Genomic DNA, 57,671 nt, shown 5'->3' with positions numbered 1-57,671 from the left:
CAGGATGGTTGCGGCTTATCAGCACAGGCCGGGATGATGCGAAAGTACGAATTCGTGTCCGCATACCCGTCGGCGTAATCTGTTCGACATATTCACGGAATAACCGATCAATTTCCTGCGGATCCTGGTCTGGTACCAGGCGGAAGTTCAATTTGACCAGACCATGTGTCGGAATAGCCGCCTTAACACCGCCACCCTGATAACCGCCATGCATGGTGGTTACCGTGATAGCTGGGCGGATCGTGGTACGTTCATATAATGAATAATCCCGTTCCCCCCAACCCATTGCCGCTCCGGCATCTTGTAATACTTTTTCATCAGACGGTCCAACCCTTCTCATGTAGGCACGCTCCTTCGCATCCCATCGGCGCACGCGGTCATAAAAACCAGGAATGGCTATATGCCCAGTCTGATCATGCATTTGCGCAATCATTTCACACAGTGCTTGCAACGGATTATGGATAGCGCCGCCCAACACGCCCGAGTGTAATTCCCGCTTTTGCCCGCTAATCTCCAACTCTAGACTGATTGAACCTCGCAAAGCATAAGTGATGGCAGGTTGACTGACGGAAGGAATCTGCGTATCGGAAATCACAACACAATCAGCGGCAAGAATCTGCCGATTGGCGATCATGAAAGCAGGCAAATTGGGGCTGCCAATTTCTTCCTCGCCTTCAAACAGGCACTTGATGTTAACAGGTAATTCCCGACCACTCCGAAGCAACGCTTCAAATGCCTTGACATGTGTAAAAAGCTGCCCCTTATCATCCGAAGCGCCTCTACCATAAAGATCATCCCCCAGAATAATTGGATCGAATGGTGGCGAACGCCATTCGATCCGCGGCTCAGCCGGCTGTACATCGTAATGACCATAAATCAGTACGGTGGGTTTTCCCGGCGCATGGCATTTCTCCGCGTAAACGACGGGATGGCCGCTGGTAGGAATCACAGCCACTCGTTCCATACCGATTTTTTTCAAGTGATCAGCCAGCCACGCCGCGCAACGCTGGATATCACCCTTATACTGCGGTTGCGCGCTGACGCTCGGAAAGCGCACAAACTCTTTCAACTCAAAGATAAAGCGTGCGCGCCTGTTCTGCGTATAAACAAGTGCATCAGTTGAGATATTTAGCACGATAATTCATATCCGCGTATCTCTCAGGATATCGACTAATCGCGAATTCTAATGAAAACAAGGCCGACTTGACCGCTTTGCTTCTGAGCGCCCCACCAGCCTCGAATGGTAATATCCTGAAGTTTAATATACTTATCATGATGCCCGCCTTTTATCATAAGATTGACACAGATAACGAGATTCTGACTTTAAGCAAAGATTTCTTCACCAAGTTCAGGTTGTTGTCTTGTTTTTCCCCACGTCCGCCAAATATCAGATAGGGGATTGCCGCTACCGATTTTAAAATTTGGCCCGCCATCCCGTAAACCCAGATTATTAACAGCCCATTGACCTACGTGATACCAAATATCCGGACCCGGATCGTTTGCACGACTTGCACTGGATTGTCGATGCGCCAAAATATGGGTAAGGCCCATATTTTTAACAAGGTAACGCACTAAGCAACGCCCAGCCTTGATCTGTTCGGCAGTCAGAATCCCTTGAGGTGATGCGCCGTTCGGATAAACATACCGCTTGCCCCTTATATCAGGAAAATTACCTGAAAATTCAACAGCTACACTGCCAGCATTAAACCCATTTGAGGCATTAAGGTAGGCTGCCAATGGATGCAATTGCAGTATCTGCCCGTTCGGCTTGATTACAAAATGTGCAGTCACGCTATCATACCGGTTTGGTGGCGTATTTCTTTGATTGCCTGCAGTCTGATGCAACACCAGTGCGTATACTTTACTCATATCGCGCGGCTTTCCTTTGCGCTTATCTTTAGGCGTAAAACTTGTGCGATCTTCGATGGGTGTACAATCAGTCAGCATATCGGCAACCCCACTGGAGAGCTTACGAGCTCCCGTGCTAATGGAGTTCCATACATCACCAAGAAACGCTTCCTGACCGGATTGCCCTGGTTGAATACTGTTGGTGTACCATTCATTATTAATCGTACCGTTTACTTCTGAATTTCCTCTCCGAACAGTTGCAGAGAGATTTGGCACATGCATCCGTGTTGCGGCCATTAAGGCGGCATTTGCAATAGCTTCGGGATTGGCATGCGGATTGGCCAAAGCTGCTTGTCTGGCTGCTGTCGCTGCAATGCGCACAAAACGCCGCGCCATTTCCAGTTCTGCTTCTTCTGCAGGAAAACCGCTGAATTCAAGCTCCAGCGCTTTACTGACGGCCGTTCCGATGGCACCACCGATAGCCGTACCAACGCCCGGTATTGGAATAAACGATCCTAGCGCTTTGCCAACAATCGGCAATGCAACCTTGCCAATCGCTTTCAAACCTTTACCCAATGCGGGTAACACTTTCTTACCGACGAAACGGCCAAATTTCTTCAATCCTCTCCCGATTCCCTTGAACATCTTACCGAGAAATAGATCCAGTTCTTCTTCATTGGAAATGGCCAATAATTCGGCGGCGAGTTCAAGCTCTTCCGCTTCGCTGAAAGGATACTCCAGTTCCCATACTGCATTCTTCGGTAGGATCAAACTACCGGAGCCGCTGGCTGGAGCTGCCACTGGCCCTATTCTTTGTTTCCGGACATCCATGGGGCCGGCTGCAGCATAGGCTTTTCCAAGATTTTTAGCTAAAGGCTTCGGCAGGATGTTGGCAACCTGAATCTGGTCGAGTGCCTTGATTGGAACAATCGGTTCCTTATGGTGCGGCAGCATCATTTTTCCAGATCGAATCAAAGTACGTGCAACCAAATGCTCTATTACAGAGCCGCAACCACGAACAGGGCATGCACCGCTTGCTTGTATTTTGGCCAGGTAATATCCAACTTTCCCCGGATACATCGCTCGTATATCCTGGTGAGTTTTATGCCCAAGTCTTTCCCGAAAGGATTGATCAATCGATTTTCCAACTTTCAGGATTTGGGTGATTATTTTTTTGGTTTTCCCGCCAACAGTTCTTCGTTCAAATAGAACAACAATATACACACCCACATCACCATGAATCCGATCACGCGGGCGCTTCTGGATTTCCTCCCAGGTATACAACTTCGTCTTTTCATTGCTGGGTTGCCAAGTTAACCAGGCGACAAACCCGGGTTCTTTGCTATACGATTCAAGCTCAGAATTCTCCCCGGCATTTTGTCCGGCACAAGCCGCCTTTAATGCATCTTCGGTATCCGGCCCGACGATGCCGCTTGCCCTTAATCCTTGCTGACGCTGAAAATTCCGTACAGCCTTGCGTGTTTCCGGTCCCATAATTCCGTTCACCGGAAGTTGTGTTCCCGCCGCTTGATTCAGGCAATCCTGCACCCAGCGGGTGCGTTCTGAGCCGGATGGCTCCGGTTCACTGGAATAGGGCTCGCTCGCAATCGGATAAGGTTCATAGACAGCGCTTCCAAACGGTCGCCGCAATCCCTTCAAGGTAGGTTTCGGCCTCGAAAGTGGTGGACGTTTGACACCCTTTGGTCTCAAACCGGAGCGAATGCCAGGTCGCAAACTACGACTTCTAGGTCCTGCAAATGAGCGGCGGATTCCTCGTTCGCTTTCCACTGCAAACATTTCTCCTGCAATTTCGGGAGCAAGTTTTAATGGTATGGTTTCAAAGCTCAATTCTTGATTCATGATTCACCTCTCGCATGTAGTTGTCATTTTATGAAGCCAGAATACGCTGGCTTACTGCTGCGATTTGCAGCCCTACTGATAATGCGTGTCAATGTATTTAGTATATCGATGCAATGATCAATTTCTCCGATGGTATGTCGCGCTGTAATTAAAAAACTCAGCCGTGCTTCGCCGTTATTGCGAGGCCGTGACAATACCGTTTGAACACCTTCCCGGGACAAGTATTGGTGCATTCGTACCGCGGCGTCTCCAACGATTCCACGCAAGATTTGAACAGGAAACCAGCCGCCGCTGGAATCCCAGCCGATAGCCTTCAGTCCTTTGCGGAATTGGGCAACCCGTTGAGCCAACCTGTGCCGCAATACATTACCGTAGAATTCGTTCACCTTCAGCGCATGAGCGGCAGCGTGAATAACCGCAATCGACGGCGGACTGCCATGTACCCGGGTATCGCTGGTCGTTTTAAAGCGTTTGACCAGTTTATTGCTGCTCGCCAGAACCGCTACCGGCACACCGAAACCTTTTGCCAGTGATGAACCCACCACGATGTCCGGTCCAAAGTTTCCGCCCCGGCGCAACATACCGCCACCGCCTTTTCCATAAGGACTGTGCCATGCCGGAGACTCCCCCAGAATTCCCAAAGCTTGGGTATCATCCAGCACCAGTAAGCCACCAAAACGCCTCACAATCTCCAGATAGTCACCAACCGGCGCGGCATGACCGCACACCGGACAAAAACCATCGGCAATCACCACCGGATATTTCTTCCTTTGCGCATGCAACTTGATTTGCGCCAACAACGCTTCAGGATCGTGATGCCGGAAAATGTAAATATCACCACCTTTGGCACGAAACTGCTCCGCTCCCCAGCGAGCAATCGCATAAGCGCCCTCATCCAGAAACAATACCGCCGGCTGGCGGTGCAGCATGCCAAATAAATCCCAGAACAGATGCAATGTGGAAGGCAACAAAACACCTTGCTCGCATCCTTGTAACTGCGCCAGTTTTCCCGCCACTTCCTCGGCACCGGGGGGTTCGGCAAGCACTGCCGGAACCCCCAGTGTCAGTTGTTGCCAGGGTTGCAAAAACTGGCTCGGATGATGCAATCCGAGATAGAGCGCCGAGGTGAAGTTGATCATGGCCATGCATCTCACATCGCTCGTTGCTGACTTGCCAAACGTTTTTGCAACAATACTGATGGCAATGTCGAATCCACGGGCACATTGGCAGTCAAATCGACCGATAGATCAACACCGGTTGCCGCACGGTAAGCATGGATGTAACCCTGTGTCTGCGGACGGAAAAACCGTGCCCAATTGAGCGCTTTGACAGGCTCGAATTCATCGCTCCAATGGCCCCAGCGGATGGAAAGCAAAAGCTGCTCGCCGAACATGCCCAGGTTACGGAAATGCAGCACGCTGGTATCGGTCCAGCCTTGCAATTTCTTCATGGCGTCAACGCGATCCATCCAGGGCTCAGGATAAGCCACCATAATGCGCGTCGGCAACAACTCCCGGAACTCCGGTCGAGCCAGCAACCATTGCTGCATCAGCATTTCGATGCGCGCAGTCGACGGTAAATCGCCAAACTGATTGTGCGCCCCTTGCGAAAGAATCAAATGTATTTCCTTGAGGGCATTGAGCACCGGGAAGGCATCGGCCTTGATCGTAGTATCGTCATCCTGTTTATAGAATACGCTACACAAGCGCAACAAATGATGAAAAGCCTCCAGGAATTTCGAACGCGTGTCGGCAGGTCGGAAATTCTGCACCGCTTTGCCTTCCAGGTGCAATCCGTAATGGTGATCATATTCGTAATTGCGCCGATTGACCGTCAAGCGGTGTTGTTCATCCTGGATGTAACCCCAAAGCACATTATTGAGCGGGCGTAATGGATCCATTTCCAGATTGACTAGCGGATCACGTGCGGATGAACGCACATTCTGGAATCGCCGTGTAATGGTGTTCGTTGTTTGTACCAGCATGCCTTCTTCGTGCCAGTAAGACCAGATCAGTTCCAGCAGACAAGGATTAGCGAGTTTCTCTTGCAGCAACCCAAAACATTCGTCTGCGTCGCCGATTGGACTGATATCTTCGAATGGCTTAATCTTGATCGGAATGTCGGGCAACTTACGACGAATAACGGCTAGATATGGCAGTACATCACCATTACCATCGATACCTACTAGATAATCATTGTTGAAAGCCTGACTCAAGCCATTCGGGGGTACTGGTAGATCGCGACGATTCAAATAAGCCTCATCTCGAGCAGGATCAAATGGTTGTAAATCATTGCGATGAACACCGCAATTCACCATTACGAAAGCTTCCGTAGCCGCCTTGATGACACGATAAGCATCAGAATCTGTAAAAGGCAAAAAACGATTCTTCAACAATTTATCCCGCCACATCCTGTTCTTTTCTTCATAGCGGTCAGTTTCAAATTGGCTTAATTCTCGTGGTGTTTGCTTGCCACAGAAGATCCAATCCATGAAGCTCAGATAATTATTGAATGAAAGCGCCTCTGCATTGTTACGAATACCTGCCCAAAACGAAGTATCTTCTGTAAAAGAAGTCTCTGTACGCGTCAGGCTGGTCGTAGTCCTGGCATCGACATTCAATACACTTCTCCTTACCATGCTTTCCAAACCCGCGGTTATTGACGAGCCATCATCATTCTGAAGAAATGCCCGCGCACGCAAAAGACCATCCATGCCAGAGGTGTTAGTAAATGGTGCGTCAACTATCCGCTCATTGCCATTCACGACACTTTGGTATGCGGACAGTCTTCCCTGATCGGAGAATAGCTTGATCGGAACATTTCCCAGCACGGCGTTATGCGAAACTTGCAGAGAAGCTGGCTGACCTGCCAATATGCCCTGACATGAAAGATCTTCAAACCCTGGACCACAAGTCACAAGCCGCATCGAGAGATATACTGGAACCTTGAAGTTGATATGCTTGATACAATTACAACCAATTTTGAAAGGTTCTTGCAGTTCATCGCTTGACTGACATTCTTTACCTACTTCCTTTTGAAAACCAAAAGCATTCTTGAAAGCTATGCCATATTCGTGCGCATCTCCACCTAAAAGCACGAACTCTACATAACCTTTTTCGTCGTTGATTTGTGGTTCTATATCTAATTTCTTCCATTCGCCGGATATCATTTCGAAGACACTAATGTTCGCTCCCTGAATCGGACTCTGGGATTCTCCCGAATCGCGTATGGAAACTCTGAGCGTGCCATTGCACTGCTCTTCGCAATTCTGCAATTTTTTGGATTGTTTTGTACTCATGTCATTCTCCTGAGTGAATAGTTAATAAAACGATTTCGTTGATAGTAATTTGCAAGCCAAGGCTTAGGTTGTTCTGATCGCATTGAACAGGCCGCAGACACTGCCAAGGTGCTGCGCAGCGCCCAGTGGGTTAGCAATTTCCCGAGCAAGGCGCTTTCCTGCTCCGGACTCATGCGGCCGTCGGCACGTGCTTGGCCGATCACGGCGAAAGCCAGTACCGGTGATGCGCGATACATTCTCACTGGCTCCTGCCGCCACGCTAAGAACAGTGCCTGAAGACGGTGCGGCTGGCGATTTTGCACCTGCAAAGCTTCAGCCAGGCTGCGCCCGCGCAGGCTTTCAGGACGGTGATTGATTAGCAGCGCTACAAAACCAGGTAAAGTCGCCTGCAATGCCTGATAATTCTGCCGTTGCGCGGCCTCCAATCCGTCCAGCGGATAGTAGGATTCCCATAATTGGGCCAGGCGTTGCCACTGGGGATGCGGATAAAGCGCTTGCCCGATCGCACAACTCAGCTTGACACGGATCCATGGCGCCGGATGCGGATCATCTCGATTCAAGCGGAATACAAAAGCGCGTGGTAAGCTGACCACACCCATCAATCCCAGCGTGGAAGCAATACCAATGCGAGCAACAGACCAGAAATCGGCGACGATTTCTGAAATCCACCGTTCCCACAATGCCCAGGTGGTGCTATAGGCTCCACTGCCCCGTTGCATGCCCTGCAAAACAGGCCGCAAGGAATTCACCAGGTTAAGCAGTGCGGCCGACTGATGCCCTACTTCATGGATCAGGGAAGAAGCGATACCGCTGCCCACCATGCGTTCCCGGGGAACACGAATCACCGCTACCGGATTCTCACCGCCACCTGGCAATCGTGTTCTTGCACGGCGGATCGCCGCGCCAACACCACGATCGAGATAACAGATAACTGGCGGTACTTCGTAATAATGCCCCGGAATAGCGAGTGCATCAGCCGATACCACTTCAAGACCGGAAAGCCACACACCGATTTCATTTTCGCTGCGCTGCGTGAGTGCATCGTTGAATAAATCAAATTGTGTCAGTACCGCATTGAATCTCAACCGCAGCAGTGAAAACAGCCGCTGTGCATGGGCGGGCGTTGCCCTACGGCCAGATGGTCCGCGTAACCAAGCAATGTAACGCTGAATCATCCTTCTCAGTTCTCGCCGCCCCTCCATCAAGTAACGCTCGATGCCGATTTGCGCTGCCGGTAACAACGATGCCGCTGGCAGCATGGTTTCATGCAAAGCGAAAGGCTTGATGCGTTTCAACCGGGTCAGCAAAGCACGAGCTTCTTGCTCGAGCATCCATGTGGCGTAAGAAGCGGGAGCCATGACAGGCTAAGCTCCAAACAAAATGATTTTGTTTCCGCGTCGCATCCAGCGGCCGCTCATGGCACCCCGTCCGCAGGAGGGACACACGCTGCCTGACGCAGCTAGCGCTGCAGCCGGAGTACCGCGAACCAGACCTGGAGCAAGTCGACGGGCGGCTGCCGCTACCGCCGATTGTGCAACTACTCTGGGATTTGCTCCCTGCGGTGATATTGCTGCATTTTTTGCAGCCGTTCCGGCAAACTGAACGAAACTTTTGGCAGCTTCGTATTCCTGATCTTCATGGCTCAATCCCTCCAATTCGAGGCCAAAAATCCGCCCTGCGGTTGAGGCCACCTGGCTGCCCATCTTGGCACCGCCACTGCCGCCAAAATAACCGCCAATGGCACTACCCACCATGGGCAAAGCTTGCTTGGCCGCGCCTTTCAACAGTCCGCCGAGCTGCTGACCTACCGGGGATTTGATAAACTTCCCGGCAACTTGACCCGCCTTCTTAAGAAGACTACCCAAGAATCGATCCAGCTCTTCTTCGCTGCTGACCTCCAATAACTCGGCGGCCAATTCCACCGCTTGCGCTTCGCTGAAAACACCGGTTTCTCCACCCCATTCGGTTTCACCATATTCGCCGTATTCTCCAAATTCGTATTGCTCATGTTCATAATTTTCCAGCTCAGGGTTGCTTTCCAGTTGTGTACGGTCTATATCGTGCATGTTAGTTCTCCTCGTAAATACGTTTATAGAAACGGCTTAGCAATTGACGATGACGATGTTGCGGCCACGCCGGAACCATCGGCCTCCGCGCCCTTTACCTGGCATAGCTGATGGCATGGCAGATCTCGATCCTGAGCCTAACAAATTGGGTACATAGACTTGCGCAGCTTTATTAGCGGCCGTTTGCGCAGCACTGCGCGGATCAGTGGCAGGAGGGGTTGACACGGCATTTTTCACAGTATTCGCGGCGAATCGCACAAATTGTTTTCCGCCTTCAAATTCGCGATCTTCTTGATTAAATGCTTCGAGCTCCAGCCCAAGCGCATTTCCTGCTGCGGAAGCCAGGCCACTGCCAATCTTAGCGCCCAAAGGTCCGCCAAAATAAGCGCCCAGTGCACCACCGGCAATCGGCAATGCTTTTTTGGCAACCCCCTTGAGCACGCCACCCACCGCCTGACCGATGGGAGATTTCACTACTTTGCCCAAGGCGCTGCCGGCTTTCTTGATCAATTTCCCGAGAAAACGGTCAAGCTCTGCTTCATTAGTAACTTCCAGAAGCTCAGCGGCAAGTTCCATCACTTCGCCTTCGTTGAATACTTCCCCCCATTCCGCTTCGCCATACTCGAATTGCTCATACTGCTCGCCTTCATATTGCTCGGCTTCATATTGCTCGGCTTCATATTGCTCGGCTTCAAAATTGCTCATTTCCGGATTGAATTCAAATGTATTTTCACTTTGATACATGACATAGCCCTCCACTAATTTATAACTCTCTTCGTACACAAACTAATTTAAAAAAACTTGTATTAAATTAGCGTCGTACGCTCTCGTCGGGTTAATCGGTTTAATTCCGATCTCCTTCATATTGATATAGGCAAATAGCGTGCCAAAGAATCAGGAGTAGAATTCACATGACAAATAAATTACAATATATTGAAAATAAAAAGAAATTTTAGAAAAAATCGACATGGCAAATAAAAGAAAAATATCAGCTCAACGAAGTTAATTTCGATAAAGGAGATTGCTGCATCTTCGTAGGCGAAAAATTTTTCGCCTACGAAGATGCACTATTGGTAAAAAGGGAAATGGATGAAAAAAATAGCTACCGTTTGAATGATTGCTACTTAATGATTGCTACTTATCAGGCACAGATTGCATAAGGAAAACAGCTTATAGCAATACGCTTATAAATTTGGACACTTACGAAATGCTTATATTGATCCATGCGCTTTACTATGGCAAGATACGCCAATATATTGCGCCGCATGTGGAATATTTTTGTTACATAACGAATTTAACTAGAGACAGCCTTGGACAAAAACATTAATCAAATTGCAGCATATTTTGAAACCATGCCACTATGGCCATTTGTATTATTTGGCTTATTAGGAATAGTAGCTATCATGGTGGATATTATTAACCGTAAACGCCGTGCCCTGGCCATCGATAACTTTCGTTACACGATTGAAAAGGAGTTTTCCGATATGTATCCGGAGCATAAACGCTGGCCAAGAAATATTAACCATTACCTTACAGCCCGTTTGCCGGAAATGTATCATAATTTTGAAGTACTACGCATATTCATTCCACAGGATCGCTTGCTGAGCTACAACATGGATTGGAATAAATTTCGTGATTTCTGCCGTAATCTTACCGATGAAAGGATTGCCGCGGCCGAACAAAACTCCACGGCTACCCATCAACCTGCCAGCACCGAACTCGATCCCAAGATAGAATTTCATCAACTAATCTCGAACTTACTCAAGCATACGCATATTTAAAAATTCTTAATGGATCTATCAAATACAAATTAACAGCAGATTGATTTTTAATTAATTAATTAAGATTATTCGAATTTGTACAGAAACATTCATACAGTATGACTAAACACGATAAGTCGGCCAACCCCTTAGTGACGGTGCGACCGGTGATGACGTATCGTGATATGAGTAAGTTTATTGATGTGCCCTGGCACATCTACGCAAATGACCCGATGTGGGTACCGCCATTGCGTCTGGAACGACGTTTTCATTTCTCCCGTTATAATCCTTTTTTTAAACACGGTGAGTGGCAAACCTGGGTAGCATTTCAGAACGGTCAGCCCGTTGGCCGCATCAGCGCTCAAATCGACTCGCTGCACCAGGAACGCTACGGAACAGATAGCGGCCACTTTGGTTTAATGGAATGTATCGACAATTCGGAAGTGTTTGCCGCGTTGATGCTTCACGCGGAAGCATGGTTAGCTTCCCGGCAAATTCGCCGCATCAGCGGCCCGTTCAATCTGTCAATAAATCAGGAGTGCGGCATACTGGTAGACGGATTCGATACGCCGCCCGTCGTCATGATGCCGCACTCAGCGCGCTGGTATGACCGTTTATTGACAGAGCAGGAATATCATCCGGCAAAAGATTTATTGGCGTATCGGATTAGAGTTGATTTTGAAATACCACGCATCATGCAGATACTGATCAATCGCTTTTCCTCGCAAATTACAATACGTACACTCCGTCGCGATAGATTTAATGAAGAAATGGAAACGCTACGTGATATCTTTAACGACGCATGGTCTGAAAACTGGGGATTCATTCCATTTACGCAGGAAGAATTCGCCGAATTGGGTAGTAGTCTGCGACTGCTGCTACCGGATGAATTCATCCAGATTGCCGAAGTCAATGGCAAACCTGCGGCATTTATGGTGGGTTTACCTAATCTTAACGAAGTGTTAGCTAAGCTGAACGGAAACCTGTTTCCCTTCGGTTGGCTCAAACTCATCAGAAGCATCAGGAATCATGAAATTCGCTCAGGCCGTATACCGCTGATGGGAGTACGCAAACAATTTCATAATACACCGATAGGTCTGGCACTGGCGTGCCTGGTCATTGATGCGCCCCGGCAGGCCGGTATCGCCCGCGGCATTCAGGAAGTTGAAATGTCGTGGATACTGGAAGATAACATGGCAATGCGCAATATTCTCGATCATCTGGGTAGCGAACAGTACAAGCGCTATCGCATCTATCAAAAAATATTATGAGTGATGCATTTAATCCGGCATCGCAGCAATTTGTTGCGCTGGTTCTAGCCGCTGATCGCACCGGCAAAGATCCTATCACGCAACATACCGGCGCGGCTTGCAAAGCCTTCGCGCCGATTGACGGCATTCCAATGATTATCCGTGTCCTGGATACGTTGATGGCTTGCAATCAAATCTCCAGCGTCATTTTATGCGGCCCTCCAGAATCCTTGCACGCTCATTGCCCGGAATTAGAACAGCGCATTGCTTCAGGGCAAGTAAAGTGGCTACCCAACCTGGACTCTCCCAGTCGCAGCGCTGAGAGTGGCCTTAACCACGTATCCAGCAATACACCGGTATTATTAACTACCGCCGATCATGCCTTACTCACACCCGGCATTGTGCAGGATTTTTTGCAAAAATCACTCGCAGTAAATAGCGATGCCACAGTCGGCGCAATCAATCAAAACGTGATCGCGGCCGCATTCCCAAATGCCAAGCGCACTGTCATCCGCTTGAATGACGGCGGATTTTGTGGCTGCAATCTGTTTACATTCAAACCGCAAGGGCGCTCAGTGGTAAAATTCTGGCGCAAAGCAGAAGATTTGCGCAAACGCCCATGGCGTTTAATTGCACAGGTACTCGGATTCAAAACGGTATTATCCTATTTGCTGGGATCCTTGACATTGCACCAGGCGTTAGCGGCAGTATCGGAAAAATCCGGGGTAGCCATACAAGCCATCATGCTGGACGATCCACGCGCCGGAGTAGACGTGGATAAAGTCGAAGACTTAATACTGGCTGAATCGATACTCAGATCAGAGTCATGAAATTAATCGACCGCTATATCGCACGGGAAATAATGCTGCCTTTCACGGTAGTCATTCTCATCCTGATCGGACTGTTCGCCAGTTTCAGCAGTGCCAGGCTTTTAGCTGGCGCCGTTACGGAAACTTTGGGAATCGCCGGTTTGATCAAACTGGTTTTTTTAAAAACCTTGATCGCATTGGAAGTGTTAATTCCCATCGCCCTCTATATTTCAGTCATTATGGGCCTGGGAAGGCTCAACAAAGATCAGGAATTGAATGTTATCCGCTCAGTGGGCATCAGCGGCCGCCGCATCGTTATCGCGGTGCTGACCGTCGCGATACCGGTAGGTATCATCAGTGGCATGTTGTCATCGTATGTTCGTCCCTGGGCTTATGGAGAAAGCTACATTCTCGACGCGCAAGCAGAGGCGGAACTCAACACCAATCGATTTCAAGCCGGACGGTTTTATGGTAGCGAAAAAAGTGGCAGGGTAATCTATGTACGCAATAAAAATGAAACCGACAAACAAATGCAAAATATTTTTCACTACATCAAGAAACCTGACAGCAGTGAAATCGTCATTGCCAAACAGGCTCAACAAATTAAACCCACAGCAGAAGACGATAGACCGCACATTCAGTTATCGGAAGGCATCATCTACCAATTGACGAACATCGCCAGCACCGATGATGTCATTCAGTTCAAAAAGATGATCTATTTCATTGATAATGATTACGTCACGAATTACCGGCGCAAAGCGGCCGCGACAAGAACCTTGTGGGAATCCGATCTGCCGCGTGACATCGCCGAGTTGCAATGGCGCATCTCACGTCCGCTTGCTACCATACTGCTGGCGCTTATTGCCTTAACCTTTATTCATACCGCTCCGCGCCAAGACAAAACGGACAAAACCTATCTCATTGCCGCCCTGGTTTTCGCCACGTACTACAATCTGAGCGGATTAGCAAAAACCTGGGTGGAACAGGAGACTATCGGCAGCATGCCTGGCGTATGGTGGCTGGAATTGCTCATGCTATTGGCGCTCATCACTTATGCCCTGATTGTTAGAAAAAAACACTTATCACGTCCAAGACAATGATTTACCGGTATATATTTCGCCAGGTATTGATTGGCTTCTTGATTGCCATCGCTGTGATATTGCCGCTTTTCAGTTTCTTTGATTTACTTGATCAATTGGATGATGTAGGCAGAGGCACTTACCGCATTACCGACGCGTTTCTCTATACCACCATGCTGTTACCGCGCAGATTCATTCAAATCGCCCCTTTTGTGGCTTTATTAGGCACGGTCGCGGCACTGGGGAAATTGGCGATACATTCGGAATTGATTGCCATGCGGGTTGCTGGATTCTCCCCTTGGCGCATCAGCCTCGCACCTTTAAGTGCCGGCATTTTACTTTTACTGGGCATCGCCATTTTAGAGCAATTCATTGCGCCGCAATTGCAGCAAAAAGCAATTACTTATCGGGCTATTGCATTGGAGCAAAGCGCTGAGCTCGGAAGAAATCTGGGGATATGGACACGCAATGAAAAGAATATTCTGCGTATCGGTCAAATCATCAGCAATAATAAAGCGGCCAGTATTGAAATTCTGCAACTGGATCAGGAAGGCTTTTTAGCTGCCCATGTCCTGGCTCAAACCGCAGAAATTGTTGATAATGAAACCTGGGAACTCGGCAATGTTATTATCAGAACTTTTGCAAACAATCAAATCGTGGTAGCTCGCCATAATACTTTAAACTGGTCTTCCTTTGTCAGTCCGGAAGACATCGCAACCCTGACTAAACCGCCCGAAAGTCTGTCACCGCTTGAGTTGTTCCGGCATGTTGAATTCCTACGCAGTACCGGCCAGGATGCAGACTCTTACGCACTGGCATTCTGGCGAAAAATCGGTAGTGCGCTGATGACCATCGCAATGCTGCTATTATCCATTCCTTTTGTTTTTGGATCGATCCGCAGCGGTTTGAGCAACAAACTGGTACTCGCTTCGCTGATTGGCATCGCGGTTTATTTGCTCGATCAGATTATTGCAAATGCGGGTTTGATATTGCAATTAAATCCAGCGCTGATAGCATTGGCGCCAGGTTTTACTATGATTATCCTGGCCTATGTATGGTTAAACCGAACCCATTAGATGACTCTAAATCAATCGTAAAGGAAAAAGCGCCACAAACCGCCCGAAACAAATAAAGATCGATTAGTTTTCAAACATGCTGCAACACAAACCTGTTGATGTAGACCTTTCTTCAAAGCTTCATTGGCAATTCGCAGTGTGCAACAGTCTATTATTGTTGTCATAAAACATCTAAAATCGCATGGTCTTGCTTAATCCAGTGTACGCTCGGCCAAAATAATCAATTCATATAAAAACCAGATATCCATCACATATGCCAGCTTCAACCTATATTCATATTTTCGGTGACAATAAAACAGCCATTTGGGGGTTAACCGGATACGAACGCCTGCAACGCATGCTGAAGGCACACGAATATGTCACCCTTGTCGATGATGTCGAGAAAATTCCCACAGGTGCCGGCACATTATTCCTGAATGCCAATTTTCTGTTCGATACCCGTGTGCTTTCGGTATTGCTCAAACTGGATAAGAATATCGCTTTATACAGTGAGGACGGTTGTCCTGCTGCGATACGCACCGATGGCAATCAGGCGCCGCGACTGCTCAGAAATCTGAACAATAACAAAAACCAGAATTACAAATTCGTGCTGCTGTCCATTCCACGAATCGGCTTGAAAGATTTGGAAATTGATTTCCAGCAGAATCTGAAGAAAAAAGACCCGCCGTATATTTTACCTGTCAGCGAGGAAAATCGCGCGCTACTGGAAAAAGAACTATTTTCCGGATCATACAAAGGGGTTACCGACCTCGTTACCAAATGGGTATGGCCATTACCGGCGTATTGGGCTACACATCTCTGCGTACGCCAGGGCTGGCAGCCCAATCATGTCACATACCTCAGCATCGTACTTGCTATTCTGACCGGACTGGCATTCTGGGCAGGATTCTTCGGCATCGGATTGTTGATGGGATGGTTCATGACTTTCCTGGATACGGTCGATGGAAAACTGGCACGGGTCACAGTGACTTCGAGCCGCATAGGAGATGTTCTGGATCACGGTCTGGACATCATCCACCCACCCTTATGGTACCTGGCATGGGGAGCGGGATTAGCGGGCACGCAAACAGCCATTCCCGATCTGGAAGTTTTTATGGGATTAATGTTTTTGGGTTATGTCGGCGGACGATTGTGCGAAGGCACATTTCAACTATGGTTGGCGCCGTTTGATATATTTATCTGGCAAAAACTGGATTCATTTAACCGCTTGATCACAGCCCGGCGTAATCCCAATCTACTTTTTCTAAGCTGGGGCTGGTTGATTGATCGTCCGGATATCGGATTGTATCTGGTGGTATTCTGGCACTTGATCTCGACCGCATTTCTCGCATGGCGCGTACTCATGGCGTGGCGCGCCAAAAATAGGGAAGACGTATTGAAATCCTGGTTGCAGGACATCGATCCGGCACGTGACCGGGAAATATTGGCTGTCAGAATTTTTACGCGCGCCCCGATTGATCTTCGGAAACCGTTTCCACTATCCTGAAATTTAATGACTCATACCCACACCTGATGACTTTACAATCGCGAATCGATCGCATAACGGCCGGAACCGCCAAGATCGGCTGCCTGCTTAACCCCATGAGTGGTCAGGTACGTAAAAGAAAGCCAGCTATCCGTCAGACATTGGAGGCAATACCGGGCATTCTCATATGCGAAGCCAACGATGCTTCCAGTTTTAAAACCGCGATTAATCAGTTCATCCGGGAAAATATCGACTTGCTGCTCATCGTTGCAGGAGACGGCACCACGCACGCAATTCTGGGTCATCTGTTCACATCACTGCCGTCTGAACAATGGCCACTCATTATGATTGTCCCGGGTGGAACCACCAACATGACACCGTTGGGTCTGGGAATTCGCGGCAAACCGGAAAAAATTATCCAGCAATTACATGACGCTCTGCTCGACCCATCCGCACCCGAATTGGTGCAACACCCGGTGCTACGCATCGAGCAAACGGGAACAAATCCGATTTATGGCATGTTTTTTGCTGCTGGACTGGTCGCGCGCGGCGTCAAATTTTCGCGCAGTTCGGTGAAGCAAATCGGGATTACTGGTAGTTTCTTTACCTCGCTGATTATGCTGCGTTCCTTTATCGGTTTAATTTCCGGCATGATACTTGGCCGTCACCAAAAAGAGTGGATGCCCGTCAAAATGGCGATGACAGAAGCCAATGGCCGGAATCATCAGGGCACCTATTTATTTGCGCTGGTCAGTGCCCTGGATAACCTGCTACTCAACATCCGCCCTTATTGGGGCAAAGAACCAGAACCGCTCCATGTAACGTGGGTAGATCAGCAATATAAATACTTGTGGCGTTCATTATGGCCGCTACTTTCAGGTGGAGGTGAGACGCTACAGGAAAAAGATGGCTATTATAGCCATAACACCTCCGCTCTGACTGTGCATATGGATGATGAATACATCGTAGACGGTGAATTGTATCGATCAATCAATACGCAAAATCCCCTGCGAATTACCGCAACTAACCCCGTAACGTTTTTAGTACTCAAGGACACCGCTATTACCATGACCTCTTCCGTATCGCTACCCGCCCAACCATTACCCATTCGATTGATTAGCGAAGTTGCCTGGGAAAACAACAAAGAAACATCGTCCAATCTCATACCGCTGGTAGACGCCCTGATTATGCGCTTTGGCGAATCACTGGATGCCGTAATGCTTTATGGTTCCTGTCTGCACTCTTCAGTCAGCCTGGACGAAGGCATTGTCGACCTGTATGTCATCGTTAACAGCTACTACAAAGCCTATCCGGAAAAATATCTGGCCAATTTGAACGCCTGGCTGGCGCCCAATGTTTTTTATCTCGAAGTACCGCATCGGGAACGCACCTTACGCGCAAAATACGCTGTCATTTCGACCAAAGATTTTGAACGCGGCGCGCAATTCTGGTTTCATCCTTATATCTGGGCACGCTTTGCACAACCATCACGACTGCTATATTCTCGCGATGATGTCGTACGGGAACGCCTGTATATCGCACAAGCTCACTCGGTGATTAACTTCCTGAAATCCGGTGTCCCGACGATCGATGCCGGCATATTGAATGTAGAAGAAATCTGGACTCGCTGCCTGACACTCACCTATGCGGCCGAATTACGCGCCGAGCGGGAAACACGCGCGCGTCATCTGGCTCAAACCAACCTCAGCGCATTTACCCGCCTGACAGATGTTGCGAGTCCCATGCTGAAAGAAATACTGGAAAAACAAGATAACGGAAAATATCGCTGCCTGACCACACCCGAGATGCAACGGCAAGCACTATGGCGCTGGCGTTTGCGTCGCTGGCAGGGAAGAATCCTGTCCATCCTGCGCTTATCCAAAGCTACGCTGACATTTAACAATAGCGTAGCTTACGCCGCATGGAAAATCGAGCGGCATACCGGTGTGCATGTGGAAGTCACACCGGTATTACGCCGTCATCCTATTCTGTGGGGTTTGAAAGTAGCTTGGCGGTTATTACGCCACGGTGTGATACGCTAAACAGCTCAATCAAGTTATAAAGATCAGGATTAATAACCGGTTACCTGGTAATAAAATTATCAACCGAATTTTCTTAGGGAGATCATCATGAGTCATCTGCATCGCTTATTCTTACTTCCGGTCCTTTTACTACTCACTGCTTGTACTACGATGTATCTCGAGGGCCTGGAAAAAGTCGGCATTCCCAAACGGGATGTCATGGTTTATCGCGTTGAGAAAGCGCGCGACACGCAAGAAGAAACCAAAGAACAGTTCAAATCCGCTCTGGAGCAATTCACTGCCGCGACTAACTTCCAAGGTGGCGATCTCGAAGCCACCTATAACAAGCTGAATGATGCGTATGAAGCCAGTGTCAGTAAAGCCGAGGAAGTGAATAGCCGCATCGCGGATATCGAAAACGTCTCTGAAGCATTATTTTCAGAATGGAAACAAGAAATTACACAATACAGCAATGCATCGATGAAACAAAGCAGCCAAAAAAAACTGGAGTCAACACAAGCACACTACCGCCAATTGATCGCCTCAATGAAACAAGCCGAAGCCAAGATTGAACCCATCCTCCGGGTTTTCCAGGATCAAGTCATGTTCCTCAAACACAATCTGAATGCGCGCGCCATTGCTTCCCTCAAGAATGAATTGGGAACGATCAAATCCGATGTATCCGCGCTCATTGCTTCGATGGAAGAATCAATTAATGAAGCCAATGCATTTATCAGTACAATGGAAAAATAAATCATCTCAGGACGCGCCGGAATAGCTTATCAGGTACTATTCCGGCGCTTCCAACAATCAGGAAACGCCAGTGGCTTTAAAACCAACCATTTATAAATTCAAGATTGCACTGACGGATCTCAATCGCAATTACTACGACACGCTCAATCTGACCATCGCCCAGCACCCATCCGAAACGCTTGAACGCATGATGACGCGCATGCTCGCATTTTGCATCAACGCTCAGGAATCGCTGTCGCTCACCAAAGGGCTGAGTACCGTAGAGGAACCTGACCTCTGGGCACATAGCCCGGATGGCCGGATTGCATTGTGGATCGATATCGGCGAACCCGCTCCGGAACGAATCAAAAAAGCGACGCGGCTCGCTGAGATGGTTAAAGTGTATAGTTTCAACTCCAAATCGAACATCTGGTGGATACAGGAACAAGCAAAATTTAATGCATTGACGGCATCTATTTTCCAGTTTCAATGGTGCAACATCCAGGCATTGGCAAAGCTGGCACAACGAACCATGGATATCTCCGTCACGATCTCCGAACAATCTGCATATGTGGCGACGGAATCTGGGGAATGCGAGATAGATTGGGTTTCGCTATGCGCTTATTGATTCTCGTAAAACATAAGAAATAGATACTTCAATATTTAATACAACTCAATTTCTGAAATTAAATTTCCTGCACTCTCCGGCATCGGAGTTAAACCGGGCTTCAGAAATATCGTTTCAGTATGTCAGTCACTCCCTATTCTCAAGATACTCTCTGAGTACCAGCGCATGGTTATGTTCCTCATCCTTCGCACCATAAACGAGCGTAACCGGGCCATGATTCACGTGCTTGGCAAGTTGCTCGACAGCTTCCGAATTATGACGAAGCTCCAGAAAATAACGATCTCGAAATTCAATCCATTTTAATCGGTCATGACCAAACCACTTGCGCAGAGGAGTACTGGGCGCCACATCCTTAAGCCACAGATCAATGTGTGCCGAACACTTGGAGACTCCTCGCGGCCAAAGCCGGTCGACAAGGATTCGAAATCCATCACTTGGCGCATACGGCTCATACACTCGTTTAAGCAGTATAGTCATCAGAGCTCGTTTACCCGGCAAAATCGATACCTCAAGAATGACCGAATCGAATAAGTCAGCATTGGTTTTAACTAGCCCCCCTCAATCAATACAAACCGTTTCCGCTATATGCCGAAACATCGAATTAGCCGAGAAACCAAACCACTCTCTGGATTCTTCATGGTGCGCGCCGATCACCATGCCTGTGGCATTCTTGTCGGGATATAGCAGCATCGTGATCGAGCGGGCTTTGTGATAAGCGCAATCAAATTCGTACAAGGTTTTAACTGCATGATGCCCGCCTTTTTGCTTCTCATCATAGCTGGAAAGCACCCAAACTTTCCTGAACTGATCATTCTTCTGCATCGTCTCAGGATCAAAATAATGGATTTCACCCTGCCTGGTGGTCATATCCAGCTTAATCCACTTGGCGTGTGCAGGCATAACAACGAATAACAGGAACAGTATGGGTAAATATTTCTTCATCATTAATTGTTATAATTTGCGCATTTGATCTGTTTTCTCATTCTACTCAATGCCTAAACAGCAGGTAATCCGAACAGGTTTCATTTTTGTGCAACAAAACCATAAATGTAAGTCATTTTGCCATTAAATAGTTCCAACTGCTGGTGTTTTCAACTATTCTTAGCATCCATATGGCCTGTGATATTGGGCTTTTTATCCGCAGATTTATGAGAAATTGCACGACAATACGTTGGTTGCAGCTTTGCTGATCGTTGGAGCGAATCTGTATCGCGTAGTGATATTCCATATCGAGTGAACGTTGCTGGAAATTCTTGTATTAAAACAATTCTCCAACAAACACGACGAGTAACAATAGTTTTATGAATAGCCTTAATCTGGAGTTAAATATGATGGAAGAATTGAATCAAGCCTGGATCATGTTAAAGCTTGGTGGAATTATTATCATACCGCTGGTCTTATTGGGTGTTATTGCGGTAGCAATTATGCTTGAGAAGGCATTTATCTATTGGCGCTATGCACGCCTTTCCAGCGATCTGCTCAATCTGGTGGAAACCTATGGTTTCAAATGGAACGATCTGGAAAAAATACTTTCCGGACTGGATAGTCGTCATTATTACAAGCGTTTCTTTGAAGTAGTGATTTCCAACCGGCATCAGCCGGCCTGGTGGACGGAATCCCGCGCCGCTGATGAAGCGCAAATTATTGAGGAATCGCTTGCGCGTCGATTATGGGCGTTGGAAACTATTGTTACCGCGGCACCGCTGCTTGGACTGGTAGGGACAGTGATCGGTATGATGCGTGCCTTTCAGGTAATCGGCAGCGAAGGCTTGGTCAACCCCACGGCGGTCACCGGCGGGGTTGCCGAAGCGCTCATTGCTACCGTAGTTGGTCTGGCAATTGCGCTGGTAGCTTTGTTTGGATTCAATTATTTTTCCCGCCTGCAATCACTAACAATGGATGAAATGGAACGCCTGGGTACGCGACTGATCGACAATATCCGTCGGGATCAACAGGATTATCACAATGAAACTACGTAAATCACGCATCATTCCAAAAGGCAAAATCGAGATCATTCCGATGATCGATGTAATGTTTTTCTTGCTGGCAACATTCATGCTGGCTTCTTTATCGATGCAGAATCTGGATTCATTGCAGGTCGATCTGCCCGAAGGACAAGCGGAAAAACTCAGCGCGGAAAAGCCGGTTACACTGACATTAACCAAAGACAGCAAAATCTATATCAATCAGACCATAGTCACGCTGGATACGCTGGCAACCACACTCAAACCGTTACTCGCGGACTCCAAGCAAAAATTGATTGTATCCGCGGATAATGAAGCACCGCAGGGTGTCGTCGTGCAGGCCATGCTGCGCGCCCGATCCGCCGGAGCCCAGCATTTTCTGATTGCGGTCAAACATAAATAACACCTTAAGAATGGCAAGTTCCCGATCGAAAGAAATTCGCCTGTGGTGGCCGCTGCCATTGGCTACGCTGATCTGGCTGCTGGCCATCTGGGGCCTAGGATTCTTTTTATCGCTACCGGAAGTGGAGATTGAAACGCCACCTCCCATCGCTGCCAGCTTCATCGATTTAGAAGAATCCAAGGATGCTGATAATTCGCTACCCGCATCACAACCCAGCGCACCCGCTCCGCAACCCGAGAAGCCGAAAATAGCTGAAACACAACCCGCACCTAAATCACCGCCGCCTGTTCAGCCGCCGCCGTCAAGACCGCCAACCAAACCTAAGGCAGCCGAGAAGCCGAGCAAACCCAAAGCGCCAATCCCGGCGCAGGAAGTTGCAAGAATCAAAGCACCTCCGGAGCCTCCTGCGGATGCTCCCACGGATCTGTCCGAGTATATTAATCAAGCAAAAGCACGTCGCCGCGCTGCGGAAGGAATCTTCGATTCCCAGGAAAATACCGCGTCCAGTAGCGCCGCTAAACAACCTTCAGCGGATGAAATCCGCATGGCCAATGTCCGGCGCAACCTGCAAAATCCGGGTACCAGCGGCATATTCCAGATTCTTCGCATTGGCCCGCGTACGGCGGAATTTTCTTTCCGCGCCTGGACTACCGGTCAAACCAATCCACGATTACAGATGATTCGAGTCGAAGCCGGAATCGATGGTGACATTGAACGCGCCATCATTCGCCGCATGATCCAACTGATTCGGGAATACTACAAAGAAGATTTTAATTGGGAATCGCATCGCCTTCATCGTGTCGTCGTTCTATCCGCGCGAGAAAGAGACACCGCAGGATTGGAAGATTTTCTGATGCGTGAATTTTTCATTAACCCATCCCGTTAAATCTTCTCCAAATTGTTCAAAAGCACCTTAAGAAACATTCTAAAAAAGTCGTAACCATAAGATACAGAGATTAATTTTGTTCTCTCCATTCTGATTAAGAATATCAATTAATTATATTTTATTATTTTACCGGTTCTTCCGTGATGACAAGCAATAGCACTATTGAGATTTTTGTCAATGATTTGCAGCCTGGCATGTATATCAGTGACCTCGATCGTCCTTGGCTTGAAACACCCTACCCTATTCAAGGCATCCTGATTCAATCACAACATGATATCGACGAACTTCAGCGTTATTGCAAACACGTTTACGTGGACATTGACAGAAGCGAACCATTCTCAGTTCAACAGCATTTATCAGGTGCCTCTCATGACTCCCGGGCTATTTCAAATCAAGAGAAGCCGCCAACATTGCATGAAACCAAGTCGCTCGACTCACTGCTACAACGCGTTAATACCTACAGTGACATCTGCACTGCGGCACAAGAAATTCCAGCGGCTACTGAAGCGTATAATATTGTCTCCACACTATTCACCGATATCAGTACCAACCTCGAGTGCAATACCCGAATCAATATGCGCGTAGCGCATGAAGTGGTCGACACATTACGCGAAAGCGTTATTCGTAATCCCGATGCAGCATTGCTGCTGGCACAACTTAAAACCACCGGAAAAGAACTCTATGACAATGCCATTAAGACTTCAATACATTTGCTTGCCTTCGGTCGCCATCTCGGCTTGCCCCACAAGGAATTGACCATTCTTGGACTGGGCGGATTACTGATGGATATCGGAAAACAGCGCCTGCCTAAAGAAATCCAGGGCAAAAAAAATATGTCACTCACACCGGATGAACGCAAATTAATGAAACAGCACATCGCGCACGGAGAAGAAATTATCACTCAGCTAAGTGATACACCGGAAGAGGTGGTCAAAATTGTTCTGCAACATCATGAACGCGAAAACGGCAACGGCTATCCCTCCGGATTATACGCCAATCAACTACACCCCTATGCACGCATGGCCGCCATTATCGATTGCTATGAAGAACTTATCTGGGGAGAATCGGGCACGCCAGGTATAAAGCCTTTTCAAGCCCTAAAAGAACTCAAGGATAACGCGCAAAACGGACTCAATTATACTTTGGTGGAACAATTTTCGCAGTGTATCGGTATGTTTCCGATAGGCAGTCTGATTGAACTAAACAGCGGCGAAGTTGCCATTATTCTAACTCACAATCGAACACAGCGATTCCTTCCCCAGATCATGATCATCTGCGATGCACAGAAAAAGCCTTATGGTCATCCTGTAACCTTGGACCTAAGAATTGCCGGCAAAAACCCAAATGGAGTCAAGTATGTCATTGTCAATGATCTCCCTCAAGGTGCTTACGGAATTGATCCAAAGAAATATTATTTATAAACACTAACAATCTATGACCATCCTAGTTTATCAACACTTTTTACAACAAGCTTCACGAAGATTACGCGACGAGTGCCAGTTGGGTCGTCGCAATGCCGTGCTGATCATCAACTTTGAGCGCTTAATAGAATTGGATGGCATCCTTGGATTTACAATTGTTGATAATATGTTACAGCAAATTGCCCAAAAATTAAGAGATGCTCTGAACCCGGACGATCTGATCGGCATCACCGGGCGCTATCAAATATGCTGCTTACTGGTCGATTTGCTTACCGATGCACATGCCATGCTGGCTGCACATAAAATCCTGCGAATCCTGACGCCCCCGTTCGTACTTGACAGAAAAAATATCATCCTGGCTCCACGTCTAGGTGTGGCAGTAAACAGTGTCAGTGGTGATGAGTTGGATCAGTTGATGTGTAATGCAAGCGCGGCCGTGCGTCAAGCAAAACTGGAACAGCTTCCGATCAAGCTCTTTTACGCCGAAATGCAAGATCCTCTCCTGTTTCAAATCGATCTCTGGTCAGATTTAGGTAACGCTATCAAGAACGGCGGATTATATTTAGGTTACCAGCCCCAGATCGACATTGTCAGTGGCAAGATCAAATCCACTGAAGCCTTGCTACGATGGCATCATCCACATCATGTGCCGATCCGCACCGATAAACTTATCCAGGTTGCTGAAGGTACCGCGCTCATGTCCAAACTCACGCTGTGGGTCTTCCATACCGCATTAAGAGAATGCTCTGAATATCGTAAAGCAGGATTAAATGCCGGTGTTTCGATCAATTTTTCTGCTGACGATCTGCGCGACCCTGAACTTACCGAACTTGTTTTACAAGGGCTATCTCTATGGAACGTGCCGCCAGAAGATATTACCATCGAACTGACCGAAACAGCTGTTATGGATAATCAAGCAGGGACTTTGGATACCTTATACCAGCTCAAGGACATGGGACTGAAACTGGCCATGGATGACTTTGGAACCGGTTATTCATCGATGGCTCGCATGTTGGACTTGCCTCTGGACGAAGTCAAGATCGACATGGTATTTGTCAAACATATGACAACACATCATAAACATGACCGGATCGTCGATTCGATGATCAATCTTGCACACCGGCTGAATCTATCCGTAGTTGCCGAAGGCGTGGAGGATGTTGCAACCTACGAATGCCTGCGGACACTAGGATGTGACGTCATTCAAGGTTATCTCATTGGCAAGGCCATGCCATTGCCAGAGCTCATCAAAACTGTCAACGAACAATTCCCTGCTCACTGCTTTCGGACAGCATCGCAAACAATCGTATAAGAAAAATCTGTGGCAGTGGTTGAACCTCATTCACCAACAAAGACTTAGTCCTCAATTACTGGTTAGAGCTACCTTAGCTCCACACTGTTTGTGGCCAACTTTTCCGTTATTTCTGCAAAATCCATCAACTTCGGAAACTATAATAGCTTGCGGGAAATTCTGATTTCTGGTTAATCAAGTCCCGGAATTTCGAATTCATTTTGATCAACCTGTAACCCGGCGCGCGTAAAAAAATCATCGCTAATTTTTGAGATTGGAACATTCTGACATTCCAGATTAGCAATCACCTGATGGTTTCTCTCCACCGCAACGCCGTCTTTCGCCCCCCAGCCCTTACCGATTGCGGTATACACGATGTAATGATACTGTCCGTTGATAAAACGCAAGTAACCGCCGCCGCCGCCCGCGAACATCCAGGTTCGCGCCTGGATGAATTGAGTAACCGGATCGGATGCGTTCAACGCTGGGAATGTCAGCTCAGGCATACCGAGCGGCCCGAATCGATATTGCAGATAGCCGCTGTGAGCGGAAAAATCCTTCGAAGCACAAACTGAAACTGTTTTCTTCCCCACGGAACATGAAAATATCACTTGTTCCTGCATCTGGCAGTGCGATTCCGCTGCACCAACCGGAGCAGGGAAAAAGAGCAGGCCTATCAAGCCGCTAATGTAAATAGATGCCGTTCTCACACCAGTAAAGCGTAATAATTTTTGAAATGTGCGATACGATCCTCCAAGCCATTAAGACCGCCATTTACTTTCTTGGTGATTTGAGCAACTACCTCATCGCCGGCACCTGTATCGGCCAGTGAATTGAGTGATCGGGCACCCCAAAACCATGCAGCCGACAGTAAAGGATATTTTGAAGCCACCAAGTCAGGATTATTCAGAATGTCATCGCTGATACTGCCAGAAAAAGCGCTGTAGTTGTCTTTGCCGGTCAACTGAATATATCCTCTGCCCCGGTATTTATATCCTTCCTTGCTGGCTTCGTCCCCATTGCCCATTCTGCCTCCATACACCCGTGACGCTATTTTCTCAGGTTGACGCGCATAACTTTCCGCCAAATTACCCGGAAAATATTTGGCAAATACTTTTTTCAGGCCCGCAGCGGAATAATTCAAATTTTCTTCCCGCGCCTTAAACTCTCCACTTTCATGTGCACACTGAGCGAGAAAGTGCGCCAGGCGCAAGGGCGTATTAATACTGAATTTTTCAGCGCAATCAAGAATCTGACCAAGGACGACATCCGGAACATGGGTTTCCAATCGGTCTATCGCTAACATCATCCCCTCCCAAATTTTATGCAGTTAATGATTCCGGCAAAGTACACTGGATATCCAGTTACACATTATAATCACAACATTTAAAACATCTGCTTAACATGGCTACGATTAAACCGCTTCCTGAGTTATTAATCAATCAAATTGCAGCTGGCGAAGTGGTTGAACGCCCGGCCGCAGCACTTAAAGAAATTCTGGAAAACAGTGTCGATGCGGGTGCAAAGAGGATTAACGTACAACTTCAGCAAGGCGGCGTAAAGCAGATTCGCGTCGCCGATGATGGCGTCGGCATCGCCAAAGATGAATTGCAGCTAGCCTTGACCCGGCACAGCACCAGCAAAATCAGCACACTGGAGGATTTGCATCAAATCACCAGCCTGGGTTTTCGTGGTGAAGCATTAGCCAGCATCGCTGCGATTTCACGCTTGACCTTGGCCAGCCGCCAAGCAGAGCAAAGCCATGCCTGGCAAATTCTGGCAGAAGGCAAATCGGTTTCGCAGCTTATGCCCTCGTCATTGGGACAAGGCACTACGTTGGATGTCAATGACTTGTACTTCAATATTCCTGCCAGACGCAAATTTCTAAAATCGGAAGCTACCGAATTTGCGCATTGCGACGAAACCTTTAAGCGTATTGCCTTATCGCGCTCGGGCATTGAATTCGTTCTGCAACATAATGGCAAGGCGCGCCGGCATTTACGCGCAGGCGATCCGGCACAAAGAATTGCCTCGGTGCTAGGGGAAGAATTCAAACAAACCGCCGCATGGATTGACGAACAGTCAGCCGAGATGCATCTGCACGGCATGGTTGCGTTACCGGCTTATGCACGATCATCGCGCGATACGCAGTATTTTTTTGTCAACCATCGTTTCGTCAATGACAAGCTAATTTCGCATGCGCTGCGCGAAGCCTATCGGGATGTGCTGCATCTGGAGCGGCATCCGGCTTTCGTCTTGTTTCTTGACATTCATCCGGGAAGCGTGGATGTCAATGTGCATCCGACCAAAACAGAAGTACGCTTTCGCGAACCGCGCGCACTGCATCAATTTATTTTTCATGCGATCAACAAAGCACTGGCTTCACCGCAAAATGTATCATCATCTGAAGAACCGGCATCAATCGCCCGGTCTTACCCGATTTATCCAAAAACCGGTCAGGCTCAGGCCGATAAGGTATCGCAACCGGCCAGCTTTTACGGCACCTTATTTGGTACGGAAGCACGCACTACCCCAACAACTCCGGTTAACATAGCCGTCGCACCCGCGACAACACCTGATCAATCCATTACGGTGAAAAATAGTCAGGATAATCATTCCCTCGGTTTTGCGCTGGGGCAGCTGCATGGCATTTATATTCTGGCGCAAAATGCACGTGGCCTGATCGTTGTCGACATGCATGCCGCGCATGAACGCATTTTGTACGAAAAGCTCAAGCAAGCGCTTGATCAACATGAAATACCGATGCAGCCGCTGCTAATTCCGGTGACTTTTTATGCCGAACATCTGGAAATCGCCGCAATTGAAGAAAATCCGGCAATCCTGGATCAATTGGGATTTGAGATTGCGGTGCTTTCGCCCACGACAGTAGCGGTGCGCGCAGTGCCGGCGACACTGCAACATGCCGATATCGCACAGCTGGCGCGCGACATCCTGCGCGAAATCCGCGAATATGGCGCAAGCCAGATTCTAACCGCCAAACGCAATGAGATACTCGCAACGATGGCTTGCCACGGCGCGATTCGCGCCAACCGCAAGCTGACCTTTGAGGAAATGAATGCCTTGTTGCGTGAAATGGAAATGACCGAACGCGCCGCTCAATGCAACCATGGCAGACCCACCTGGTTTGAAACCAGTCTGGCCGATCTGGACAAATTATTTATGCGCGGAAAGTAAATAGGCCATCACCAACCCAACCCGCGAGTTGCTTAGGGCAACGTAAATAAGAACAACACAAATTGATCAGGCAATGCGGAAAAATGGCCGTCATCGGATCGCGAACCGCTTAAGCGACTATAGCCCGCGCCTCGTCTATTATCATTTTACCAAACTCAATAACTTTGCAATTTTTACAGAACCGTTTCATCAATATAGGGCTGATCAGTCTGGAGACGAATAATATTTTCGGTTGTAATACGCGCTATTTCACTGAGCGCTTCATGGGTGAGAAAAGCTTGATGTGATGTTATCAGAACATTGGGATAAGTAAGTAAAAGATTAAGCTCATCATCTTGCAGAATATGTTCGGAATGATCTTCAAAGAAAATACCCCCTTCTTTCTCGTAGACATCAAGCGCGACACCCCCGATACAGTCTGTTTTAAGGGCTTCCAGGAGGTCGGTTGTATCAATCAACCCTCCGCGGCTGGCGTTGACAAGATACACGCCTCGTTTCATTTGCTTAAATGTACCATGACATAACAAGTGGTAGGTTCCCGAATTAAGAGGAAGGTGCAGGGAGATTATGTCGCTTTCTTTTAGTAAATCGGAAAAGGATGCATATTCGATTCCTTGCTGAGTGGCCCAATCATGACATGGACTGATATCATGAGCGATAACCCGGCAATCGAAGCCCCGATAGATTTTGGCAGCAATACGGCCAGTCTTGCCTGTTCCTACAATGCCAACAGTCTTTCCCGCAAGATCAAAACCGATGAGTCCGGCGAGAGAAAAATTGTGTTCGCGTACGCGATTATAAGCGCGATGAATGCGCCGATTAAGCGTGAGTAGAAGACCTATGGAATGTTCCGCCACAGCGTGAGGAGAATAAGCAGGTACACGCACGATAGTAAAACCAAATTCCTTGGCGGCCTCGAGATCCACATTATTATACCCGGCACAGCGCAAAGCAATCAGCTTTACCCCGGCTTTGGAAAGTTGAGCGATGCAAGCACGGTCTAAGCAATCATTTACAAAAATGCATACAGCATCCATCCCTGTGGCAGTAGCCGCTGTTGATGCGGAAAGCCGGAATTCATGAAACTGCCAAGCAATATTTTCGTGAAATAAAGCATTCTGGAAATATTCACGATCATAGGGCTTCGTATCATATAATGCTGCGGAAATCATTTTAAATATTATTTATCTTCATATAGTTATGAGCTCAATAACGTACGCTGAAGCGTACTGTTTTTCGCTGCGATGGCGCAGTGTAAGAGTGTAGCAGCCTGGACAAATATTATGCGCACAAAATTGCTTTTTCTACGCATAATTGGATATGAGTCTCAAAATTCTATTGATTAAAGTTAAGTTTAAGGTTAAAAGTGAAATGGATGAATATGTTTGCTCCGGCTAATGGTTTGAGCTTGCGACTGGCTATCAGCACTAAGATATGATCAGCTGCAAAAGTACCGGAACGCAAAAACACCTGTTTTATAAGGATTGCAAGTTATGACTCACGAACATCACGAGCATGCACAGCATAACCACGATCATGATACGCATCACCGTGCCATAGCGACCGATCCCGTCTGCGGCATGCGGGTCGATTCATATACAGCGAAGCATCGCGCTGAGCATGGTGAACAAGCTTACTATTTCTGCTCTGCCCACTGTCACGATAAATTCGTAGCCACGCCCGATATTTATCTAGCAGGCAAGATTCCAATCGAAGAATCCACATCCGATACTATCTATACCTGTCCGATGCATCCACAAATCCGGCAGATCGGACCGGGAAGTTGCTCTCTCTGTGGTATGGCATTAGAGCCGGCAGAAGTATCGCTTGACGACGCACCTAATCCGGAGCTTGCGGACATGACCCGCCGCTTCTGGATCAGCCTCATGTTGACAATCCCGGTCTTCATCCTGGAAATGGGCAGCCACCTGATCGGCTTGACACATCTTATATCTGCACAGATCTCCAACTGGGTACAATTGTCGTTGGCAACACCAGTCGTCTTGTGGGCGGGGTGGCCGTTCTTCGTACGCGGCTGGCAATCGATTGAGAACCGCGCACTCAATATGTTCACACTGATTGCGATGGGTACTGGTGTGGCATGGATCTATAGCATTGTTGCCACCGTTGCGCCCGATCTCTTTCCCGATGCTTTTCGCAGCAGCGATGGATCGGTCGCAGTTTATTTCGAGGCTGCGGCAGTCATCACTGTACTGGTGTTATTGGGTCAGGTTCTGGAATTGCGAGCGCGCGAACGTACCTCTGGTGCGATTAAAGCCTTACTCAATTTGTCACCAACAACGGCCCGTCGTCTTGGCGACGACGATACAGAAGAGGAGATCAATCTGGATCAGGTAATAGCGGGGAATCGCCTACGGGTACGTCCCGGCGACCGGATACCGGTCGATGGCAAAGTGATCGAAGGCGGCTCGAATGTCGATGAATCATTGGTAACCGGTGAATCCATGCCAGTTCGCAAGCAGTCCGGCGACCAGGTGATCGGCGGCACCATCAACGGTCAGGGCAGTTTTGTGATGCATGCGGAAAAAGTTGGACGTGACACCATGCTGGCGCAAATTGTCCGCATGGTATCGGAAGCACAGCGTTCACGCGCACCGATTCAGCGCTTGGCGGACATCGTTGCTGGCTGGTTCGTTCCGGCAGTCATTCTGATTGCCATACTTGCTTTTGCCGCCTGGTCGATCTGGGGTCCGCCACCCGCCATGGGGTATGCGTTGATCGCAGCCGTCAGCGTGCTGATCATCGCCTGTCCGTGCGCGCTGGGTCTGGCGACACCGATGTCGATCATGGTTGGTGTCGGACGGGGCGCGACCGAAGGCGTCCTGATCAAGAACGCCGAAGCATTGGAACGCATGGAAAAGATCGACACGATCGTGATTGACAAGACCGGCACGCTGACCGAAGGCAAACCCAGGGTCACGGCAATCCGCGCTGCTGGCAATATCGACGAAAACGAGCTGCTACGCCTTGCAGCCAGCCTGGAACAAGGAAGCGAGCATCCCCTGGCTGCCGCCATTGTTGCTGCAGCCAAGGAGCGCTCGATTGCGCTGGCCAAGGCAACCGACTTTGACTCGCCGATTGGCAAAGGCGTACTCGGCAACGTCGATGGTCACCGGATCGTCTTGGGCAATACCAGGTTTCTTGCAGAATTGAATATCGACACTCGGGTGATGGAAACACAAGCAGATGAACTGCGTCAGAATGGGGCGACAGTGATCTTCGTGGCAGTCGATGGAGCGACTACCGGTATTGTCGCTATCGCCGATCCGGTGAAGGAATCGACACCCGCTGCCATTGATGCTCTGCACGCCGATGGCATTCGCATCGTCATGCTGACCGGTGACAACCGCATTACGGCTGAGGCAGTCGCCCGGCAATTGGGTATCGACGAAGTGGAAGCGGAAGTGTTACCCGATCAGAAAGCGGCAATCGTAATGCGATTGCGCAAACAAGGGCGAGTGGTCGCAATGGCGGGGGATGGTGTCAACGATGCTCCGGCTTTGGCCACCGCCGATGTTGGCATTGCCATGGGTACGGGCACCGATGTTGCGATTGAAAGCGCGGGAGTGACCTTGCTGCGCGGCGATCTGCTGGGCATTGTCCGGGCGCGGCGCCTTTCCGAGGCAACCATGCGTAACATCCGCCAGAATCTGTTCTTCGCCTTTATCTACAATGCAGCGGGCGTACCGATCGCAGCCGGGGTACTGTATCCATTTTTCGGTATCTTGCTCTCACCGATTTTTGCCGCGGCAGCGATGTCGCTATCTTCGGTCAGCGTGATCGTCAATGCATTGCGGCTACGCGCAGTTAAGCTGGAGCGGTAAGAAAGGTTTAAGCAATGCTGCCTTTTTAATTTTTATACCCTATAATAAAACACGTATTGTTCAATTTTGACGAAGTAGTTTTAGAGAAATACTGAATAATTTGACGAGCAGAATGAGAGGTAAGGCAGGCAGAGCCGAGACCAATGAAGCCCATTATAGTGGTAGGCGAATTTTCGAGTACCTCTAACGCAACAGATCATTTGCTGCAGACAATTTTCAGTATTTTTTAGTTTACAATCCCATAAATCAGGAGGTGTAACATGGCAAAGATTCTTGTTCTGTATTACAGCATGTATGGTCATATCGAAATCATGGCCAACGCGGTAGCGGAAGGCGCACGTAGTGTCGAGGATGCCGAGGTTGTCGTTAAACGCGTCCCTGAACTCATGTCGGAAGAAGTGGCACAAAGGGCCGGCGCCAAACTTGATCAGGCAGCGCCCATTGCGACGATGGATGAATTGCCGGATTACGATGCCATCATCTTTGGCACACCTACGCGTTTCGGCAATATGTGCGCGCAAATGCGCAATTTTCTGGACCAGACAGGCCGGTTATGGCTCAGCGGTGGACTGATAGGCAAAGTAGGTAGCGTGTTTACGTCTACCGGCACCCAGCACGGTGGCCAGGAAACCACGATAACCTCGTTCCATACCACTTTGCTCCATCACGGCATGGTCATCGTGGGTGTTCCCTATTCTTGTCAGGAAATCATGAATATGAGTGAAATCACCGGTGGATCGCCTTATGGAGCAAGTACGCTGGCAGGTGGCGATGGCAAACGCCAGCCGTCAGACAACGAAATAAAAATTGCGCACTTTCAGGGCGCTCATGTCACAAAAATAGCCAACAAGCTATCCCGCTGATGGGGTAAGTTAACAAACGTTCGCACTTTATATCTGCAGAAGGTTTTAATGATAAGCCCAATAGCACCAGCACTTTCGCCCGTTTTATTTTTACCGCATGGTGGCGGGCCATTACCGATTCTTGGCGACAAGGGGCATGAAAAGATGGTCTCTTTTCTGCAGAAAATCGCAAGTGAGCTGAACGAGCCATCCGCGATTTTAGTCATCAGCGCCCACTGGGAAGAGGAACAGGCAACGATAACCAGTGGTAATCATCCTGAAATAATTTATGACTACTATGGATTTCCTGCCGAAGCTTATGAGATTCAGTATGCTGCAGCGGGTCATCCGGATCTGGCAAAAGATATTTTTGAACTTATAACAGCGAGCCGCATTCCGGCGAAACTTGATGGCCAGCGAGGTTTTGATCACGGCTTATTCGTGCCGCTCAAGCTAATGTTTCCGCAAGCCCGGATTCCTTGCATCCAGCTATCATTGCTGAAAAATTTGAATCCTCGAATGCACATTGCGCTTGGAAAAGCGATTGCGTCTTTACGTGAGAGAAATATTCTGATTATCGGATCAGGCATGTCATTTCATAATTTGAAAACATTTTTCTCGAACGATATCGATAGCAGCAATGAAAACAACGCGTTTGATCATTGGTTGATTGAAACGTGCACCAATCCGGAGATTCTATCTGAAGTGCGTGAACAGCGATTGATTGAGTGGGAGAAGGCACCGTTTGCCCGATTCTGTCATCCGCGAGAAGAACATTTATTGCCTTTGCATGTTTGCTACGGTATTGCCTGTGCCGGTACGCCGATAGCAAAAACTGTATTTAACGATAAGATTATGGGGGGAAAAGTGGCGAGTTTTCTGTGGCAATAGAGTCATGGAATCTTGATGTAGATGCCTTATTGACAGCAAATCAGCCATGAACTTGAATTAGAGCCACAAAGCTATCAGTTTATTATCATTTCATTGAAATACTGGAGAATCAGTATGAAAAAAACAAAATTGGAAAATTGGCTATTTGGCTTTCTGTTCGCAGTCATTTTTGCGGCAGGCAACGCATGGTCGGCGCAAGATGAGATAAACAACTCAGGATTTGCCTGGAAAGATGGTGCAGAAATTTACGCCAAAGTTTGTGCATATTGTCATGAAGCTCAAGTCGGGCATGAAGTTCAAGTTGGGCCGCAAATTCGCCATCGCAAACTTCCCATAACCTATATCCGCACAGTCGTTCGTAATGGAAACCGGGCCATGCCGTCCTTTCGCTCTTCAGAAATCGACGATGAATCACTGGAAAAACTGGCGAACTTCCTTTCACAAAAATAAGCTCAGCATTACAGGAGATTACATTCCATGGATGAAACTCGACGTAGCCTTATCAAGGGCATGCTTACTGGTGGAACCTTGCTGGCCTTCGGTATTCCTACCGTTACGCAAGCAGTATCCATCAGCCAAACGCTTTCCGGTGGTACGCACAATTGCCGGCTGTTACTGGGGAATACCCCTATAGACGAGGCCTTTGCCAAAGGCGCTGAAGCTGCTTGTGCCGGTTACAGCAGCTTTAGCCAAGAAGGCGCATTATCGACATTTCAATTAGCAGATGAACTATTAACCGACCCTCTGCGTATAGCCGACTTATTGACGCAATCCCCCAATATGCGCTGGGTGGCCATCATGGATTATGCCAATGCGGCCATATTCACTGAGTTGGTACGAAACTCTGAACAGCGCCTCCTTGCATTAGGTTCGCATATGTCCGCATCCAGCGATAGCACCTCCCTCCCGCTGCGCCATATGTGGACTACCGCATCACCGGCATACAGCGCCGGAGGACTGCTGGCATCCCTGCTTGCCCAAAATCGGCATGATTTCTCTATTGTCGAAAATTTTCTTGATCAAGCAAGAGCGGATAGTGCAATGAAAGATTCATCACTAGCGGGATTCTCGTCTTATTGGCTGGCTGAACAACCTGCAACTCACTTGCATTGCGCCGGAGTTTCCCCGTTGAAAGCCAATCAACTGATTGGCTGGAAAGCATCAGAAAACTGGAGATCGGTATCATCTGGGGGCGATGAATCTTCCATCAATCAAGACCAAACAGCGCCGGGCGCAACACTTGAACATCTCCGATTTGACAACTGGATAGAAGCTACCGGCTATGCGATTATAGCAACTGCATTGGGTATGGGAACGCATCAAGAACCTTGTTCCAGCCGCGCATTCGTGCATCAATCAGGTCAGCGCCATCCAGATCATCAAGGGTTATCGGGAAATCATTTCGTTTCGTTCGTAATCGACGTGTAGGGGGAACACAGCATGACCAGTCAATATATCGCATTACCTAAAGGCGTATCGGAAGAAACCTTCGATGCGGCCATCCATGATTTTCGCAAGGTACTCGGCGATGCTTCCGTACTCACCAGCGCGGAACAGCTTGCGCCTTACATCAAGACGATGATGCCGGTTTCTGATGCCGAACATACGCCGTCTGCGGCACTATTGGCCACAACCGTCGAACAAATCCAGAAAATCGTTGCGATTTGCAATCAATACAAAGTACCAATCTGGATGATTTCCACCGGGAAAAACCTGGGCTACGGCTCGGCAGCCCCGGCAGAACGTGGCCAGGTAGTGCTCGATCTCAAACGCATGAATCGCATTCTCGAAGTGGATAAGGATTTAGCCTTTGCATTGGTTGAACCGGGTGTAACGTATCAACAACTCTACGATCACATCAAAGAACACAAGCTGGGCTTATGGCTATCGATGCCCGCACCCTCCGCCATCGCGGGACCAGTAGGTAACACGCTGGATCGTGGCGTGGGTTATACGCCCTACGGCGAGCAATTTTTGTTCGCTTGCGGCATGGAAGTCGTACTGGCGAATGGTGAAGTATTGCGCACCGGCATGGGCTCGATGCCCAATTCCAATACCTGGCAGGTATTCAAATGGGGATATGGTCCCTATCTGGATGGAATTTTTACGCAATCCAACTATGGTATCGTCACCAAATTCGGCTTCTGGCTGATGCCTGAACCACCGGCATTCAAGCCGTTTGTCATTCAATATCAGCATGAAGAAGATATCGTGGAGATCGTCGAAACGATTCGCCCGTTGCGTATCAGCGGCGTCATTCCGAACGCCGTGGTCATTGCCCATGCGCTCTATGAAGCACCGGTAAAAGCCAAGCGCAGTGATTATGTATCCGGGCCGGGCTCAATTCCGGATGAAGCGGTGTATCGGATTATGAAAGATCACAAATTAGGGATCTGGAATGTATATGCCGCGCTCTATGGCACGCAGGAACAAATTGATGTGAACTGGAGCATCGTAACGCAAGCATTTAGTCAATCGGGCAAAGCAAAAATCCTGACGGAACAGGAAGCAGCGGATGACCCTGCATTTGTTTACCGTGCCAAGCTCATGCGCGGAGACATGACGCTCACGGAGTTTTCGTTGTATAACTGGCGTGGAGGTGGCGGTTCGATGTGGTTTGCGCCCGTCTCTCAGGCGCGTGGCAGTGAGACCCTGAAACAAATGGCACTGACCAAGCAGATACTGGCCAAGCACGGACTGGATTATTCCGGTGAATTCATCGTCGGGATGCGCGATATGCATCACATTGTCGATGTCCTGTACGATAAAACCGACCCGGAGCAGACAAAAGCGGCCTATCAATGTTTCGATGAGTTGCTGACCGAATTCTCCGCGCGCGGCTATGGAACTTATCGTGTGAATACGGCATTCATGGATAAAGTCGCCGAGACCTATGGTCCGGTGCAGAGAAATGTTCACAAAACACTTAAAAAGGCGCTGGATCCCAACGGCATTCTTGCCCCGGGAAAATCAGGCATTCGTTAACTCCATTTTGACTTTGAACAGGGAAAAATAATTTCCTAAGCGGGGGATACAAATGAGGAAAATCAAGGCAGCCGTTGTCCGCCAGAAAGGCGGGCCTTTTCAGATTGAAGACCTGATGCAGGATGATCCGCAATCCGATGAAGTGCGCGTCCGTATCGTTGCGACAGGAATGTGCCACACCGATATGGTCGCGCGCGACCAGCTCTACGAGGTACCTCTGCCGGTGGTATTGGGACATGAAGGCTCCGGTGTGGTTGAACAGATCGGCGATCATGTGAAGAAAGTCGCGATTGGCGACCACGTAGTGCTGACCTATATGTGGTGCGGCCACTGCAAGCCCTGCTTACGCGGAGATTTAACCTATTGCGAGCATTTTTATGCGTTGAATTTTGGTGGCGCACGCGAAGACGGCAGCACGTCCACCTTTGATGCAAACAATACATCGGAGCCGATACATGACCATTTCTTCGGGCAATCGTCGTTCGGCACATTTGCACTGGTGCATGAGCGTAACGTTATCAAAGTCCCCAACGATGCACCCTTGGAGCTTCTTGGCCCGCTGGGTTGCGGCATTCAGACCGGTGCCGGGGCCGTCATCAACGCACTCAAAGTCAATCCGGGCAGCAGCTTTGCAGCTTTTGGCGGCGGCGCAGTGGGACTCAGTGCAGTGATGGCGGCACGTGCTGCCGGTGCTACAACCATCATCTCGGCCGATGTGGTTCCTTCGCGCCTGGCCTTGGCGATGGAACTCGGCGCAACCCATACTATCAATAGCCAGGAAACCGATCCGGTCGAAGCGGTTCGCAAAATAACAAACGGCGGCGCCGATTTCACGCTGGAATCGAGCGGACGTCCTGCGGTATTGCGCCAAGCCATCGATGCGTTGGCCATACGTGGAACATGCGGCATTGTCGGCGCACCGGCCTTGGGTACGGAAGCGAGCTTCGATGTGAACGGCGTGATGACGGCGGGGAAACGTATTATCGGAATCATCGAAGGTAATAGCAAACCGGATCTCTTTATCCCGGCACTGGTTGAGCTTTATCAGCAGGGAAGATTTCCTTTTGACAAACTGGTCAAGTTTTATTCCCTCGACCAAATCAATCAGGCCGCTGAAGATAGCGAAAAAGGTGTCACGATTAAACCGATAATCCGATTGTAGTGCAAAATCTTTGCACTTTACTTTGAGTGGTTCTCCAAAAAAACACGCATGAGAGTGCCTTATGGAAAAGAAAACAGAATCCCAATCGCCTTATTCGAATTTCGACCGGCTACTCATCAATGGCCAATGGCGCCACGGCAAAGGCTCTAAGATTTTACGCGACCTCAATCCCTATGATGGTAGTACGCTGGTCGAAATACCTCATGCCAATCGCGATGACATGGACGAAGCCTATCGCGGTGCCGCCAAAGCGCAGCAAGCATGGGCGGCATTAATACCGGGCGAGCGCGCAGCCATCATGCGCGGCGCGGCACAAATCATGGAAGCGCGGCGCGAAGAAATCGCGTCATGGATCATTCATGAGTCAGGTAGTACGCGCATCAAAGCCAATCTGGAATGGAATGCCGTGCATGGTGTACTTCTGGAAGCCGCCACCTTGCCTTATTTGGTGGAAGGCAGGATTCTTCCGGCGGACATTCCCGGCAAGGAAAGTCGCATGTATCGTAAACCCGTGGGAGTTGTCGGTGTGATTAGCCCCTGGAATTGGCCATTTCATCTTACCGCACGTTCTGCAGCGCCCGCGCTCGCTGTCGGCAACGCTGTCGTGGTCAAGCCAGCCAGTGATACCCCGGTAACGGGTGGATTGTTGTTTGCAAAAATCCTTGAAGAAGCGGGATTGCCTGCGGGTGTGCTCAGCGTTATCGCCGGTGCAGGCAGCGAGATTGGCGATGCATTTGTCACCCACCCTATTCCTCGCGTCATATCGTTTACCGGCTCCACACCGGTTGGCCGCAATATCGCAAGATTGGCAGCCGAAGGACCCATGCTAAAACGACTTGAGTTGGAACTGGGTGGTAATGGCCCATTCGTGGTATTGAATGACGCCGATCTGGGGCAAGCCGTGGAAGCTGCCGTGTTCGGTAAATTCTTACACCAGGGCCAGACCTGCATGAGCGTTAATCGCTTCATTATTGATGATCGGGTTCACGATGAATTTGTGGAGCGTTTTGCTGATCGGGTACGGCAACTGAAAATAGGCGATCCGAATGCATCGGATACCATGATCGGCCCCATTATCAATGAATCCCAGTTAAATGGTCTGCAGCAACGGATTCACGATGCCATTTCATCGGGAGCCCGTCAAATGGTGGGTGGTGACGCACAAGGTTTGGTACTTCCACCGCATGTATTTTCTCAAGTCACCAATCAAATGCCGTTGGCGCAAACGGAATCATTCGGTCCCATCGCACCGATCATACGCGCACGCAATGAAACGGATGCGTTGAATATCGCCAACGACACCGATCTCGGATTGGCTGCCGCCGTGTTTACGCAAGATGTCGAGCGCGGCCTTCGGTTCGCGCAACAACTCGAATCGGGCATGGCGCATATCAATGACCAGCCGGTCAACGATCTACCTTACAACCCATTCGGTGGTGAAAAGAATTCAGGAGTCGGTCGCTTCAATGGCGTATGGGCTGTTGCAGCATTCACGACCGATCAGTGGATAAGCGTTCAGCACATGCCGCGCCGTTATCCTTTCAGCGCATGAACTAATTCATTGATTATTTTATGCTAACTAACCATCAGGCTGACTTAATCTTGTTTTTTTCAGTAAAGTAGGGGATACTCAAAGCAGTCATTTTGATGCTCATTCCTGTGTCGCCGTTGTATGGGATGCATGAATAGGCTCAGACTGATTACTAATTACTATAAAGCAGTATGCAGAAAAGCAACACACAATGAGCACCTTAGCGTTATTTCAAATTAATACGGAGGATTGGGCATATGAAACTCATCAAATCAACTTTAGCAATCGGTGTACTGGCTCTACTTTTTAGCTTTCCCCTGATCGCTGCTAATGCTAGTAAAGACACCTCAGAAGCAATGAAGCATGCAAAAGAAGCACAAACACATGGAAAAGCGGGACATGCCAAAGAGTTATTGACGCACGCGGAAGAAAGCTTAAAGCATGCAAAAAAGGCATTGCCTGAGTTATCGGATGCCACCCAAAGAGTGCATGTAACTGAATCAATTAGACATCTTGATCAAGCAATCGCTCATGCAAAAGAAAATCATGCAGAAGAGGCCACCAAGCATGTCGATGAAGCAATAACTCATTTAAGGGAATTGTTTAATGCGCATATTGTGGAAGCCATAGAGCATGCAAAAGAAGCACAAACACATGGAAAAGCAGGACATGCCAAAGAGTTATTGACGCACGCGGAAGAAAGCTTAAAGCATGCGAAAATAGCATTGCCTGAATTGTCGGATGGCTCTCAAAGAGTGCATACAACTGAATCCATTAGACATCTTGAGCAAGCAATCGCTCATGCAAAAGAAAATCATGCAGAAGAAGCCACCAAGCATGTCGATGAAGCAATAGACCACTTAAAAAAATCTGCTAGCTAAATCAAAATAGTAATAGATAGATTAAATTTTAAATGTGATGAAAAAATTCCGCTGGCTAATGTAATTGTCCAACCGTTTATACCAAGGTCAGGCTACCAATGCATAAGCTTCAGCGGAATATTCATTTGAGAGAAACCGATCTGTGTGCTGCTGTCAAAAATAGAACCCATCAGTAGCAGTACGCAGGTTGACATAGCACCGCTGAATAAATTGCGCTGGTGACAAACAGTCCAGCCTTTTCTGTTTTCTCTGCCGGTTATGGCAGATATCTATATTCGGTAATCTTCTGAATAACCCGTTGCCGTGTTTTGAATTTACAATGGTGTGTTCGAGCGCGACATAGCGTAGTCTGTACCACAAACGGCATATCCAACCATTGTATCTGGGCAAAGACATTAAATAGGTTGCTCGGCCTATTGAGCCATGTCATATCATTAATCGGACAAACATGATGTATTATTATGCATGTCATGCTTTATCCGCATAGATTCAAATTCCCCAGCTTCTCAGTACACGAAGAAGAAGTAAAGTAATATGAAAAAGAATCTTTTGGTTACCAATAACGTATCAATGCTAATAGCTCTGGCATTAGTACTGGGTTTCCTTTATTGGGCAAGGATAATCGTTATTCCTGTTGCATTATCGATTCTTTTAACTTTTCTACTTACGCCAATCGTAGCATGGCTACAGCAGCATGGTGTCGCCAGAGTCGTAGCGGTTGCCCTAGCAGCTTCGCTGGCATTAAGCAGCATTGTGGGGGCAATTTGGGGGGTAACCAGTCAAATTGGAAGCTTATTGGATACCTATCCCCAATATGAAAACAATATCTTATCCAAACTCAATCAAATCACCGAACGCGACCGTGATGGAATATTAGACAAGTTGCAGGTTGTAACAGAACGTATTACCGAAAAATTGACGAATGATCCGGAAATCGAAGACAAATTACCCATTCCTGCCGATAAAAAAGAGAAAATAGAAGCTCAACCTGTACGTATTGTAGACGATGGCCCCTTTCAACTCTCACAATTGTGGTCTGTTTTTGGCCCGATGCTAGAGCCTCTGGCTAATGCAGGCTTAATTATTGTGCTGGTTTGCTTTATGTTGCTTAATCGTGAAGATTTACGCAATCGTGTCATTTCGTTGATCGGTGTAGAACAATTAGCCCACACAACCCGAGCATTCGAGGATGCGGGGGAACGCGTCAGCAGGTATTTGCTGATGCAATTGCTGATAAATTTAGGATACGGCGTCGCGGTGGCTCTGGGTTTATGGCTACTCGGCGTTCCTTATGCAGCGTTATGGGGGTTCTTTGGGGCGCTGTTACGTTATATTCCCTATCTCGGTGCATGGTTGACCGCAATTCTGCCCATTACGCTGAGTTTACTGCTTTCACCTGACTGGTCATTGGCGATAATGGTACTCGCAATGTTCTGCGTACTTGAGCTGATAACCAATATGATCATCGAACCTATGCTTTATGGTCGTGGCATCGGTGTATCCCAGGCAGCTTTACTGGTTTGTGTCGCATTCTGGACATGGTTATGGGGACCTATCGGCCTTATCTTAGCTTCACCATTAACTGTTTGTATCGTAGTGCTGGGTCGATATGTTCCTTACTTAGGTTTTCTGGATACGCTCCTCGGCGACCGGCCCACTCTGTCAGCCGGGCAGCGCTTTTATCAACGATTATTAGCCGATGACATCGACGAAGCTTCTGACATAGTTGAAAAACAGCTTTCTGATACTGATCTTACATTAGTACAAGTATTCGACAGTTTAGCCATTCCTGCGTTAATGCAGACCAGGATCGATTTACGCTACGGTAAAATTGATACCGGGGAACAAAATGAATTAATCGATAATTTAACAGCCGTCATTAAAGATTATGAAGAAGAAACCAAAGATCATGAAAAGCAAGAACAGACTGAGCGCAAAATTATTTTAGTCATTCCAGCACGAGATTCGATTGATGACCTAGCGGCACAAATATTAATTAAATCAATACCCCATGAACACTTTGAGTGCCATCAACTTAATTCATTGCGGCTTGCAACTGAAACGCTTACAGTCATTGAACAATTAAAAGTCAATATTGCCGTTATCACTTCAGTTTATCCCGGCGATTTAGCGCATACAATCTACCTTTGCAAACGCATACGCGCACGATTTCCAGAGATAGTCATTGTTGCAAGCAGATTCGGTATAAACGACCCGCAATCTGTCAAGAATAACGCTAATAAACTACAAGCAGCGGGAGTCAATCAAGTTACTAACACGCTTCAAGAGACTATAATAGAGCTTGAAAAGTTAGATCTTCTTGATTTATCAGGTGCTAAGTAGGAGATAACTCAAATTCACAGAGGCGATCCTGTGGATAATATGCGGATCTATCGCCAATAAATCCTCTCCTGACACGTGTTCCTGGTCTCAATGGTGCACCGTTGCCGGAGTCGTGACAGAACGATAAAAATAAAGATCTTGAGAGAAGCCAGCGCAAAAATAATACCGAGGTATGCGCTATGATTGTCATTAAATAAGCGGTACTATTAAGCTTACTACGCTTCATACAATCCTATTGATAATAAACAACATCGAAAATACATGATAAAACTATTAGCTTTGACAATGACCCTGATCAGTACCAGCGCGATGGCGGAATGGACCAAAGTAGGTGAAAGCAATCTCAATGGCGGCTATACCGCCTACGCCGATGTGGCTTCGATCCAGAAGGCTGGAGACCGCGCTAAAATGTGGGCTTTGTTTGATTACCAAGCCGTGCAGAAAGCCTCCGGTGTCGAATATTTATCAGAAAGAATCCGCCGCGATTACGATTGCAAACAAAAGCAAATGCGCAAACTGGCTTACAAATTCTTTAGCTGGAATATGGAAGGCGGCGATCTGATACGTTCCTACAATCAACCGCAAAAATGGGTGCCGGTCCCGCCGGATAGCATCGATGAAGCAGAATGGAAGTTGGCTTGTAACAATTGACCTATTGCAGAGAAGTTATCAAATGTAATCCCCGTGATTACATTTGCTCCGCGCGTCCTGCACCTATCTCCGCGGCAAGATTGCGGGGTATTGCAAGTTCAGGTCAGGAAACTTCAGGCGCATAAAGAACACCGGCAGCCGTAGTCAATTTTTTGTAATCACTCATAACAATCTCCTGTCTGGCATGGATCGATAATGCTCAGTTATTCAAACCCAATAGACAACAGGCCCAGGCAAATATCTTCGGCCGTATTGTTTCGCCATACCGGCATCCGATGGTTAAGCAACCAGCCAATCAGGTTCTTAATTAATTATAATCATGACGTTATAAATTTTTATCCCGAATATTGAACCTTCGTGATGCGAATCGGAATAATAAAGGCTTGAACTTTGTCAGTAAACGTGTATCTTATGTGGGTCTTTTGGATTCAAGTTGTGAAATGTGATGCGATTGCTTGAGCTTTTTCCTTGATATTCGATGACTACCATGGATTCTCATGGTTGCAACATAAATTACTAATTATTAAGGAAATAGATATGGCAACAGGTACAGTAAAATGGTTTAATGATTCTAAAGGTTTTGGTTTTATCACCCCGGATGATGGTGGAGAAGACATATTTGCTCATTTCTCTGCAATCAGCAGCGGTGGTTACAAATCACTCCGGGAAGCTCAGCGTGTTACCTTTGATATCACCACCGGCCCTAAAGGTAAACAGGCATCCAATATCGTACCGCAGTAAATATAGTTTAATTAAAAAAGCCCGGCCGTTTACGGCCGGGCTTTTTTAATTGTAACATCCCTCTAATTTTTATAACTTGGCAGATCAGAATGGGAAGAGTTTAGCATGGGTACCTCGAGGTATTGCGGGCGGTCATTAGAATTTGCGCGGAATTCCTGAAATCCGATCCGGATTGCGATAGCATAGCGGCATTTCAATCACTATGATGAGTTGCTCATGCCTGTCAATATTCCTCTCTTAACTGCTGAACAATTGTTGCCTGTTGCGGGTGTGACCCTCGGCATTGCCGAAGCCGGTATCAAGAAGGCGAATCGCAAGGATTTGCTGGTGATGGTGCTGGACGAGGGCGCGAAAGTCGCCGGGGTATTTACGCAGAACCGTTTTTGCGCCGCGCCGGTCATCGTAGCCAAGCAGCACCTGGCGCAATCGGTGCGCGCGCTGGTAATCAATACCGGCAATGCCAATGCCGGAACCGGGGAATCCGGTATTCTCAATGCGCAAACGACGTGCGCGGAGCTGGCCAGGCTATTGGGTTTTGCGCCGCAACAGGTGTTGCCGTTCTCAACCGGCGTGATTATGGAACCGTTGCCGGTGGATCGGATTGTGCAAGGATTGCCTGCGGCATTGGCGAATGGCAAAACAAATAACTGGTTCGATGCAGCGCATGCGATCATGACCACGGATATCGTGCCCAAGGCGGCGTCGAAGCAGGTGCAGATCAAAGGCAAAACCGTGACGATCACCGGCATTGCCAAAGGTTCCGGCATGATCCGACCGAATATGGCGACGATGTTGGGTTATGTCGCGACCGACGCGGCCATCAGCCAGCCGATGCTGCAGAAACTGGTACAGCATGCGGCGGATCGCTCGTTCAACCGCATTACCGTGGATGGCGATACCTCGACCAACGATGCATTCATCGTGATGGCAACCGGAAAAGCTGATAACAAAGAGATCGTTAATCCGCACACCGAGGAATTCTGCCAATTGCAGGAGGCAATGACCACGGTTGCCGCCGGGCTAGCGAAAATGATCGTGCGCGATGGCGAAGGCGCGACCAAATTCATTACCGTACAGGTCGAAGACGGCAAGAGCAAGGATGAATGCGTCAGAGTGGCTTATGCGATTGCGCATTCGCCGCTGGTCAAAACCGCATTCTTCGCGTCCGATCCGAATTTAGGGCGTATTCTGGCAGCCATCGGTTATGCGGGCATCGATGATTTGGATGTCGATGGCATTCAACTTTATCTGGATGACGTGCTGGTGGCAGAGAAAGGCGGCCGGGCAGGGAATTACCGCGAAGAAGACGGCCAGCGCGTGATGCATCAGGCTGAGATCACCATCCGTGTCGTGCTCAATCGCGGCACCGCCTCAACCACGGTATGGACCTGCGATTTTTCGTATGATTATGTCAAGATTAACGCGAGTTACCGCAGCTGAGAGTCTGCGGAATCAACACTATGAGTGATTGGGATAAACTGTATAAGCGTGCGAACAAGCTGCTGGATCGCCTGGAGTATTGCTTGCCGGTAAGTCATCCGCAACCGGATTGGCAGGCTGCGGTAGCTTTTCGATGGCGCAGGCAAGGAAACTCCGGATTTATTCAACCGATGACGCACCCACATCAAATTACGCTGGACGCATTATGCGGCATTGATGATCAGAAACAGCGCATCGATCAGAATACGCGCCAGTTCGTGCAAGGATTTCCGGCCAACAATGTACTGCTGACGGGCGCGCGCGGCACCGGCAAATCGTCATTGATCAAGGCATTGCTGAACCAATACGCCGGGAACGGGCTGCGCCTGATCGAGGTGGAAAAGCATCATCTGATCGATGTGCATGATATCGTCGAAAGGATTTATCAACGCCCGGAGCGTTTTATTTTGTTTTGCGATGATTTATCGTTTGAAACCGATGAGCCGGGCTATAAAGCCCTCAAGGTGGTGCTGGATGGCTCGATTGCCACGGTGTCCGATAATGTGTTGATCTATGCGACGTCGAACCGGCGCCATATGGTGCCGGAGTTCATGCGCGACAATCTGGATACGCGGCATATCGGCGAGGAAGTACATCCGAGCGAAACCGTCGAGGAGAAAATCTCATTGTCGGAGCGCTTTGGTTTATGGATATCTTTTTATCCGTTCGATCAGGATCAGTATTTGGAAATTGTGCATGGCTGGCTGGTTTATTTCGGTATCGGCAAGCTGACTCCGCAGACTCGCGCCGAAGCTTTGCAATGGGCGCTGCAGCGCGGATCGCGCAGCGGGCGCGTGGCCTGGCAGTTTGCACGGGATTGGGCCGGAAGGACACAGTCGGCCAGCGGCAAGATTTCATGAATCACATCACCATTCCCAGTCCCGCATTAACTCCTATCGTTGAAGTTGTCGCTGCCGTCATTCTGCAACCGGATGGCCGGTTTCTGCTGGCACAGAGACCGGAGGGCAAGGTATATTCGGGTTACTGGGAATTCCCCGGCGGCAAAGTTGAGCTGGGTGAATCCTTATTGCACGCTCTGGAGCGTGAGCTATGGGAAGAATTGGGTATCCATGTCCGTTATGCCCAGCCTTGGATCTCACGCATTTTCACGTATGCGCACGCGACTGTGCGGCTGCATTTTTTTCGTGTGGTGGAATGGGAAGGCAAGTTGATGCCCAGAGAAATGCAGGCTGTATCCTGGCAGATGCCTCAAGAAATTGCAGTTGCTCCCATTCTGCCGGCGAACGGGCCGATTTTGCAGGCGCTGTTGCTTCCACCGCTTTATGCCATCACACGCGCAAGCGAGATCGGGATCGAATCAGCATTGCAGCAGATTGATCGCGCATTGCAAAACGGTTTGCGCTTACTGCAAATTCGCGAGAAACAAATGGGGAAAGATAAGCTGCGCGAGTTTGCGGGAAAAGTGCTGGCGCAGGCGCGTGCTCATCAAGCGAAAGTTCTGATCAATAGCGATGCCGGGCTGGCGCGCGAGACCGGCGCCGATGGCGTACATTTGACATCAGCGCAACTGATGACGATGCCACGCCGCCCCGGCCCGGAATATGGTTTATGCGGCGCATCCTGTCACAATACCGAGGAACTCTATGCAGCGAAGCTGTTAGGACTTGATTTTGTTGTATTGGGGCCGGTTCAGTCGACCTTAAGTCATCCGGGATTACCGCCACTGGGCTGGCGCAAGTTTGCCTCGATCATCCGCGACTATCCGTTGCCGGTTTATGCGCTGGGTGGACTCGGTTCGGAAGATTTGATCATTGCGCAGGAAATGGGCGCGCAGGGTATTGCCATGATGCGCGGTGCCGCATAGTCATATCTTCTATGGAATAGGATGGGTATACACAATCACCCGGTTTCTTCCGCCTTCTTTGGCCTCGTATAAGGCTTTATCCGCTCTTTCCAGAAGGGCCGCACTGATAACATCAGCATTTTGCTGCAGTGCGGCCGGCAAGTCTCGCAGGCTGGCCATGCCTATGGATACCGAGATATTGAGTTGCTTGTCATAAAGAATAATCGTCGAGGAACAAATGGCTTTGCGTAATCGTTCAGCAATTTCATGCGCAGCATGCAAGGCCGTTGAAGGCAACGCCACAACGAATTCTTCTCCGCCATAGCGGGCTACAATATCGCAGGATCTTACTTGTTCCTTGATCAGGTTCACCATGTGCCTTAACACCAAATCACCTGTTTGGTGACCATGACTATCATTGATTTTCTTGAAATGATCGACATCGAGAAACATGCAGATTAAATCATCATTCCAGCGGATACACCGGGCAATTTCATCTTTAAGCCGCAGGTCGAAATAACGCCGGTTGTAGGCTTGCGTTAGCGCATCCTGATAACTGATTTCCTTGATTCTCTGCTGATTGAGGCAGTTTTCTATTGCAACCGCTGTCATCGCGGATAATTTCTGCAAAAAAAAAGTCCCGATGTCCTTTTGGTAACGATGTGGATCCTGGCTCAACAGCATCATCGCACCAATAACCTGATTACTGCGCAGCAGTGGTAAAAAGGCCGCACTTTTGATTTGATCAGATGATCCTAACTCACTGATCATCCATCGATATTTCTTTAGCGCTTCGGTTCCCAGCATCGGATTGACGATGAATGACTGAATGATTTCCGCATCGTTTATAACATCAAGAATCAATAGCTTATTTGCACAGCCTAAACGCGCTTCTTCATCGTGTTCAAAAAATAAGCGATCGGCATCCTTATGATGATCCACAAGACACAGCACCATATCCAGGAGCTGGAAACGTGCAATACTTTGGGATAGCAGCAAATCGCGCAACTGTTTGGGAGTGCTGGCACCAATGATCTCGAAACCAAAGGTTTCATATAGCTCCTGTTTTTTTTCATTGGCTCTGGCCTGTTTGATGAAATGATCCAGCTTACGCTGTAACTCACGATTCTTATCATAAACCGATTCATCCATTCTCTATAGGCTCAGTTATTTTTTTCTTCCCGGCTATTCGCAGGCTCCGGAATTCGATAAGATTCTTGAGCCCACTGCGACAAATCCGCTATTTTGCAACGCTCTGAACAAAAGGGCCTGAAACGGTTAGCAGCTTCCCAAATTACTTTCTTCCCACATTGTGGGCAGTTAACTTTACGCTGTTGCATGAAAGAAAATCCTTACACCGATAATAGACAATAAGGCAATCACCCTATTTGGGCAATGAAAAGTTAGATTATTGTTTCAGACTATTTTTACTAGTGCGGCGAATAGCAAGAAAAAGCTGTCAACGTAATATTCAGCCATGCATTTTACAAAAATTTTACATAAGTTAGATTAAACTTTTCTGACTTATCTTTGAATACTTATCTAAAGGCTGACAATCCTGGCTACTCGACAAGAACTCTCAGATTTTCTGGCTGAAATCGAGAGACGTGCTTATAAGCAAGCTTTATTTGCGGTGCAAAATACGCATGCAGCACTGGACATCGTCCAGGACTCCATGATGAAGCTCGCAACAAAATACGCAGCGAAACCAATCGAAGAGCTACCGCTTCTGTTTCAACGCATATTGCAAAATACCATCCGGGATTACTACCGGAGGCAAAAGATCCGCTCGCTATGGACCTCTTTGTTTTCATCGTTCACGCCTGATGATCGGGATAAAAATCACGAAGACTTCGACATTCTCGAAACTTTACCGATCAAGCAGGAATCCAATGATCCCAGTACTCAACTTGAAAAAGCCCAGTTGATCCAGTTAATTGAAGAAGCGATAAAAACCCTTCCATTGCGTCAACGTGAAGCTTTTATACTGCGTTATTGGGAAGAAATGAGTTTGGCGGAGACTGCTATAATTATGAATTGTTCGGAAGGAAGTGTAAAAACGCATTGTTCACGAGCAACGCATACATTAGCTACAATACTCAAAGCGAAAGGAGTGGAATTGTGAACGAACAAGAATTCGGAAAAAATATTGCCCGATTGCTGGATCAGGGTAGCAAAGAAACTATCAAGCAAAGCACTCTGTATCGACTGCAGTTAGCACGCCAGGCTGCGCTTGAGCAATGCGAACCGGAATCAGCAAAACTCATTAATTCAGGCCGCAATACTTCGGTTTATGGCAAACACGGCGGATATTCAGCGGCTGGAAAGCTATTGCTGCTGTTAACCGCGATATATATTTTGATGCATATCATGCTCGCCCAATTTTCTGAGCATGAAAATAATGCAGCAATTGATACCTTGATACTGGCCGACGATTTGCCGGTGGATGCTTACATTGATAACGAGCTTGAGAAATGGCTGGATATCGATTAATCACTTTATGTGGGATATTTCTTTTCTTCACTGCTGAAGCCCTTGCTGATCCCAATCAGCTCGACTGGAAAGATCTGACAAATCAACAGCAACAAATTCTGGGGCCACTGGCGGAAGATTGGAATGTCATGAAACTGCAGAGAAAGAAAAAATGGCTGGGTATTGCAAAACGCTATCCCAAAATGAGTCTGAAGGAACAGCAACGCATACAATCGCAAATGCAAAGCTGGCATGCATTGACTTCTGAACAAAGAAAGCAGGTGCGTGAAATTTACAAAAAAATGGAACAACTGCCCGCTCAAAAAAGACAAGAAATCAAGCAACGCTGGCATAATAACTAACCGTTACCAGGGACTCTGAAAAATCCTCCAATCTTTGGAGTCACTAGCCGGTTTCATCGCATGAGACTTGTTCATCCTATTTGCCAGGCATGAGGAAAGTAAAATATTTCATCAATAAAACCGTTTCTATCAGCAGCATCGATCGTTCCATTTGAAATCCGGCCCCATTGCTTGCTTTTACAAGAAAATCCTTTATTTTGCCTTTCTTCGCAGTTTATGGAAGCGCTGATTAATTCGGCGAACGAGATGAAGCGCGAATACCGTGCAACGAAGTGATTCGCTCGTGCAGCCAATTAATCAGCACTTCCTTAGCTAATGCAGCGAACTGATTATTTATCTCTCAATCATCCTCCCATCAGTTGGGCCGACGAGCTTGCATCACAATTAATCAGTGAAGAAAATGTGCTGGCCTGGCTCCCAATCGACCTCGATCCTCAGCTGCATTTCTCGACAGGGTTGATCGTAGCAACCAATAAACGCTTCTTACTGGCCAAAATGCTTGACGATGAAACCTGGCAGGCATGGCACTACCGCAAAGGATTGTCATTAACGCAGCGCGATTATGCAGGTATTGGTTGCCTGGAGTTATATGATACGCATGCACGGCTTTCTTTTTGGCATTATCGCCTGGGTAACGATGCCGCAGTGAGCCACCTGATACATTGTTTCACTGAACAACTGGATTATCATCTTACCGGTAAGCTCCCGCCATCATCCGATAGGCTGGCGCAGTGTCCAGGTTGTTCCGCATTTTTATCTTCCGAGGAAGAAAAATGTGCAGTCTGTGACAAACAAAATCATACTCTCCCGTCAACCTGGACTTTATTTCGCTTGTGGCGTTTTGCGAAGCCCTATAAAGGACGTTTGCTCATCGGGTTTCTGTTGACTTTATGCTGCACGGCTGCAACCTTGGTGCCGCCCTATTTAACTATGCCGTTGATGGATAACGTACTGATACCCTATCAGAATGGCCAACCCATCGATACGGATTTGGTGACACTGTATCTCTCCGGCTTGCTGGGCGCATCGATTCTTGCCTGGATATTGGGGTGGGCGAGAACATACATACTGGCCCGTGTTTCCGAGCGAATCGGCGCTGATTTGCGCACCACAACCTACGAGCACATGCTGAATCTTTCGCAGGAATATTTTGGGGGCAAGCGAACCGGCGATCTGATGGCGCGTATCGGTGCCGAGACCGACCGGATAAATCTGTTTCTCTCTACACCTGCTGGATTTTGCCACCGATGTCATCATGATTGCGATGACTGCCGTAATTTTAATTTCAATCAATCCCTGGCTGACGCTGGTAACGCTGGTACCGTTACCCATCATTCTCTGGTTGATTCATAGCGTGCGTCACCGGCTACGTATAGGTTTTGAAAAAGTCGACCGGATTTGGGCCGAAGTCAATAACGTTCTCGCGGATACCATTCCAGGCATCCGGGTGGTTAAGGCATTTGCTCAGGAAAAAAGAGAAGCGGCGCGTTTCCATGCTGCAAACCAGCGCAATTTACACGTCAATGATCGCGTGAACCGGGTTTGGTCATTATTCACGCCCACGGTTACATTGCTGACTGAAGTAGGTTTGCTGGTAGTATGGATATGTGGGATTTGGCAAATCTCCCATGACGAGATCACCGTTGGCGTACTGACAGCCTTTCTGGCCTATATCGGTCGCTTCTACATTCGCCTGGATTCAATGAGCCGTATCGTTTCCATTACGCAGAAAGCCGCGGCAGGCACCAAGCGCATTTTTGATATTCTGGATCATGTATCCAGCGTCCCGGAATCACCTGATCCCGTGCATTTATCCGCAGCTCAAGGCCGGATTGAATTACGCAATGTCTCCTTCCGTTATGGAACGCGCAGCATCGTGCGTGACATCAATTTAACTATCCAGCCGGGAGAAATGATCGGTCTGGTCGGACACAGCGGCTCGGGGAAAAGCACGCTGGTTAATCTGATCTGTCGTTTCTATGATGTCACGGAAGGGGTTATGCTGATCGACGGGCACGATATCCGCACCTTATCGATTGCTGGGTATCGCAAACATATCGGCCTGGTACTTCAAGAACCCTTTCTGTTTTTTGGCACGATTTCTGAAAATATCGCTTATGGCAAACCCGGCGCAACGCGGGAAGAAATTGTATCCGCTGCGCGTGCTGCACATGCTCATGAATTTATCCTGCGCCTGCCACATGGTTACGATTCGCTGGTGGGGGAACGCGGGCAAGCGCTCTCGGGCGGCGAACGTCAGCGCATTTCAATTGCCCGCGCCCTTCTGATTGATCCGCGCATCCTGATCCTGGATGAAGCAACCTCCTCAGTGGACACAACGACCGAGAAAGACATTCAAAAAGCGCTGGATAATCTGGTGCGTGGCCGCACCACGATTGCCATCGCCCATCGTCTGTCTACGTTGCGCGAAGCCGATCATCTCATCGTTCTTGATCGGGGCATGATCGTCGAGATTGGAAACCACGCTGAATTGATGGCACAGCAAGGTTATTACTACCGCTTATGGCTGGCACAGGCACGCAATGTGGATACGGAAGACAAGACTATGGTTCCGATTGAAGCGCACAATAGCCGCGGGAGCGTATAAATGAATATGACCGTTGATTATCAATTAACCCGGAATTCGTACGGGAAGCTTGTTCTGATGAATCAATCCGGCGTGATGCACGAAGGCGTGATACCAATTCGGGCATTTCCAATCACCAGCCCGAATCATGGCATTGCGCTGATTGACTCACAAGGACATGAATTAGTGTGGATTAATCAGCTTAAAGATTTGCCGCAGCATTACCGGGAACTGATTGAATCGGATCTTGCACATCGTGAATTTATGCCGGAAATCAAACGCGTATTAAAAATATCGAGCTTTATCACGCCAAATACCTGGCAGGTTGAAACGGATCGCGGAGAAACTGTTTTTATTCCTAAAGGTGAAGAAGATATTCGCTGCTTATCAGCCACATCGTTGATAATCATGGCATTCATTTCCTGATTCAGGATCGCTTGGCGCTGGATCGCCACAGCCGTAAATTGCTGGATCATTTTCTTTGAAAACACGTTCTGAATAAAAAGACGCTGACGGATCTGCATTCCGCCACCGTTTGCAGAGGCTTATCCCTTGACGCAGATCGCTTGCTTGAGGGTATGGACAACCTCTACCAAAGAACTTTGCGCCTGCATGACAGCATCGATGTTCTTGTAGGCCAGCGGAATCTCATCGATCACGCTGGCATCCTTGCGGCATTCGACATGAGCTGTTGCCGCGATTTGGTCTGCAACCGTAAAACGGCGCTTGGCTTCGTTACGGCTCATGATACGCCCAGCGCCGTGACTGCATGAACAGAATGCTTCCTGGTTGCCCAAGCCACGAACGATGTAGCTTTTAGCGCCCATGGAGCCGGGAATAATGCCCAGTTCGCCTTTCTGCGCAGATACTGCGCCTTTGCGCGTCACCAGAATTTCCGTGCCAAAGTGCATTTCCTTTTGTACGTAATTATGGTGGCAGTTGACAGCCTCCACATCTGCCATGAACGGCTTGGCAATAACCTTGCGCGCAGCGGCAATGACATTCTGCATCATCACCGCGCGGTTACGCCGCGCAAAATCCTGCGCCCAGCCCACGGCTTCGACGTAATCCTCGAAATGCTCGCTGCCTTCTTCGAAATAAGCCAGATCACGATCCGGAAGATTGGCAATATGATGGCGCATATCCGCTTGCGCCAGTTCGATAAAGTAGGTACCAATGGCGTTGCCGATGCCACGTGAACCCGAGTGCAGCATGAACCACACGCGATCAACCTGGTCCAGACAAACCTCAATGAAGTGGTTACCGCTGCCTAACGTGCCCAGATGCTTATAGTTGTTGGTCTTCTTCAACCGCGGATATTTTCCGGCAATACGGTCAAACCCGGGAACCAGGCTCGCCCACATGCTATCCACTGATGCAGGCGGCGTATCCCATGCGCCTTTATCGCGCATGTTGCGTTTTGAAGTGCGGCCATGCGGTACGGCGCGCTCAATGGCGCTGCGCAATTCAAACAAATGATCCGGCAAATCCTGCGCTGTCAGTGTCGTGCGCGCAGCCATCATGCCGCAGCCGATATCCACGCCCACCGCTGCCGGAATGATTGCGCCCTGCGTGGGGATCACGCTCCCGATGGTCGAACCTTTACCCAAGTGCACGTCCGGCATCACCGCCAGATGCCGATAGATAAATGGCATACGGGCTGTGTTCATCAACTGCGCGCGAGCATCGTCCTCAACGGGTACGCCGTTGGCCCACAGCTTGATCGGCTTGCCATTCTCAACTTGCAATACTTGATATTCCACGCTATGCCTTTAATGCTTGATCGATACCCAATCGTTCACATTTGATTCAAGCCGCTACATGGAAGCCTAGCTGATTGGATCGGGTGCGTCAGCTAACTGTATAGCCGGTCATGAGCCAATACATATTACACCACTCTTACAGCAATTTTAGATTCACCCAGGCAAGCGATCACTTCAGGCAATTGATCGGCATTAACTGGCTGACTGTAGAAATAACCTTGCAGTTCAGTGCATCCATACTTTTGCAGCAATCGTACTTGGTTGATATTTTCCACACCTTCCGCCACAAGTCCGATTCCCAAGTTGTGCGCAAGGGTTGAAATGGCTTCTATAATTGCTGCGTCTTTGGTTTTGTTGGCAAGATCAGTAACAAAACTACGATCAATTTTGAGGCAATCAATCGGAAAACGCTTGAGGTAACTAAGCGATGAGTAACCAGTTCCAAAATCATCAATCGACAAAGCAATACCAAGATTCTTTAAGGAGTGCATTAGCGCAATGGCATTTTCAGTATTATCCACCAACAGACTTTCTGTCAGTTCCATTTCAAAGTAGCGAGGTTCCAGTTGGGATTCAGTCAAGGCTAGACACACTGTGCTTATTAGCGATTCACTACGAAATTGGCGCGAGGAAAGATTAACCGATATATTTATTGGAGAGAGCCCCATATCCTGCCACGCCTTGTTTTGCCGGCATGCTTCTCTGATCACCCAGGCGCCGACCGGTACGATGAGCCCGGACTCCTCGAGTTGAGGAATAAAACGACTCGGAAACACCACTCCCCATTCCGGGTGTTTCCAACGCAGCAACGCTTCGGCTCCGATCACCCGCTGTGCATGTGCACACACTCGCGGTTGATATTGCAAAAAGAATTCTGCATTCGCTACCGCGCGATTCAAAGCTGTTTCCATCTTAAGGCTATCTTCGGCTCTTTTGTTCATCTCAACCGAAAAAAAACTAAAACAATTGCCCCCCAGTTCTTTCGCATGATACATAGCAGTATCAGCGCATTTAACGAGGTCATCAGCAGATTCCCCGTCACGGGGGTAAGCAGCGATACCAATGCTTGCAGATATCGTAAATTCTTCTCCTTGCAGCTTTATCGGCCTAGCGATGACATCAAGTATCCGGTGCGCTACCTCAACCGTTCTTTCGGGAATATTCACATCTTCAAGAATCGCAGTGAATTCATCTCCACCCATGCGGAATAAGATATCACTTTCACGCAATGCACCCCGAATTCGTTCCGCCGTTAAACGCAGCAACTGATCCCCAGTATCATGCCCGAGACTATCATTAATCAGTTTGAAACGATCAAGATCAAGAAACATTATAGCCGTTGTCCAACCTACTCTTTTTGCACGGTGCACGGCTTCCGCAGTATGTTCAGCAAAGCTCGAACGATTAAGAAATCCTGTAAGGGGATCGTGATAGGCCAAGTGCCGCATATCCTCCAAATCCTTTTCGCGTTGCAATTGCTGCTCACGCAACAGACGATCTGCTCGCTTCGTAAATATCCATACAAGCAAATAAACCAGTGACATTATAAAAATTAGCCAACTAATCGCACGAATCTTCTGAAAATGCATTTCATTCCTTAAACTCGTAATATCCAGGTCAATGGCCATAACGCCCTCTACTGGCGCAGCATCCAAAATTCTGATTGGCATGTAGCTTGTTACGACATAGCGTTTCTCTAATTCATTATGATTTGATTTATAGATATCATGAAACATAAGCGTGCTTAATGTTTCTCCGCTCAGTGCACTAAGATAACGAGTATCCTGTTGAAGATCGCCTATTTTCTTTTCATTAGTAGAATAAGCCACTATACCGTTCACATCGAAGATTGTTATATTGAGGACATTGGTTCCGCGTAACAGCATGCGCATATCCCGGTGAATATCGCGTATTTCTTCACTGCTTTGCAGCTCTTTGCGCGTAAGAGATGCTGCTTCCTGAATAAAACCTGCGTGACTTGGCCATATCGAATTCGCGTATGACTTTGCAAACATTACACTCACTTGTCTTTGGCTATCAAGTAATGATTCCTGAGTAAATAAGTAGTCGATTCTGAAAAACCCTTAAGCATTTGATATTAGTTATAAATGCACTGTATGTTAGTGATCATAGCGACCGAAGATGTTAAAATGGCGCTGTATTTCTGGTCGAAATGGTGATTAATAATGCTAAGAAATAGTAGTACGATTCATCAACCGAATCTGTTTGGAACAGATTTGTTGATGCAGCTTGATCCCGGTGATCCATTGCTGAAGCTTG

The 57,671-nt window shown here is 48.2% G+C and carries 49 protein-coding genes and 2 pseudogenes (1 of these 51 running past the window's edge); 35 read left to right on the top strand and 16 right to left on the bottom strand.

The annotated features are described in order from the left end of the window. From C4S39_RS07465 to C4S39_RS07435, 7 genes are all read right to left on the bottom strand, one after another. Nucleotides 1–1,135, bottom strand: partial view of a dipeptidase gene (locus C4S39_RS07465; RefSeq protein ID WP_181023781.1) — the 5' portion only. It extends 314 nt beyond the left edge of the window; 1,135 of the gene's 1,449 nt are visible here — the first part of the coding sequence; its start codon is at nucleotides 1,133–1,135; its stop codon lies beyond the left edge, outside the window. A gap of 188 nt (nucleotides 1,136–1,323) precedes the next feature. After that, on the bottom strand, nucleotides 1,324–3,708 hold the full coding sequence (locus C4S39_RS15290; RefSeq protein ID WP_181023780.1) for a peptidoglycan recognition protein family protein: 2,385 nt from the start codon (nucleotides 3,706–3,708) through the stop codon (nucleotides 1,324–1,326). Nucleotides 3,709–3,731: 23 nt separating this feature from the next. After that, nucleotides 3,732–4,853: an aminotransferase class I/II-fold pyridoxal phosphate-dependent enzyme gene (locus C4S39_RS07455; protein ID WP_103966398.1), complete on the bottom strand. Its 1,122-nt coding sequence runs from the start codon at nucleotides 4,851–4,853 to the stop codon at nucleotides 3,732–3,734. 5 nt (nucleotides 4,854–4,858) lie between these two features. Next, nucleotides 4,859–7,006, bottom strand: a complete 2,148-nt coding sequence (locus tag C4S39_RS07450; protein WP_103966397.1) for a hypothetical protein — start codon at nucleotides 7,004–7,006, stop codon at nucleotides 4,859–4,861. After that, complete coding sequence (locus C4S39_RS07445; protein WP_219817929.1) at nucleotides 7,003–8,364, bottom strand: hypothetical protein; 1,362 nt, start codon at nucleotides 8,362–8,364, stop codon at nucleotides 7,003–7,005. The genes C4S39_RS07450 and C4S39_RS07445 overlap by 4 nt, the downstream gene beginning before the upstream one ends. A gap of 6 nt (nucleotides 8,365–8,370) precedes the next feature. Then, a complete protein-coding gene (locus tag C4S39_RS07440; protein ID WP_103966396.1) occupies nucleotides 8,371–9,072 on the bottom strand; it encodes a hypothetical protein in 702 nt (233 codons plus the stop codon). Between the two features lie 36 nt (nucleotides 9,073–9,108). After that, nucleotides 9,109–9,816 carry a hypothetical protein gene (locus tag C4S39_RS07435; RefSeq protein WP_103966395.1) on the bottom strand — a complete coding sequence of 236 codons (708 nt, stop codon included), beginning with the start codon at nucleotides 9,814–9,816 and terminating at the stop codon, nucleotides 9,109–9,111. A gap of 566 nt (nucleotides 9,817–10,382) precedes the next feature. Here C4S39_RS07435 and C4S39_RS07430 point away from each other — a divergent pair. The 9 genes from C4S39_RS07430 (at nucleotide 10,383) to C4S39_RS07390 (ending at nucleotide 19,892) form a co-directional block, all read left to right on the top strand. Further along, the gene (locus C4S39_RS07430; RefSeq protein WP_258039342.1) at nucleotides 10,383–10,853 is read left to right on the top strand and encodes a hypothetical protein; all 471 of its coding nucleotides are present in this window, start codon (nucleotides 10,383–10,385) and stop codon (nucleotides 10,851–10,853) included. A 98-nt stretch (nucleotides 10,854–10,951) separates the two neighbouring features. Continuing rightward, entirely contained in the window at nucleotides 10,952–12,103 is a 1,152-nt protein-coding gene (locus tag C4S39_RS07425) for an N-acetyltransferase (protein WP_103966394.1), read from the top strand. Further along, a complete protein-coding gene (locus C4S39_RS07420; protein WP_103966393.1) occupies nucleotides 12,100–12,912 on the top strand; it encodes a nucleotidyltransferase family protein in 813 nt (270 codons plus the stop codon). The genes C4S39_RS07425 and C4S39_RS07420 overlap by 4 nt, the downstream gene beginning before the upstream one ends. Continuing rightward, nucleotides 12,909–13,991, top strand: coding sequence for an LPS export ABC transporter permease LptF (gene lptF, locus C4S39_RS07415; RefSeq protein WP_103966392.1), 1,083 nt, complete (start codon nucleotides 12,909–12,911; stop codon nucleotides 13,989–13,991). The genes C4S39_RS07420 and lptF overlap by 4 nt, the downstream gene beginning before the upstream one ends. Beyond that, a complete protein-coding gene (gene lptG, locus C4S39_RS07410) occupies nucleotides 13,988–15,046 on the top strand; it encodes an LPS export ABC transporter permease LptG (protein ID WP_103966391.1) in 1,059 nt (352 codons plus the stop codon). Before lptF ends, lptG begins: the two co-directional genes overlap by 4 nt. Before the next feature lie 253 nt (nucleotides 15,047–15,299). Continuing rightward, nucleotides 15,300–16,532: a CDP-alcohol phosphatidyltransferase family protein gene (locus C4S39_RS07405; protein ID WP_103966390.1), complete on the top strand. Its 1,233-nt coding sequence runs from the start codon at nucleotides 15,300–15,302 to the stop codon at nucleotides 16,530–16,532. Nucleotides 16,533–16,558: 26 nt separating this feature from the next. After that, complete coding sequence (locus C4S39_RS07400; protein ID WP_103966389.1) at nucleotides 16,559–18,553, top strand: diacylglycerol kinase family protein; 1,995 nt, start codon at nucleotides 16,559–16,561, stop codon at nucleotides 18,551–18,553. Between the two features lie 87 nt (nucleotides 18,554–18,640). Beyond that, the gene (locus C4S39_RS07395) at nucleotides 18,641–19,285 is read left to right on the top strand and encodes a DUF2959 domain-containing protein (RefSeq protein WP_103966388.1); all 645 of its coding nucleotides are present in this window, start codon (nucleotides 18,641–18,643) and stop codon (nucleotides 19,283–19,285) included. A gap of 70 nt (nucleotides 19,286–19,355) precedes the next feature. Further along, nucleotides 19,356–19,892: a YaeQ family protein gene (locus tag C4S39_RS07390; RefSeq protein WP_103966387.1), complete on the top strand. Its 537-nt coding sequence runs from the start codon at nucleotides 19,356–19,358 to the stop codon at nucleotides 19,890–19,892. A 126-nt stretch (nucleotides 19,893–20,018) separates the two neighbouring features. Here C4S39_RS07390 and C4S39_RS07385 read toward each other — a convergent pair whose 3' ends face one another. Both C4S39_RS07385 and C4S39_RS07380 read right to left on the bottom strand, forming a co-directional pair. Further along, on the bottom strand, nucleotides 20,019–20,369 hold the full coding sequence (locus C4S39_RS07385; protein WP_103966386.1) for a DUF488 domain-containing protein: 351 nt from the start codon (nucleotides 20,367–20,369) through the stop codon (nucleotides 20,019–20,021). Between the two features lie 81 nt (nucleotides 20,370–20,450). After that, complete coding sequence (locus C4S39_RS07380) at nucleotides 20,451–20,837, bottom strand: surface-adhesin E family protein (protein ID WP_258039341.1); 387 nt, start codon at nucleotides 20,835–20,837, stop codon at nucleotides 20,451–20,453. Nucleotides 20,838–21,220: 383 nt separating this feature from the next. Between C4S39_RS07380 and C4S39_RS07375 the strand changes: the two genes are divergently transcribed. From C4S39_RS07375 to C4S39_RS07355, 5 genes are all read left to right on the top strand, one after another. After that, a complete protein-coding gene (locus tag C4S39_RS07375) occupies nucleotides 21,221–21,871 on the top strand; it encodes a MotA/TolQ/ExbB proton channel family protein (protein ID WP_258039340.1) in 651 nt (216 codons plus the stop codon). Beyond that, entirely contained in the window at nucleotides 21,858–22,259 is a 402-nt protein-coding gene (locus C4S39_RS07370; protein ID WP_013648430.1) for an ExbD/TolR family protein, read from the top strand. The genes C4S39_RS07375 and C4S39_RS07370 overlap by 14 nt, the downstream gene beginning before the upstream one ends. Before the next feature lie 10 nt (nucleotides 22,260–22,269). After that, nucleotides 22,270–23,145: a hypothetical protein gene (locus C4S39_RS07365; RefSeq protein WP_103966385.1), complete on the top strand. Its 876-nt coding sequence runs from the start codon at nucleotides 22,270–22,272 to the stop codon at nucleotides 23,143–23,145. Between the two features lie 143 nt (nucleotides 23,146–23,288). Continuing rightward, nucleotides 23,289–24,566 carry an HD-GYP domain-containing protein gene (locus tag C4S39_RS07360; protein ID WP_103966384.1) on the top strand — a complete coding sequence of 426 codons (1,278 nt, stop codon included), beginning with the start codon at nucleotides 23,289–23,291 and terminating at the stop codon, nucleotides 24,564–24,566. Nucleotides 24,567–24,579: 13 nt separating this feature from the next. Continuing rightward, nucleotides 24,580–25,878 (top strand): putative bifunctional diguanylate cyclase/phosphodiesterase, encoded by a 1,299-nt coding sequence (locus C4S39_RS07355; RefSeq protein ID WP_103966383.1) that lies wholly within the window; start codon nucleotides 24,580–24,582, stop codon nucleotides 25,876–25,878. Between the two features lie 170 nt (nucleotides 25,879–26,048). Here C4S39_RS07355 and C4S39_RS07350 read toward each other — a convergent pair whose 3' ends face one another. Both C4S39_RS07350 and C4S39_RS07345 read right to left on the bottom strand, forming a co-directional pair. Then, nucleotides 26,049–26,567 carry a hypothetical protein gene (locus C4S39_RS07350; protein WP_103966382.1) on the bottom strand — a complete coding sequence of 173 codons (519 nt, stop codon included), beginning with the start codon at nucleotides 26,565–26,567 and terminating at the stop codon, nucleotides 26,049–26,051. Beyond that, a complete protein-coding gene (locus tag C4S39_RS07345) occupies nucleotides 26,564–27,166 on the bottom strand; it encodes a glycoside hydrolase family 19 protein (protein WP_258039339.1) in 603 nt (200 codons plus the stop codon). Before C4S39_RS07345 ends, C4S39_RS07350 begins: the two co-directional genes overlap by 4 nt. 95 nt (nucleotides 27,167–27,261) lie before the next feature. Here C4S39_RS07345 and mutL point away from each other — a divergent pair, with 95 nt between their 5' ends. Further along, complete coding sequence (mutL, locus tag C4S39_RS07340; protein ID WP_103966380.1) at nucleotides 27,262–29,052, top strand: DNA mismatch repair endonuclease MutL; 1,791 nt, start codon at nucleotides 27,262–27,264, stop codon at nucleotides 29,050–29,052. A gap of 173 nt (nucleotides 29,053–29,225) precedes the next feature. On the opposite strand, the gene C4S39_RS07335 is transcribed toward mutL, so the two are convergent. Next, on the bottom strand, nucleotides 29,226–30,224 hold the full coding sequence (locus tag C4S39_RS07335) for a 2-hydroxyacid dehydrogenase (RefSeq protein WP_103966379.1): 999 nt from the start codon (nucleotides 30,222–30,224) through the stop codon (nucleotides 29,226–29,228). 321 nt (nucleotides 30,225–30,545) lie between these two features. Between C4S39_RS07335 and C4S39_RS07330 the strand changes: the two genes are divergently transcribed. From C4S39_RS07330 to C4S39_RS07260, 15 genes are all read left to right on the top strand, one after another. Continuing rightward, entirely contained in the window at nucleotides 30,546–32,897 is a 2,352-nt protein-coding gene (locus C4S39_RS07330; RefSeq protein WP_103966378.1) for a heavy metal translocating P-type ATPase, read from the top strand. A 260-nt stretch (nucleotides 32,898–33,157) separates the two neighbouring features. Next, on the top strand, nucleotides 33,158–33,760 hold the full coding sequence (wrbA, locus tag C4S39_RS07325) for an NAD(P)H:quinone oxidoreductase (RefSeq protein WP_103966377.1): 603 nt from the start codon (nucleotides 33,158–33,160) through the stop codon (nucleotides 33,758–33,760). 48 nt (nucleotides 33,761–33,808) lie between these two features. Further along, entirely contained in the window at nucleotides 33,809–34,630 is an 822-nt protein-coding gene (locus C4S39_RS07320) for a DODA-type extradiol aromatic ring-opening family dioxygenase (RefSeq protein WP_103966376.1), read from the top strand. 114 nt (nucleotides 34,631–34,744) lie between these two features. Then, complete coding sequence (locus C4S39_RS07315) at nucleotides 34,745–35,080, top strand: c-type cytochrome (RefSeq protein WP_103966375.1); 336 nt, start codon at nucleotides 34,745–34,747, stop codon at nucleotides 35,078–35,080. Between the two features lie 27 nt (nucleotides 35,081–35,107). Further along, nucleotides 35,108–36,058 carry a hypothetical protein gene (locus tag C4S39_RS07310; protein ID WP_103966374.1) on the top strand — a complete coding sequence of 317 codons (951 nt, stop codon included), beginning with the start codon at nucleotides 35,108–35,110 and terminating at the stop codon, nucleotides 36,056–36,058. 12 nt (nucleotides 36,059–36,070) lie between these two features. Next, on the top strand, nucleotides 36,071–37,615 hold the full coding sequence (locus C4S39_RS07305) for an FAD-binding oxidoreductase (RefSeq protein ID WP_103966373.1): 1,545 nt from the start codon (nucleotides 36,071–36,073) through the stop codon (nucleotides 37,613–37,615). 52 nt (nucleotides 37,616–37,667) lie between these two features. Continuing rightward, on the top strand, nucleotides 37,668–38,777 hold the full coding sequence (locus C4S39_RS07300) for an NAD(P)-dependent alcohol dehydrogenase (protein WP_103966372.1): 1,110 nt from the start codon (nucleotides 37,668–37,670) through the stop codon (nucleotides 38,775–38,777). A 61-nt stretch (nucleotides 38,778–38,838) separates the two neighbouring features. Further along, nucleotides 38,839–40,329, top strand: a complete 1,491-nt coding sequence (locus C4S39_RS07295; RefSeq protein WP_103966371.1) for an aldehyde dehydrogenase family protein — start codon at nucleotides 38,839–38,841, stop codon at nucleotides 40,327–40,329. A gap of 236 nt (nucleotides 40,330–40,565) precedes the next feature. Beyond that, entirely contained in the window at nucleotides 40,566–41,189 is a 624-nt protein-coding gene (gene smbP, locus C4S39_RS07290; protein WP_103966370.1) for a small metal-binding protein SmbP, read from the top strand. A gap of 534 nt (nucleotides 41,190–41,723) precedes the next feature. After that, nucleotides 41,724–43,532: an AI-2E family transporter gene (locus C4S39_RS07285; RefSeq protein ID WP_103966369.1), complete on the top strand. Its 1,809-nt coding sequence runs from the start codon at nucleotides 41,724–41,726 to the stop codon at nucleotides 43,530–43,532. Nucleotides 43,533–43,817: 285 nt separating this feature from the next. Next, nucleotides 43,818–44,183, top strand: coding sequence for a surface-adhesin E family protein (locus tag C4S39_RS07280; protein ID WP_258039338.1), 366 nt, complete (start codon nucleotides 43,818–43,820; stop codon nucleotides 44,181–44,183). Nucleotides 44,184–44,720: 537 nt separating this feature from the next. Beyond that, nucleotides 44,721–44,924, top strand: a complete 204-nt coding sequence (locus C4S39_RS07275) for a cold-shock protein (RefSeq protein ID WP_013648451.1) — start codon at nucleotides 44,721–44,723, stop codon at nucleotides 44,922–44,924. A gap of 216 nt (nucleotides 44,925–45,140) precedes the next feature. Continuing rightward, nucleotides 45,141–46,364 carry a bifunctional glutamate N-acetyltransferase/amino-acid acetyltransferase ArgJ gene (argJ, locus tag C4S39_RS07270; protein ID WP_103966367.1) on the top strand — a complete coding sequence of 408 codons (1,224 nt, stop codon included), beginning with the start codon at nucleotides 45,141–45,143 and terminating at the stop codon, nucleotides 46,362–46,364. A 20-nt stretch (nucleotides 46,365–46,384) separates the two neighbouring features. Next, nucleotides 46,385–47,263, top strand: a complete 879-nt coding sequence (locus C4S39_RS07265) for an ATP-binding protein (protein ID WP_103966366.1) — start codon at nucleotides 46,385–46,387, stop codon at nucleotides 47,261–47,263. After that, on the top strand, nucleotides 47,260–48,228 hold the full coding sequence (locus tag C4S39_RS07260) for a Nudix family hydrolase (RefSeq protein ID WP_103966365.1): 969 nt from the start codon (nucleotides 47,260–47,262) through the stop codon (nucleotides 48,226–48,228). Before C4S39_RS07265 ends, C4S39_RS07260 begins: the two co-directional genes overlap by 4 nt. A gap of 9 nt (nucleotides 48,229–48,237) precedes the next feature. Here the strand turns inward: C4S39_RS07260 and C4S39_RS07255 are convergent, their stop codons facing one another. Both C4S39_RS07255 and C4S39_RS07250 read right to left on the bottom strand, forming a co-directional pair. Then, the gene (locus C4S39_RS07255; protein ID WP_103966364.1) at nucleotides 48,238–49,359 is read right to left on the bottom strand and encodes a diguanylate cyclase; all 1,122 of its coding nucleotides are present in this window, start codon (nucleotides 49,357–49,359) and stop codon (nucleotides 48,238–48,240) included. Nucleotides 49,360–49,370: 11 nt separating this feature from the next. Beyond that, a complete protein-coding gene (locus C4S39_RS07250) occupies nucleotides 49,371–49,547 on the bottom strand; it encodes a DNA gyrase inhibitor YacG (RefSeq protein ID WP_103966363.1) in 177 nt (58 codons plus the stop codon). A 218-nt stretch (nucleotides 49,548–49,765) separates the two neighbouring features. Here C4S39_RS07250 and C4S39_RS07245 point away from each other — a divergent pair, with 218 nt between their 5' ends. The 5 genes and pseudogenes from C4S39_RS07245 (at nucleotide 49,766) to C4S39_RS07220 (ending at nucleotide 54,113) form a co-directional block, all read left to right on the top strand. Beyond that, on the top strand, nucleotides 49,766–50,332 hold the full coding sequence (locus tag C4S39_RS07245) for an RNA polymerase sigma factor (protein WP_103966362.1): 567 nt from the start codon (nucleotides 49,766–49,768) through the stop codon (nucleotides 50,330–50,332). Next, nucleotides 50,329–50,700, top strand: a complete 372-nt coding sequence (locus C4S39_RS07240) for a DUF3619 family protein (RefSeq protein ID WP_181023779.1) — start codon at nucleotides 50,329–50,331, stop codon at nucleotides 50,698–50,700. The genes C4S39_RS07245 and C4S39_RS07240 overlap by 4 nt, the downstream gene beginning before the upstream one ends. After that, nucleotides 50,682–51,041, top strand: a complete 360-nt coding sequence (locus C4S39_RS07235; protein WP_103966360.1) for a DUF3106 domain-containing protein — start codon at nucleotides 50,682–50,684, stop codon at nucleotides 51,039–51,041. The genes C4S39_RS07240 and C4S39_RS07235 overlap by 19 nt, the downstream gene beginning before the upstream one ends. Before the next feature lie 315 nt (nucleotides 51,042–51,356). Next, nucleotides 51,357–53,649 (top strand): annotated as a pseudogene (locus C4S39_RS07225) (cyanophycin metabolism-associated ABC transporter). After that, a pseudogene (locus tag C4S39_RS07220) lies at nucleotides 53,650–54,113 on the top strand (cyanophycin metabolism-associated DUF1854 family protein). A gap of 60 nt (nucleotides 54,114–54,173) precedes the next feature. On the opposite strand, the gene C4S39_RS07215 reads toward C4S39_RS07220, so the two are convergent. Together C4S39_RS07215 and C4S39_RS07210 are read right to left on the bottom strand one after the other, a co-directional pair. Continuing rightward, nucleotides 54,174–55,298, bottom strand: coding sequence for an RtcB family protein (locus C4S39_RS07215; RefSeq protein WP_103966431.1), 1,125 nt, complete (start codon nucleotides 55,296–55,298; stop codon nucleotides 54,174–54,176). Nucleotides 55,299–55,516: 218 nt separating this feature from the next. Beyond that, nucleotides 55,517–57,406 (bottom strand): putative bifunctional diguanylate cyclase/phosphodiesterase, encoded by a 1,890-nt coding sequence (locus C4S39_RS07210; protein ID WP_103966358.1) that lies wholly within the window; start codon nucleotides 57,404–57,406, stop codon nucleotides 55,517–55,519. Nucleotides 57,407–57,671: the final 265 nt, after the last annotated feature.

Origin of the sequence: Nitrosomonas ureae, assembly GCF_900108305.1 — a bacterium.
GTDB lineage: Bacteria > Pseudomonadota > Gammaproteobacteria > Burkholderiales > Nitrosomonadaceae > Nitrosomonas > Nitrosomonas ureae_B.
This window is presented reverse-complemented; position numbering and strand designations above follow the sequence as displayed.

Bases quoted from the DNA above. Each gene is read 5' to 3' on its own strand.
- C4S39_RS07375 (WP_258039340.1), top strand. From the start codon at position 21,221: ATGATGGAAGAATTGAATCAAGCCTGGATCATGTTAAAGCTTGGTGGA.
- C4S39_RS07400 (WP_103966389.1), top strand. From the start codon at position 16,559: ATGACTTTACAATCGCGAATCGATCGCATAACGGCCGGAACCGCCAAG.
- wrbA (WP_103966377.1), top strand. From the start codon at position 33,158: ATGGCAAAGATTCTTGTTCTGTATTACAGCATGTATGGTCATATCGAA.
- C4S39_RS07295 (WP_103966371.1), top strand. From the start codon at position 38,839: ATGGAAAAGAAAACAGAATCCCAATCGCCTTATTCGAATTTCGACCGG.
- C4S39_RS07215 (WP_103966431.1), bottom strand. From the start codon at position 55,298: ATGAACACAGCCCGTATGCCATTTATCTATCGGCATCTGGCGGTGATG.
- C4S39_RS07420 (WP_103966393.1), top strand. From the start codon at position 12,100: ATGAGTGATGCATTTAATCCGGCATCGCAGCAATTTGTTGCGCTGGTT.
- C4S39_RS07335 (WP_103966379.1), bottom strand. From the start codon at position 30,224: ATGATTTCCGCAGCATTATATGATACGAAGCCCTATGATCGTGAATAT.
- C4S39_RS07395 (WP_103966388.1), top strand. From the start codon at position 18,641: ATGAGTCATCTGCATCGCTTATTCTTACTTCCGGTCCTTTTACTACTC.
- C4S39_RS07345 (WP_258039339.1), bottom strand. From the start codon at position 27,166: ATGATGTTAGCGATAGACCGATTGGAAACCCATGTTCCGGATGTCGTC.
- C4S39_RS07250 (WP_103966363.1), bottom strand. From the start codon at position 49,547: ATGCAACAGCGTAAAGTTAACTGCCCACAATGTGGGAAGAAAGTAATT.
- C4S39_RS07255 (WP_103966364.1), bottom strand. From the start codon at position 49,359: ATGGATGAATCGGTTTATGATAAGAATCGTGAGTTACAGCGTAAGCTG.
- C4S39_RS07310 (WP_103966374.1), top strand. From the start codon at position 35,108: ATGGATGAAACTCGACGTAGCCTTATCAAGGGCATGCTTACTGGTGGA.
- smbP (WP_103966370.1), top strand. From the start codon at position 40,566: ATGAAACTCATCAAATCAACTTTAGCAATCGGTGTACTGGCTCTACTT.
- C4S39_RS07285 (WP_103966369.1), top strand. From the start codon at position 41,724: ATGAAAAAGAATCTTTTGGTTACCAATAACGTATCAATGCTAATAGCT.
- lptG (WP_103966391.1), top strand. From the start codon at position 13,988: ATGATTTACCGGTATATATTTCGCCAGGTATTGATTGGCTTCTTGATT.
- C4S39_RS07405 (WP_103966390.1), top strand. From the start codon at position 15,300: ATGCCAGCTTCAACCTATATTCATATTTTCGGTGACAATAAAACAGCC.
- mutL (WP_103966380.1), top strand. From the start codon at position 27,262: ATGGCTACGATTAAACCGCTTCCTGAGTTATTAATCAATCAAATTGCA.
- C4S39_RS07380 (WP_258039341.1), bottom strand. From the start codon at position 20,837: ATGATGAAGAAATATTTACCCATACTGTTCCTGTTATTCGTTGTTATG.
- C4S39_RS07275 (WP_013648451.1), top strand. From the start codon at position 44,721: ATGGCAACAGGTACAGTAAAATGGTTTAATGATTCTAAAGGTTTTGGT.
- C4S39_RS07435 (WP_103966395.1), bottom strand. From the start codon at position 9,816: ATGTATCAAAGTGAAAATACATTTGAATTCAATCCGGAAATGAGCAAT.
- C4S39_RS07445 (WP_219817929.1), bottom strand. From the start codon at position 8,364: ATGGCTCCCGCTTCTTACGCCACATGGATGCTCGAGCAAGAAGCTCGT.
- C4S39_RS07450 (WP_103966397.1), bottom strand. From the start codon at position 7,006: ATGAGTACAAAACAATCCAAAAAATTGCAGAATTGCGAAGAGCAGTGC.
- C4S39_RS07440 (WP_103966396.1), bottom strand. From the start codon at position 9,072: ATGCACGATATAGACCGTACACAACTGGAAAGCAACCCTGAGCTGGAA.
- C4S39_RS07455 (WP_103966398.1), bottom strand. From the start codon at position 4,853: ATGGCCATGATCAACTTCACCTCGGCGCTCTATCTCGGATTGCATCAT.
- C4S39_RS15290 (WP_181023780.1), bottom strand. From the start codon at position 3,708: ATGAATCAAGAATTGAGCTTTGAAACCATACCATTAAAACTTGCTCCC.
- C4S39_RS07385 (WP_103966386.1), bottom strand. From the start codon at position 20,369: ATGACTATACTGCTTAAACGAGTGTATGAGCCGTATGCGCCAAGTGAT.
- C4S39_RS07365 (WP_103966385.1), top strand. From the start codon at position 22,270: ATGGCAAGTTCCCGATCGAAAGAAATTCGCCTGTGGTGGCCGCTGCCA.
- C4S39_RS07370 (WP_013648430.1), top strand. From the start codon at position 21,858: ATGAAACTACGTAAATCACGCATCATTCCAAAAGGCAAAATCGAGATC.
- argJ (WP_103966367.1), top strand. From the start codon at position 45,141: ATGCCTGTCAATATTCCTCTCTTAACTGCTGAACAATTGTTGCCTGTT.
- C4S39_RS07280 (WP_258039338.1), top strand. From the start codon at position 43,818: ATGACCCTGATCAGTACCAGCGCGATGGCGGAATGGACCAAAGTAGGT.
- C4S39_RS07330 (WP_103966378.1), top strand. From the start codon at position 30,546: ATGACTCACGAACATCACGAGCATGCACAGCATAACCACGATCATGAT.
- C4S39_RS07305 (WP_103966373.1), top strand. From the start codon at position 36,071: ATGACCAGTCAATATATCGCATTACCTAAAGGCGTATCGGAAGAAACC.
- C4S39_RS07210 (WP_103966358.1), bottom strand. From the start codon at position 57,406: ATGTTTGCAAAGTCATACGCGAATTCGATATGGCCAAGTCACGCAGGT.
- C4S39_RS07425 (WP_103966394.1), top strand. From the start codon at position 10,952: ATGACTAAACACGATAAGTCGGCCAACCCCTTAGTGACGGTGCGACCG.
- lptF (WP_103966392.1), top strand. From the start codon at position 12,909: ATGAAATTAATCGACCGCTATATCGCACGGGAAATAATGCTGCCTTTC.
- C4S39_RS07315 (WP_103966375.1), top strand. From the start codon at position 34,745: ATGAAAAAAACAAAATTGGAAAATTGGCTATTTGGCTTTCTGTTCGCA.
- C4S39_RS07360 (WP_103966384.1), top strand. From the start codon at position 23,289: ATGACAAGCAATAGCACTATTGAGATTTTTGTCAATGATTTGCAGCCT.
- C4S39_RS07265 (WP_103966366.1), top strand. From the start codon at position 46,385: ATGAGTGATTGGGATAAACTGTATAAGCGTGCGAACAAGCTGCTGGAT.
- C4S39_RS07320 (WP_103966376.1), top strand. From the start codon at position 33,809: ATGATAAGCCCAATAGCACCAGCACTTTCGCCCGTTTTATTTTTACCG.
- C4S39_RS07260 (WP_103966365.1), top strand. From the start codon at position 47,260: ATGAATCACATCACCATTCCCAGTCCCGCATTAACTCCTATCGTTGAA.
- C4S39_RS07235 (WP_103966360.1), top strand. From the start codon at position 50,682: ATGGCTGGATATCGATTAATCACTTTATGTGGGATATTTCTTTTCTTC.
- C4S39_RS07300 (WP_103966372.1), top strand. From the start codon at position 37,668: ATGAGGAAAATCAAGGCAGCCGTTGTCCGCCAGAAAGGCGGGCCTTTT.
- C4S39_RS07355 (WP_103966383.1), top strand. From the start codon at position 24,580: ATGACCATCCTAGTTTATCAACACTTTTTACAACAAGCTTCACGAAGA.